47 protein-coding genes (1 of these 47 running past the window's edge) are annotated in these 57,671 nt (G+C 45.2%); 26 read left to right on the forward strand and 21 right to left on the reverse strand.

Translation table 11 applies throughout. The features are described 5' to 3' along the window. The 3 genes from ACE1CD_RS12155 to ACE1CD_RS12165 form a co-directional block, all read left to right on the forward strand. Positions 1 to 1,048 carry the 3' portion of a hypothetical protein gene (locus ACE1CD_RS12155; protein WP_374796215.1) on the forward strand. 545 nt of this gene lie to the left of the window's left edge, so only the last 1,048 of its 1,593 coding nucleotides appear in the window; the start codon falls outside the window, past its left edge; it ends in the stop codon at positions 1,046 to 1,048. Between the two features lies 1 nt (position 1,049). Beyond that, positions 1,050 to 1,994, forward strand: a complete 945-nt coding sequence (locus ACE1CD_RS12160) for a lysylphosphatidylglycerol synthase transmembrane domain-containing protein (protein WP_374796214.1) — start codon at positions 1,050 to 1,052, stop codon at positions 1,992 to 1,994. Between the two features lie 90 nt (positions 1,995 to 2,084). Then, entirely contained in the window at positions 2,085 to 3,851 is a 1,767-nt protein-coding gene (locus ACE1CD_RS12165; protein WP_374824304.1) for a hypothetical protein, read from the forward strand. 15 nt (positions 3,852 to 3,866) lie between these two features. Here the strand turns inward: ACE1CD_RS12165 and ACE1CD_RS12170 are convergent, their stop codons facing one another. Beyond that, the gene (locus tag ACE1CD_RS12170) at positions 3,867 to 5,060 is read right to left on the reverse strand and encodes an acyltransferase family protein (protein WP_374824307.1); all 1,194 of its coding nucleotides are present in this window, start codon (positions 5,058 to 5,060) and stop codon (positions 3,867 to 3,869) included. Positions 5,061 to 5,131: 71 nt separating this feature from the next. On the opposite strand from ACE1CD_RS12170, the gene cofH reads away from it, so the two are divergent. The 4 genes from cofH to ACE1CD_RS12190 all read left to right on the forward strand — a co-directional run bounded on the left by cofH (position 5,132) and on the right by ACE1CD_RS12190 (position 9,935). Next, positions 5,132 to 6,289, forward strand: a complete 1,158-nt coding sequence (gene cofH, locus ACE1CD_RS12175) for a 7,8-didemethyl-8-hydroxy-5-deazariboflavin synthase subunit CofH (protein WP_374796211.1) — start codon at positions 5,132 to 5,134, stop codon at positions 6,287 to 6,289. 82 nt (positions 6,290 to 6,371) lie between these two features. Next, positions 6,372 to 8,102: a DUF3352 domain-containing protein gene (locus tag ACE1CD_RS12180; protein WP_374796210.1), complete on the forward strand. Its 1,731-nt coding sequence runs from the start codon at positions 6,372 to 6,374 to the stop codon at positions 8,100 to 8,102. Positions 8,103 to 8,268: 166 nt separating this feature from the next. After that, on the forward strand, positions 8,269 to 9,333 hold the full coding sequence (ccsB, locus tag ACE1CD_RS12185; protein WP_374824310.1) for a c-type cytochrome biogenesis protein CcsB: 1,065 nt from the start codon (positions 8,269 to 8,271) through the stop codon (positions 9,331 to 9,333). Positions 9,334 to 9,557: 224 nt separating this feature from the next. Then, positions 9,558 to 9,935 carry a PleD family two-component system response regulator gene (locus ACE1CD_RS12190; protein WP_374796208.1) on the forward strand — a complete coding sequence of 126 codons (378 nt, stop codon included), beginning with the start codon at positions 9,558 to 9,560 and terminating at the stop codon, positions 9,933 to 9,935. Positions 9,936 to 10,091: 156 nt separating this feature from the next. On the opposite strand, the gene ACE1CD_RS12195 is transcribed toward ACE1CD_RS12190, so the two are convergent. Together ACE1CD_RS12195 and ACE1CD_RS12200 are read right to left on the reverse strand one after the other, a co-directional pair. Next, on the reverse strand, positions 10,092 to 10,274 hold the full coding sequence (locus tag ACE1CD_RS12195) for a hypothetical protein (protein WP_374796207.1): 183 nt from the start codon (positions 10,272 to 10,274) through the stop codon (positions 10,092 to 10,094). 212 nt (positions 10,275 to 10,486) lie between these two features. After that, complete coding sequence (locus tag ACE1CD_RS12200; protein WP_374796206.1) at positions 10,487 to 10,639, reverse strand: hypothetical protein; 153 nt, start codon at positions 10,637 to 10,639, stop codon at positions 10,487 to 10,489. Between the two features lie 139 nt (positions 10,640 to 10,778). Between ACE1CD_RS12200 and tilS the strand changes: the two genes are divergently transcribed. Continuing rightward, complete coding sequence (gene tilS, locus ACE1CD_RS12205) at positions 10,779 to 11,801, forward strand: tRNA lysidine(34) synthetase TilS (protein ID WP_374796205.1); 1,023 nt, start codon at positions 10,779 to 10,781, stop codon at positions 11,799 to 11,801. Between the two features lie 172 nt (positions 11,802 to 11,973). Here the strand turns inward: tilS and hmpF are convergent, their stop codons facing one another. Continuing rightward, complete coding sequence (gene hmpF, locus ACE1CD_RS12210) at positions 11,974 to 13,737, reverse strand: pilus motility taxis protein HmpF (protein ID WP_374796204.1); 1,764 nt, start codon at positions 13,735 to 13,737, stop codon at positions 11,974 to 11,976. 914 nt (positions 13,738 to 14,651) lie between these two features. Here hmpF and ACE1CD_RS12215 point away from each other — a divergent pair. From ACE1CD_RS12215 to ACE1CD_RS12250, 8 genes are all read left to right on the forward strand, one after another. Further along, complete coding sequence (locus tag ACE1CD_RS12215; RefSeq protein WP_374796203.1) at positions 14,652 to 15,899, forward strand: response regulator; 1,248 nt, start codon at positions 14,652 to 14,654, stop codon at positions 15,897 to 15,899. 238 nt (positions 15,900 to 16,137) lie between these two features. Then, positions 16,138 to 16,503, forward strand: a complete 366-nt coding sequence (locus tag ACE1CD_RS12220; RefSeq protein ID WP_190465455.1) for a PleD family two-component system response regulator — start codon at positions 16,138 to 16,140, stop codon at positions 16,501 to 16,503. A gap of 85 nt (positions 16,504 to 16,588) precedes the next feature. Then, positions 16,589 to 17,119 (forward strand): chemotaxis protein CheW, encoded by a 531-nt coding sequence (locus ACE1CD_RS12225; protein WP_374796202.1) that lies wholly within the window; start codon positions 16,589 to 16,591, stop codon positions 17,117 to 17,119. 82 nt (positions 17,120 to 17,201) lie between these two features. Continuing rightward, complete coding sequence (locus tag ACE1CD_RS12230; RefSeq protein WP_374824313.1) at positions 17,202 to 20,105, forward strand: methyl-accepting chemotaxis protein; 2,904 nt, start codon at positions 17,202 to 17,204, stop codon at positions 20,103 to 20,105. 847 nt (positions 20,106 to 20,952) lie between these two features. Next, positions 20,953 to 27,069 carry a response regulator gene (locus ACE1CD_RS12235; protein ID WP_374824316.1) on the forward strand — a complete coding sequence of 2,039 codons (6,117 nt, stop codon included), beginning with the start codon at positions 20,953 to 20,955 and terminating at the stop codon, positions 27,067 to 27,069. A 401-nt stretch (positions 27,070 to 27,470) separates the two neighbouring features. Continuing rightward, on the forward strand, positions 27,471 to 29,606 hold the full coding sequence (locus ACE1CD_RS12240; RefSeq protein WP_374824319.1) for a prolyl oligopeptidase family protein: 2,136 nt from the start codon (positions 27,471 to 27,473) through the stop codon (positions 29,604 to 29,606). A gap of 119 nt (positions 29,607 to 29,725) precedes the next feature. Continuing rightward, entirely contained in the window at positions 29,726 to 31,312 is a 1,587-nt protein-coding gene (locus tag ACE1CD_RS12245) for a rhomboid family intramembrane serine protease (RefSeq protein WP_374824322.1), read from the forward strand. Between the two features lie 48 nt (positions 31,313 to 31,360). Continuing rightward, positions 31,361 to 32,107 (forward strand): sterol desaturase family protein, encoded by a 747-nt coding sequence (locus ACE1CD_RS12250; protein WP_374824325.1) that lies wholly within the window; start codon positions 31,361 to 31,363, stop codon positions 32,105 to 32,107. Positions 32,108 to 32,238: 131 nt separating this feature from the next. Here the strand turns inward: ACE1CD_RS12250 and ACE1CD_RS12255 are convergent, their stop codons facing one another. Continuing rightward, a complete protein-coding gene (locus tag ACE1CD_RS12255) occupies positions 32,239 to 32,388 on the reverse strand; it encodes a hypothetical protein (RefSeq protein ID WP_374824328.1) in 150 nt (49 codons plus the stop codon). A gap of 147 nt (positions 32,389 to 32,535) precedes the next feature. Between ACE1CD_RS12255 and ACE1CD_RS12260 the strand changes: the two genes are divergently transcribed. From ACE1CD_RS12260 to ACE1CD_RS12270, 3 genes are all read left to right on the forward strand, one after another. Continuing rightward, positions 32,536 to 33,630 (forward strand): ATP-binding protein, encoded by a 1,095-nt coding sequence (locus ACE1CD_RS12260; protein ID WP_374824331.1) that lies wholly within the window; start codon positions 32,536 to 32,538, stop codon positions 33,628 to 33,630. Between the two features lie 269 nt (positions 33,631 to 33,899). Next, entirely contained in the window at positions 33,900 to 34,121 is a 222-nt protein-coding gene (locus ACE1CD_RS12265) for a type II toxin-antitoxin system HicB family antitoxin (RefSeq protein ID WP_190464832.1), read from the forward strand. A 418-nt stretch (positions 34,122 to 34,539) separates the two neighbouring features. Then, positions 34,540 to 37,005, forward strand: coding sequence for an AAA family ATPase (locus ACE1CD_RS12270; RefSeq protein ID WP_374824335.1), 2,466 nt, complete (start codon positions 34,540 to 34,542; stop codon positions 37,003 to 37,005). A 29-nt stretch (positions 37,006 to 37,034) separates the two neighbouring features. On the opposite strand, the gene ACE1CD_RS12275 is transcribed toward ACE1CD_RS12270, so the two are convergent. The 6 genes from ACE1CD_RS12275 to ACE1CD_RS12300 all read right to left on the reverse strand — a co-directional run bounded on the left by ACE1CD_RS12275 (position 37,035) and on the right by ACE1CD_RS12300 (position 41,199). Further along, a complete protein-coding gene (locus ACE1CD_RS12275; RefSeq protein ID WP_374824337.1) occupies positions 37,035 to 37,232 on the reverse strand; it encodes a hypothetical protein in 198 nt (65 codons plus the stop codon). 565 nt (positions 37,233 to 37,797) lie between these two features. Continuing rightward, entirely contained in the window at positions 37,798 to 37,980 is a 183-nt protein-coding gene (locus ACE1CD_RS12280) for a hypothetical protein (protein ID WP_374824340.1), read from the reverse strand. Positions 37,981 to 38,333: 353 nt separating this feature from the next. Continuing rightward, positions 38,334 to 38,528: a hypothetical protein gene (locus tag ACE1CD_RS12285; RefSeq protein WP_374824343.1), complete on the reverse strand. Its 195-nt coding sequence runs from the start codon at positions 38,526 to 38,528 to the stop codon at positions 38,334 to 38,336. 104 nt (positions 38,529 to 38,632) lie between these two features. Further along, positions 38,633 to 39,796: an NAD(P)/FAD-dependent oxidoreductase gene (locus tag ACE1CD_RS12290; RefSeq protein ID WP_374824346.1), complete on the reverse strand. Its 1,164-nt coding sequence runs from the start codon at positions 39,794 to 39,796 to the stop codon at positions 38,633 to 38,635. A gap of 68 nt (positions 39,797 to 39,864) precedes the next feature. Continuing rightward, entirely contained in the window at positions 39,865 to 40,308 is a 444-nt protein-coding gene (gene psbQ, locus ACE1CD_RS12295; RefSeq protein WP_374824349.1) for a photosystem II protein PsbQ, read from the reverse strand. Positions 40,309 to 40,359: 51 nt separating this feature from the next. Further along, positions 40,360 to 41,199 carry an alpha/beta fold hydrolase gene (locus ACE1CD_RS12300; protein ID WP_374824352.1) on the reverse strand — a complete coding sequence of 280 codons (840 nt, stop codon included), beginning with the start codon at positions 41,197 to 41,199 and terminating at the stop codon, positions 40,360 to 40,362. A gap of 329 nt (positions 41,200 to 41,528) precedes the next feature. Between ACE1CD_RS12300 and ACE1CD_RS12305 the strand changes: the two genes are divergently transcribed. Further along, the gene (locus ACE1CD_RS12305) at positions 41,529 to 41,948 is read left to right on the forward strand and encodes a hypothetical protein (protein WP_374824355.1); all 420 of its coding nucleotides are present in this window, start codon (positions 41,529 to 41,531) and stop codon (positions 41,946 to 41,948) included. Positions 41,949 to 42,009: 61 nt separating this feature from the next. On the opposite strand, the gene ACE1CD_RS12310 is transcribed toward ACE1CD_RS12305, so the two are convergent. The 4 genes from ACE1CD_RS12310 to ACE1CD_RS12325 all read right to left on the reverse strand — a co-directional run bounded on the left by ACE1CD_RS12310 (position 42,010) and on the right by ACE1CD_RS12325 (position 44,173). After that, positions 42,010 to 42,426 carry a thiol-disulfide oxidoreductase DCC family protein gene (locus ACE1CD_RS12310; RefSeq protein WP_374794302.1) on the reverse strand — a complete coding sequence of 139 codons (417 nt, stop codon included), beginning with the start codon at positions 42,424 to 42,426 and terminating at the stop codon, positions 42,010 to 42,012. A gap of 102 nt (positions 42,427 to 42,528) precedes the next feature. Continuing rightward, complete coding sequence (locus tag ACE1CD_RS12315; RefSeq protein ID WP_374824358.1) at positions 42,529 to 43,047, reverse strand: hypothetical protein; 519 nt, start codon at positions 43,045 to 43,047, stop codon at positions 42,529 to 42,531. A 2-nt stretch (positions 43,048 to 43,049) separates the two neighbouring features. After that, positions 43,050 to 43,559: a hypothetical protein gene (locus tag ACE1CD_RS12320; RefSeq protein WP_374824361.1), complete on the reverse strand. Its 510-nt coding sequence runs from the start codon at positions 43,557 to 43,559 to the stop codon at positions 43,050 to 43,052. A 119-nt stretch (positions 43,560 to 43,678) separates the two neighbouring features. Next, positions 43,679 to 44,173 (reverse strand): hypothetical protein, encoded by a 495-nt coding sequence (locus ACE1CD_RS12325; protein WP_374824364.1) that lies wholly within the window; start codon positions 44,171 to 44,173, stop codon positions 43,679 to 43,681. 167 nt (positions 44,174 to 44,340) lie between these two features. Here ACE1CD_RS12325 and ACE1CD_RS12330 point away from each other — a divergent pair, with 167 nt between their 5' ends. Further along, positions 44,341 to 46,047 carry a potassium channel family protein gene (locus ACE1CD_RS12330; protein ID WP_374794298.1) on the forward strand — a complete coding sequence of 569 codons (1,707 nt, stop codon included), beginning with the start codon at positions 44,341 to 44,343 and terminating at the stop codon, positions 46,045 to 46,047. A gap of 76 nt (positions 46,048 to 46,123) precedes the next feature. Beyond that, entirely contained in the window at positions 46,124 to 47,185 is a 1,062-nt protein-coding gene (locus tag ACE1CD_RS12335; protein WP_374794297.1) for a transporter substrate-binding domain-containing protein, read from the forward strand. A gap of 64 nt (positions 47,186 to 47,249) precedes the next feature. Here ACE1CD_RS12335 and ACE1CD_RS12340 read toward each other — a convergent pair whose 3' ends face one another. The 4 genes from ACE1CD_RS12340 to ACE1CD_RS12355 form a co-directional block, all read right to left on the reverse strand. Continuing rightward, positions 47,250 to 47,477, reverse strand: a complete 228-nt coding sequence (locus ACE1CD_RS12340) for a hypothetical protein (protein WP_190474316.1) — start codon at positions 47,475 to 47,477, stop codon at positions 47,250 to 47,252. 227 nt (positions 47,478 to 47,704) lie between these two features. Further along, a complete protein-coding gene (locus ACE1CD_RS12345) occupies positions 47,705 to 48,289 on the reverse strand; it encodes a 4Fe-4S domain-containing protein (RefSeq protein ID WP_374824367.1) in 585 nt (194 codons plus the stop codon). Between the two features lie 110 nt (positions 48,290 to 48,399). Beyond that, on the reverse strand, positions 48,400 to 49,443 hold the full coding sequence (locus ACE1CD_RS12350; RefSeq protein WP_374824370.1) for an adenosine deaminase: 1,044 nt from the start codon (positions 49,441 to 49,443) through the stop codon (positions 48,400 to 48,402). Between the two features lie 112 nt (positions 49,444 to 49,555). After that, complete coding sequence (locus ACE1CD_RS12355; protein ID WP_374794294.1) at positions 49,556 to 50,443, reverse strand: alpha/beta fold hydrolase; 888 nt, start codon at positions 50,441 to 50,443, stop codon at positions 49,556 to 49,558. A gap of 245 nt (positions 50,444 to 50,688) precedes the next feature. Between ACE1CD_RS12355 and ACE1CD_RS12360 the strand changes: the two genes are divergently transcribed. The 4 genes from ACE1CD_RS12360 (at position 50,689) to ACE1CD_RS12375 (ending at position 55,881) form a co-directional block, all read left to right on the forward strand. Next, positions 50,689 to 53,154, forward strand: a complete 2,466-nt coding sequence (locus ACE1CD_RS12360) for an S-layer homology domain-containing protein (RefSeq protein ID WP_374824373.1) — start codon at positions 50,689 to 50,691, stop codon at positions 53,152 to 53,154. 318 nt (positions 53,155 to 53,472) lie between these two features. Continuing rightward, a complete protein-coding gene (locus tag ACE1CD_RS12365; RefSeq protein ID WP_374794292.1) occupies positions 53,473 to 54,204 on the forward strand; it encodes a dinitrogenase iron-molybdenum cofactor biosynthesis protein in 732 nt (243 codons plus the stop codon). A gap of 4 nt (positions 54,205 to 54,208) precedes the next feature. Beyond that, positions 54,209 to 54,853: a hypothetical protein gene (locus tag ACE1CD_RS12370; RefSeq protein WP_374824376.1), complete on the forward strand. Its 645-nt coding sequence runs from the start codon at positions 54,209 to 54,211 to the stop codon at positions 54,851 to 54,853. Positions 54,854 to 55,119: 266 nt separating this feature from the next. Continuing rightward, positions 55,120 to 55,881 (forward strand): class II aldolase/adducin family protein, encoded by a 762-nt coding sequence (locus tag ACE1CD_RS12375; protein ID WP_374824379.1) that lies wholly within the window; start codon positions 55,120 to 55,122, stop codon positions 55,879 to 55,881. Here the strand turns inward: ACE1CD_RS12375 and ACE1CD_RS12380 are convergent. Both ACE1CD_RS12380 and ACE1CD_RS12385 read right to left on the reverse strand, forming a co-directional pair. Further along, on the reverse strand, positions 55,878 to 56,918 hold the full coding sequence (locus tag ACE1CD_RS12380) for a mechanosensitive ion channel family protein (protein ID WP_374794289.1): 1,041 nt from the start codon (positions 56,916 to 56,918) through the stop codon (positions 55,878 to 55,880). The genes ACE1CD_RS12375 and ACE1CD_RS12380 overlap by 4 nt on opposite strands. Before the next feature lie 164 nt (positions 56,919 to 57,082). Continuing rightward, on the reverse strand, positions 57,083 to 57,598 hold the full coding sequence (locus ACE1CD_RS12385; protein ID WP_374824382.1) for a hypothetical protein: 516 nt from the start codon (positions 57,596 to 57,598) through the stop codon (positions 57,083 to 57,085). Between the last annotated feature and the right edge of the window lie 73 nt (positions 57,599 to 57,671).

Here is a 57,671-nt window from a genome sequence, read left to right on the forward strand (position 1 = left end):
GGAAACAGTATTATCTTGGCAAAACCCGGAAGGTTGGTTTCAGGAATATGAAGGTTGCGATCCCGGTTATCACACACTCACAATTTCCTGTCTGGCGAGAATTTATGAGTTAACACCAACAACCAGACTAAAAGATGCGATCGGCAAAGCTGTCGGATTAGCTGCACATTTCATTCATCCCGATGGTTCTTTTGGTGGTGAATATACCAGCCGCAACACTTACAATTTTTTCCCTCACGGTTTTGAGTTAGTCGGCAAATGGATGCCCAAAGCTTTGCATATTAATGACCTTTTTCTCGTGGGAATTGCTAATGGCAAAAGCCCATGTTATTCTGATGACCACATCATCGGTCATCACACATGGAATTACTTACTAGCTTGGCGAGATTTTGTTGTCGATCGGCCCCTACTACCCCCACGACCTACCGGTCGCCTTTGGTTGCCAGAAGCACAAATTTTGATTGACCGTCGCCAAGACACGGAACTTTATTTGGCACTCAACAAAGGCGGAGTATTCAAACTCTTTCGCGGTCATCAGCTTATAGCTTCCGACACCCAATTTTCCCTGCAAGTACGAGAAGGTAAAACCATCAAAAATGCTGTCGCTCATCTCATCGGTTATTATCGAGTTCATCTAGCAGAAGACGAAATTTCTATTCAAGGTCAACTCGGTTGGGCTAAACAGAAGCAGATGACCACAATAAATTTATTGTTTCTGCGAGTGGTTATGCTTAGCTTTGGGCGTTTCTTTCCCAACTTGATTCGCAGATTTCTGCAAAAAATGTTGATTACAGGTAAGAAAAAAGCACCTTTTCATTTCCATCGCCAACTGCGCTGGGAAAACGATCGATGGTGCGTCATAGACCAACTGCAAGCGGAATCTTGGGAAAATGTCGTTAGTGCAGGTATTGGATGCGACCAAACCTCAATTTATGTAGTTATGAGCCGTACTTTTCAAATAGGTCAATTACAACCCTGGCTTGACCTCACAGAAAAAATAAAGCAAATGGCTCCCGGTAAAAAATTAAAATTGGAGCGAAATTTTTAAGATGAAACGATTGATTTCTCTGGGTGTCAGCCTGCTAATATTAGCAGTAATATACTGGAAAATAGATTTTAACGGGTTGATAAAAGTATTCCAAAATTGCGATCGCTCCTGGATGGCGATAAGCTTAGGCATGGTAATACCGCTGACAATGCTTACTGCTTGGCGGCTGCAACAACTAATGCCACACGGCGCAAAGCTGAGGTTTGGGGAAGCTAATCGTCTGATTCTCACCGCTAGCGTATTAAATATGGTGCTACCCTCAAAAATGGGCGACATCGCTAAAGCTTATTTTATGAAAGAACGGGGGCATCTAAGCGGATCTTTATCTTTATCTTTGGTTGTGTTTGAAAAAGCTTGCGATATGCTTTCGCTCTTGATGTGGTGCGGATTCGGATTAATGCTTTATCCCCAAAAAGATTGGCTATTTTGGGTGATGACAGTTAGCGTATTACTGGGATTAATCGTTGGATTGCTCCTGCTTAGCTCGCCAAAATTTGCCAATATATTTTTTGTCATTATCAAATTTATTACACCTAAAAAAATTAAGCAAAAAGTATTAAAATTGCAAAATTCCTGGCGGGAAATGTACAAGTATTTTTGGAGTAACAAAGCACAAGTGATTAAAATTACTGCGACTTCGGTATTTATCTGGTTTATGCACCTGTTGCAAATTTGGTTTTTTATCCTCGCGCTGAAAGCTTGGACTCCTTTTTTAGCAAATCTTGCCCTATCTCCCCTAGCAATTTTGGCAGGACTGCTTCCGCTAACATTTGCAGGTGTAGGCACCCGTGACGCCGCGCTTATTCTGTTTTACAAACCATTTTTTAATGCCCCTACTGCGGCTGCATTGGGGGTACTTTGCACTTCGCGTTACTTATTACCAGCCCTCGGCGGCTTGCCCTTCCTCGGACAATATATAGGAACTGTTCGCAACTTCCAGAAATGAAAGATTAAAACAATGTTTTCCGTTTGCCAAAGCAGCTAAGATTCCCCAATCATAATTCATTTCTAAAAACTTTTAGAGAGGTGATAATTTATGATGAACAAACTAAAATTATTAATTTATTCTGTCAGCCAAGGCAATCCAAAAGTCTTCGGCGTAATTCTGATATCAGCATTTTTTGTCACTCTAGCCAGAATTTTAGCCCCCATCGAAATGAATTGGGATGAAGCTGTACAATTGGAGGCGGCACATCGGCTAGTCAAAGGATTAGGATTGACCAGTACATTTTTCCCCCCTCCCTATGCCCCAGTTCAAATTCCTTCTAATCTAAACATAAGCCCAATTCCCCAATATTTAACTTGGTGGCCACCTGGATTTTCCCTATTGGTTGCTAGCTTACTTTTTATAGGAATATCACTCGCTACATCGCTCAAAATTATTTACGGCATCTCAACTATTTTGGGATGGTTTGCTTGGGGAATTCTCGGCAGTAATTGCCTTTCAAAACCTATCAAAATTGGTTCAAAAAATCTTCCCGCTCAGTTTTTTATTGCTGCTATACTGCCAATTTTTTATACGCCTGCATGGAATGGAACAGATTTATTTTTGTGGGCAGGATTACCTTTCGTAGTGCTTTTGCTTTTCAAGTCAGCCAATCAAAAACCTTTGTTCTACGTTGCTGTTGCTGGCTTCATCTTCGGTGTTTTGGTTTTTATTCGTTACTCAAGCCTTTTTATTGCGATCGCAGCTTTCTTTATCCTACTCCTGCTTAACTATCCCCGCCTACTAGCTTTCCTCAAAACTTACTCTATTTTTCTAGCTTCCTCACTCTTGTTTATCCTACCGCTAGCTATCTACAACAAATTGGCAGGCTCGAATAAACCGACAATTTCACTCTATAATAATCCTACCGATTTATCGACTATCCCTGGATTACCAGAATTTGTCAATTTCAAGGGCAGTTTTGCAGGTCTTTCTACTACTATTATCAACATATTAAAATCTGCATCGACTATTTCGCAATTATCGGGACTTCCTCTGGAACCTCTAATTAACTCCTTTAAATCCGACTCTGCCATCATATTAATATTTGGCACTTTTTGTCTCATACTTGTTTTTTTACTGCCTTGGCTAGTTTTTATAAAAAATCCAGAAACTTCCCTCGAAGAAAGACAAAGAGATATTTCTCTTTCCCTATCTTTAGTACCAGTTTCTCTGGTAATTCTTTTATTAGCGAGTAATTTTGCTCAGGATTACGATTTTATCGGTACTGCTAGATACTACATTCCCGTATTTCTGCCTACTATATTTATCGCTTACGAACTCGCAACTAAGCAAACTAAAAATGCCGATCGCTTAATCAAAACAGGATTTTTAATATTTATTAGTATCTTTCTAGCTTATAACCTAATATATAGACCATTCTTCATGCCTGGGAAGCGATTTCAATTGGCAAAAACAGTTTTAGGCAGTTACTTAATGTATAGATATGATTATCAATATCCCAGTCACAAAGTAATTACACTTTACGACGATACATCGACAGCATTAAGAAAATTACAAGCTGAAAATCCTGAAGCACTATTTTTTGTGCAAGACTACGTTTTTTATGTATATGACGGTCACGAAGGATTGAGAACTATACCCGTTAGCGATTTCTGGAAACGAGCTTACGTTGAAAAAGCAGTAAAAATATTTTGGGCAGTCAGTCACCCGAAATGCCGTGGAATTTGTCCCGCGCTTTCTCCCCAACCCATCAAACAGCTATCATCTCAGCCTCATCTTAAAACCGTCTATAAATCTGCTCAAGAAAAAACCAAAATATTAGTTTCCGATTTACCCAATGGCTACAAATTTTAACCATTTAAGAAATCGTTAGGTTTTAATTTTGTGTTTCAATAGCCAGTTACAGCCAAGTTCAAACAACCCACCAAACAAACAACTAAGGGCACTAACTAGGCAAAAACGTAGCCAGTAGGAAGGAACTTTGGCCAATAAAATCCAAAGAGCTATATAAGTATTGCTGTGGGTAAGATAAATTCCATAGGAGTAGTTTCCCACTATATTCAACCATTTTTTCAACGGGAAAAAGCTGAGAATCTGAAAAATAAAGCAAAATTCGCCCACCCCAATTAGCTGATCGGAAGGAATTCTCAGTACCATCCAACCTTCAGCAGAAGTCCAGTAAAGCGCAACACCAATCAACCAAATTAACCCAGTCAACCATATCCAACGGGATGACAGCAATAAATTTTTGCTCCAGTTTAAACAAGATTCTACTGTGGAAATTCTCGGTTCTAGTAGTGCGATCGCTAAAATCATACCGAAAGCAAACTCAAACACGCGGGGTACAAAAATCGCCCCTCTAATTAATACATCAGTTGCCATCTCGTCCAGGGGAAGAGCCACAATCGTGGCTCGATATACCAAAGTAACCAGCAGTGTTCCAGTTAGTAAAATTGACCATCCCCACCGTTTACCTACCCAAATTAGCACGGGAAAAACTAAGTACAACTGAACTGCCAGACCAATGTACCACCAAGCACCATTCAGAAAATAGTAATATTCAAACAAAAAATTCCGCAGCGTTGTGAGACTGGCGATGAGAGCAACTCCTACTTTAATTGCACCCCAGTTGGATAGATTACCAGTTCCAAACGGCACCCACTTTGGTTGAATCCACAATAACAGCAAAGCCAAAGCATGAGCTAGCCAGTATAATGGGAAAATTCTCGCCAATCTGTGTTTCCAAAAATTTCCGCTCGAAAACTCTCTATCCTGTTGCGCCTCAGCTCCATACTTTCGCCACCAAGACGCCGTTAATCCAAATCCGCTGGCTATGATAAAAAGATGAACTCCTTGCTGTCCCAGCAGACAAAAAAAGTACAGTATACTGTTAACTATGCTTCCCAAGCTAGAAGCATTCGTTTGTTTAATGATTTCAGGAAAACTAAAAAAACCTTTGCTATATCCCCAAAGATGGTAAATTAATACCATCAATATTCCTAGCCCTTTGATAGCAGGCAGTATTTGACTGAGACGATGATATTCTTTGGAAACTGTTTGCATAATAATAAATAAACATTGGCGCTAGGAAACAGCAGCAGCTCACATCAAAAATAAACCTTTAAAATTCGGAAATGCTCAACCCTAACAAAATAACTTTTTATAATATACTGGATCGCGCTCTCGCTGGCTATGATATCTCCGCCGAAGAGGGAGTGGTACTTTTAACGCAGACCGAGCCGGAAGCGATCGCAGCCATTCGTTCCACAGCCGATCGTCTGCGCCAAAAGCAAGCTGGCGATACCGTCACCTACGTTATCAACCGAAACATCAACTTTACCAATATTTGCGAGCAACACTGTAGTTTCTGCGCTTTCCGCCGCGATGAAAGCGAAGAAGGCTCTTTTTGGTTAGATATTGCCCAAATTCTTGAAAAAGCCACAGATGCCGTCCAACGAGGTGCAACAGAAATTTGTATGCAAGGGGGGCTCAATCCCAAAGCAAAACTTAACGGTAGTTCCCTCGCTTATTACCTGCGGATAGTTAAAAGCATTAAAAACGAATTTCCGCAACTCCATTTGCACGCATTTTCTCCTCAAGAAGTGCAATTTATCGCCAGAGAAGATGGTTTGACCTACGAGGCGGTAATTGCCCAGATCGAAGAAGGGGGAGTTGATTCTATGCCTGGAACAGCCGCAGAAGTTTTAGATGATGAAGTGCGGCGCATCCTCTGTCCGGAAAAAATAAACACCGCTACTTGGTTGGAAATTGTTACCACAGCTCACAGTATGGGGTTGCCCACAACCAGTACAATGCTTTCCGGTCACATAGAAACGCCCGCACAGCAAATACAACACTTGAGTTTATTGCGAAGTCTGCAACAAACAGCCCTAGAACGGGGTTATCCGACGAGAATTACGGAATTCATCCTGCTGCCTTTCGTGGGACAAGAAGCACCCAAACCCTTACGGAAGCGGGTAGGACGGGATCAACCGATTTTGGCAGATGCCCTTTTGCTCACAGCTGTGGCGCGTATTTTCCTGGGCAATTGGATCGGCAATCATCAGCCTAGCTGGGTTAAACTCGGTCTTGCCGGTGCTACAGAAGCTTTGACTTGGGGCTGCAATGATATCGGCGGTACTCTGATGGAGGAGCATATTACCACAATGGCTGGGGCGACAGGCGGTACTTGTATGGAAGTAGCAACTTTGCAAGCTGCGATCGATTCCTTGGGGCGTCCTTATCAACAACGAGATACCCTGTATAACAAATTGCTAGCTGTTACTTGTTAATTGTTCATTGCGAATTGTTCATTCCTCATGGCCATGAACCATGAACTGTGAACCATGAACTGTGAACTATGAACTGCGAACCATGAGCATGATTAAACGAAAAAAACCGTCCCTTTTACTAACTTTGGGAACTACCACCGTACTAATTGGTGGTGGCGCAACCGCTTACTGGCTACTGAGTCAAGCACAATCTTCATCGGTCAGCTTGCCAGTTGGGGCAAACTTAGTTCCTCAAGATGCCGTAGTGGTGCTATCTGTATCCGCTCTTCCAGAACAATGGCAGCAATTGCGGCAGTTTGGTACAAAGGAAACGCAAGTGGCTTTCGATCGCACTTTCACGAACTTGCGCGATCGCTTTCTCTCTCCGAACGGCTACGATTACCAACAAGATATTCAACCTTGGGCAGGCAAAGAAGTCACTTTTGCCTTTTTGTCAGAACAAACAAAATCCCCAGAAGGCAAACTCACTCAAAATTCCTCAAAACCAGAACAACCAAAGCAGTCAGTCGTCATGATTTTGCCGATCGATAACCCAGTCCAGGCGCAGCAACTCTTGGAAAGACCGAATAGTCCTCTCAAACAAGCGAAGTGGGTCGATCGCACTTACAAGGGCGTTCCCATTAAAGAAATCGCAGACAATAATACTGATAATTTTTCGGCGGCAGTACTAGAAGGGCGATTTTTAGCGATCGCCACAGATCCCACAACAACCAATAAAGTAATCGATACCTACCTCGGCGGTGCTTCTTTAATCAAAACTCCGGGTTACGCCCAAGCATTGCAGCAAATACAAGCCGATCGACCTTTTGCCAAATTGTATGTCAATATTCCATTAGCAGCAACGGTATTAAAAAATTTTCAGCAGCAAGTTCCTCCGCAAGGATTTTCTCAACTCCAGCAACAGCAAGGCTTAGCAACCACAATTACTCTCGACTCAGAAGGGCTGCGCTTTAAAAGTATTTCTTGGCTGAATCCGAATAGTAAGAAAAAATATACTGTCAAAAATGAAGCTGGCATCATGCCCAAACGCCTGCCAGCAGATACTTTGATGATGATGTCTGGCGGCAATTTAAAACTGCTTTGGCAAGAGTACGTTCAAGGGGCAGAATCGAATCCCATTTCACCTTTCAAACCTCAAGAGTTACGAAATTTAGTGAAAGAATTCGCTAATTTAGATTTGGATCGCGAATTAGTACCCTGGATGGACGGTGAATTTTCATTTTCCTTTATTCCCTTTCCTCAACAATCCAAAGAAGATTCCCCATATCCTAACTCAGGTGCGGGAGTCGTATTCATGGTAAAGGCAAGAGATCGTCGCTTAGCTGAAAAATCGCTAGAAAAGTTCGACCTCGCGATCGCCAATAAATACCAATTAAAGGTAGAAGAAACGAAAATTGCCAATCAACGTATAGTTAATTTTACTTCGCCATCCTTGGGATCGAAAATCAGCCACGGTTGGTTAGATGGCGATGTCGCTTTTTTGGTATTGGGAGCTAACATTGCCGATGCGATCGTCCCCCAACCCAAAGCAAAGTTAGCAGATAGCGCATCGTTCCGAAATATAGTCCCCTCAGAACCTAAACCCAACAACGGTCAGTTTTTCTTGGATATCGATCGCTTGGGTATCGACTTAACAGCTAGCTTCTTTACTTCTTTGTTTCGACGCTCCCAAGATCCCAACACCCAAAGAATACTCAGAAATCACCTCGTCCCCATTCGCGCCATTGGTGTCACCACTGCTGTCAGCGATCCTCGCAGCACACGCTTTGACATTTTTGTCAAACTAAAAAAGGTTGAGGAGAGTAGGGAATAGGAAAAGTCAAAAGTCAAAAGTCAAAAGTCAAAAGTCAACAGAAAAAATTTTGACTCTGTGACTTTTGCGATCGAGAGGCCCTCCGAGTGCCAGAATCGATAGAGGGCAGCAAAAATGTACCATACAAGTTGGCTATATAAAACGACAGGGGAGAACACAGGAAATTATGGATTTGGTTGTACTCCAGAATTGGCTGGATAATGCCAGCTTTGCGGTGCTATTCGTCACGATGCTGATTTATTGGGGAGGCGCTGCTTTTCCTGGCATCCCGTATCTACCAGCCTTGGGAACATCTGGGATGGCGATCGCAAATATGTGCATTGCTTGTTTGTTAGGCGCACGCTGGCTGGAAGCAGGTTACTTTCCTCTGAGCAATTTGTATGAATCTCTCTTTTTCCTCACTTGGGGAATTACTGTCATCCATTTGATTGCGGAAAATATGAGCCGCAGCCGTTTGGTGGGCGTCGCTACAGCACCGGTGGCAATGGGGATTACGGCTTTCGCTACCATGACCCTGCCAGCACAAATGCAGTCGGCAGAACCCCTCGTACCCGCCCTGAAGTCGAATTGGCTGATGATGCACGTCAGCGTCATGATGCTCAGCTATGCGGCTTTGATGGTGGGATCGCTGCTGGCGATCGCATTTCTGGTCGTCACTCGCGGACAAAATATCGAACTGCGCGGTAGTTCGATCGGTACGGGAGGCTTTCGCAGCGCCAACTACCAGTTGCGCCGTTCTGGTGTAAACACGTTTCATGAAACGTCTCTACACTCATCTGCTCCCGTTTCGATCTCCCCTGTTGACGGAGGGATTGACCTTAACGGTAGTGCCAAAACAGCTGTTCTCAACAAAGTAGAAACCAAACCGGCACAGAAAGTCGATCGAGCCGAACCGCTCGAACCCCAGCGCCTCAGCTTAGCCGAAACCCTCGATAACATCAGCTATCGCGTCCTTGGATTGGGATTTCCTCTGCTCACAATCGGCATTATCGCCGGCGCTGTCTGGGCAAACGAAGCCTGGGGTTCTTACTGGAGTTGGGACCCTAAAGAAACTTGGGCCTTAATCACTTGGCTGGTCTTTGCCGCCTATCTTCACGCCCGCATCACTCGCGGTTGGCAAGGTAGACGTCCGGCAATTTTGGCTGCTACCGGTTTTGCAGTCGTCTGGATTTGCTATCTCGGTGTCAATCTGTTGGGCAAAGGATTGCACAGCTACGGTTGGTTCTTTTGAATCACTCCCTAGAAATAATCGCGATCGGCTTTATTCTCGTTTCCAGGTTCAACCTGGGAACGAAATCCTGGATGCAAGATGTGAGTTTAGTTACAAGCGGTCAGCTTTTGATTCCAGCTTGACCGCTTACTTTTTGCAAACTTATGGAAAATCTGGCTCACGGATACAGTATTTTAAATATTAACAAGCTATCCTAATAGCGCCTAACCAATCAAAACAAACTCATGATTACAGTTTTGCTGGTCGATGACAGTCCCACTGTTCGTTCAATGGTTTCCGATTTGCTCAGAAGCAAAGGTTTACAAGTTGTCGAGGCGTGTGACGGCATCGAGGCAGTCGAAAAAATACAGGCTAAGTGTCCGGATTTAGTGATCACCGATATCGTTATGCCCCGTATGAATGGCTACGAACTCTGCCGTTGGGTGAAAACTAACGTAAAAGAACGTAACATACCTGTGCTAATGTGTACAAGTAAAAGCGAACAATTCGATCATTATTGGGGTCTCAAGCAAGGTGCAGATGCTTATATAACTAAACCTTTTCAACCAGCAGATATGATTCAAACTATCAAAAAACTCTTGAAAAAAGTACCTAACCAATAGAAAATAGACTTGAATACAATAAAATTATAAATGTATTTCTGAATGTCTGAGTTTAATTAGGCATAGTTAAATTTTATTATTGTTCATTGTTCGTTATCAATATTTGGTTGTTAATTTATTACCAATAACAACTAACAAATGCCGAAAGTACAATAATTATTCGCTCAAGACTTGGTAAATTTTGGCTGGCTGTTCTCGTCCTTTTAGTTGCACGCTCCCGATAAATTGAGTGGGAAATATACCCTGGATATATCGATAGGTTTCTTCGTCGATCAAAATCCGACAAATACCCCCATCGATCGACTTATCGTAACTTTCCAATCTAGCCGCTACATTCACGCTGTCTCCGATAGTTGTATAGTTTAGGCTCTCGCGTATTTGAGGTGATAACAAAATCTCATAGATGATGGGCAAAGCCTGTGGTATAACAGCTTTAGCTTGGTCATAGATATAAAAACTAACTTCGACGCATCAGGGCGTTGAGCTTCCCACTACTGAAGCTAAAAGACCAACTGATTAGCAAAATTTATCACCCTAAGTACGGGAGAGCCTTATTGTAAAAGCTGCCCAGTAATATGGATGGGAGTGCCGTCTTTTTGTGGTATAATCGGCTCTGCTGTGGCTGCGGGAATGAAGCCGATCGCACCCGCAATACCCGCGCTCGCCGAAACCACACAAAACCCACGATTTCCGGTAGATGCCATGCCCCAATCTCTCCCCTATGGCAGATGAAAATATTACCTGATTTTTTCGCTAATATCTGTCTTAACACAGCTATTGAGGATTTTTAATCATTCGATACATTTTCCTCATCTATGCAAAATTACTTATTTCTTTAGGGTGATGCTTAAAAGCTCCTCTTGGTCATCTCTCCACGCCCAGCTACATATCACTTTGCGACAGCGCCAATTATTGCCTCGTTCTCAACGTTTATTAGTGGCAGTATCTGGCGGACAGGATTCGCTTTGTTTGGCTAAATTGTTATTAGATTTACAGTTAAAATGGGATTGGTATTTGGCAATTGCCCATTGCGATCATCGTTGGCGATCGGATTCGGAAGCTAATGCAAACCATGTCGAAGCATTAGCGAAAATTTGGCAATTACCTTTCTACAAACAAACAACAGATCGACTTTTGAACAGCGAAGCGGCAGCGCGAGAATGGCGCTACCAAGCTTTAAGTGCGATCGCCCAAAAAAACGACTTCTACTACATCGTCACAGGTCACACAGCGAGCGATCGGGCCGAAACTCTCCTTTACAACCTCATTCGCGGTAGCGGTGCAGATGGCCTGCAAAGCCTCACCTGGCAACGTTCTCTCTCCGACTATTTGCAGCTAGTGCGTCCCCTCCTCCAATTCACCCGCGCCCAAACTGGTCAATTCTGTCAGGAAATGCAGCTTCCCATTTGGGAAGATTCCACCAATCAAGATTTGAAATATGCCCGCAATCGCATTCGCCTTAGTGTTATACCATACTTGCAGGAAAACTTCAATCCCCAAGTCGAACAAGCCCTAGCCCAAACAGCCGAACTTTTACAAGCAGAAGTAGAGTATCTAGAAGATGCGGCTCGTCAGTTGCTGCTTCAGGCTCTGGAGGAGGGGAGTGGGGGAGACGATCTCGATCGGCAATCGCCAATTCCCAATTGCCTCAATCGCATCGTCTTGCGTACAGCACCCCTACCCCTGCAACGGCGAGTCATGCGCCAATTTATACAGCAAAGCTTAGCGATCGCCCCTAGCTTCGACCAAGTAGAAAAGTTGACCGCTTTAATTGCCGCTCCCAACAAATCTCGCACCGATCCATTTCCTGGCGGTGCGATCGCACAAGTCGATCGCGATTACATCTGCCTTCTAGTGAAAACTTAAAAGCTGAGCCTCTTAAACTACACAGGTATTTTTGACCGAAAAAATGCTGTAAAATCTCCGATTTCAAGGGTAATCATCAAAAATTTTCCAAATTTTAAGCTCCGTCCTTTTAAGGCGGAGCCAATCCTCTCATCTAAAATCCTCTCATCCAAAATCAGATGACTTTTGACTTTCACGATGCTACCAATTGTTGTTGCAAATGGCTGGGCATAATATTGAAGAAAATTTTCCGCATTTCTGCAATAGCGTGGTGTTGATAGTCGCCGCTTTCCTGAATTTGACCCAGCATCCCGGCGATCCCCTCCAACTTCTGCCGCAACACATTCAGCTTATCCTGCAACGGCTGCAACATTTCTTCATACAGCTTCAACCTACCCCAAGTTTCCGCCACTAATGCCCGCTGCGAAAGCAAATTTTGCTCGCTCGTTTGCAATTCCTGACGTTGGTTGACCTGCTCTTGAGTTTGATGGTCGATCATACTCTGAGCTTGCTGAATATTCAAGCGCATTTGCTCGATATCCCTTTCCAGCTTTTGCAATTCCTCAGCCAATTGTTGTCTGGAAGACTCCAGCTGCGTCAGCACTGGGCCGAGATCGATCTTTTGATTATCTTGAATATCCGTTTCTGGCATCCCTTGGCGACGGCGCATCACCCGCTGGTGCTGACTGAAGATTTCTTCTCGCTCGCGGACAGTCCGGCGCGAACCCACAACAGAGTCTTCTAGGATCTGATAGCGATCCTGCTCATCTGCGAGTTCTGCTTGCAATGGCGGGCGATCGTAATCGCTAGCCTGACGAATCTTCTGTTGCAATTCTGCAATAGTTTGGCGCTGCAATTCCAGCTCTTCTTCCTGATCGCTCAGAAAACGCTTTGCTTTTTCCAATTCCTGCTTCTGGCTTTGTACAATTGTCTGAAGTTCCGGCAGAGAAATCTTTTCCAGCGCTTCCACATCAATTTTCTGGCCGATCTTGACATCAGAAGACATTGCCGCCATACGCTGAACTTGCTGAAGCAAGTCTTCTTGAGTCCGCAACTGAAGGCTCAGTTTCTGAGCTTGCTCTTGCTTGAGTTCCAAATCCTTATGCTGTACAGTTAGCTTTGAACGGGCTTGGGCGAGAGTTTCTCTATCTTGCTCCCACTGTTGCCAACGATTTTGAAGGTTGCTACCTTGGCTGTCTACCCGATCTTGGAGAACTTGTGCAGACGATCGCTGTTGCTCTAGTTGCTGCCAGTGTTTGTCCAGATCTGCCTGTTGTTGCCCAAAAATCTCGAACGCCAAATTTAATTGTTCTTGTGCAGCTTGGGGGGATGCGATCCCTTCGTACATCCGGTTGAGCAAATCTTGTATTCGGTGTGCCTGGTCATCATCTATAGCTGTTTTTGGCTGATACTCAGCCTCCATCTGCTTTACCCGCTCTTGCTCGCCCCGTAAATGAGCCCAAGCTCCCTCTAGCTCCTGACGATTGCGATCGATCTCTTCCCGCAGCCTTTCCACTTCCTCGCGAGAGCTATCAATTTCCTGACGTTGCTGCTCAAACCGCTCAAATTCCCCCTCCATTTGCTCGAGCTGTTCTTGCCGTGCCTGGATTTCCATCTCCCGGCGATTCAACTCCTGAGCCTGATACGTCAGCGACTCCTTCCACTGTTCGATTTCTTCTTCCTTATTTTTATATTTTTCTTGCAACCGGGAGAAATTTTGCAAAATCGGAACCAGATCCCGCCCCGGATTAATGCGCTGCACCTGTCGATTTCCTGACAGATCGACTAGCACCAACGCACCCTCACCATATTTATTCGCTTCATCAGGGGGAGCGGGAATAATTTCCTCACCCGGCACTGCGCTCCAGCTTTCCCCTCGCTGACAAGCTAGCAGTTTGAGGTCAGTTTTAACACTCATTAACTGTTTCTGTTTCTGTACTTCCGCTAGATACAGCACGCCGATTGTCCTCTTGATGTGTCTGGGGCTTTCTTGGCAGGCTAAACCTTCCCCGGAAAATTTAGTTTATCTGCCTAAACCCAGTTTAGGCAGACTGCGTATTCAAAACAATCTGTACTCAGTTGTCTATTAAGCGCTAATGTATATTGTTTGACACTCTCCGCCCTCTTGTATGCAGAAATTCTTTATGCAGAAATTCTTTCAAAGGAGATACCAGGATGGCATTGCTCGAACCACAACTCCCAAGACCGTACCGACTCGAATCCCAGTGTCGTGCGATGCGCGGTGTCAATTGCGCCTACTTTTGCGCCTACTTTTGCGCCTACTTTCTCCGGCAGAGCGTAAACTCACCATTGGGTCTACTTTAAGTATATTTGTTGCTTCACTCGCTCAATTATCTTTGCTTGTGAGGGCTGAAACTGGAGTACAGAGTAGGGATTCAGTCATTTCGACTGAAAGCCTTTTAACCAGAACGTCCCGCCACTGGGAGTTTCACCCGCTAACTGAGGTCTTTGTGGCCTACTCGATTTTACCATGTAAAGCCGTCCTAGAAGGACGGGGTTTGACACCCAAAATTTTCGATGACTCAAAGGAATTAAAGCTTTGCCTCCTTTGAGTCATACTAGCTCAAGTTGCGGCGTTATATCGTTGAAGTAGGTAGTAAGTTGGGAAAATCATCCCATTCTACCCACTCCCCGCTACCACTCCTGCTTGCACTCAGCAGCACGACGCACTCAAACTTTGAAATTTGCTACCTGGAAAATGCGAAAATTATTTATAACTGGCTTACCAAGAGGAAAGCACAGAAAAGCTGGTGTTGGCAACTACGTTAAATTTTAACCTAGACTAAATACGTCTAGATTTCCTCTTATGTTTTTAGATAAAAAGCTTTTTCAGGAGAGCGCTATAGTTCCATGCAGGGAACGTTGAATGAAATTGATATCCGCAGTATTCTGCAACTTATCGAGTTAGGTCAGCGAACGGGATACCTGGAAGTAGAGGCGTTCGGTGGCGATCGCACTATGTACCGCGATCCCAAGACGCGACACCAAGAGCAATTTTGGATTGTATTCTTCCTCAACGGTCAAATTGCCTACGCAGCGCATAGCGATAATAGTTTATCGCGCCTGCGCGATTACGTGCGCCGCTATAAAGTAGATGGCGCTCTCGATAACGTCAGCGTTCCCTCCATCGCGACCATCAATGCCCCTGAATACGGCTACCTGTGGAATTTACTGGAAACTCACGCGCTGACTCCCGCGCAAGGGCGCAGCATTATTCAAAGTATGGTACGCGAAACCCTGTTTGACCTGCTTAGCTTACGCAACGGTGCATTTATCTTTGAAATAGGCCCAGCCCTGGAACCGCAACTTACCACCCTGGAAATTGGCCCGCTAGTCACCCACATCATGAAACAGGTACAGGAGTGGAAGCAGTTTCACCCCCACATCCAATCCCCCGACCAGTGTCCGGTAATTGTAGACTCTACCCAGCTGCGCCAAAAACTGCCAGAAAATACCTTTAAAATCCTAGAGCATTGGGCCGATGGCAAAACTTCCATTCGCCAAATGGCTCGCTATCTCAATCGAGAAATTTTACCGGTCGCAAGAGCTATTTATCCGTATTTACAACAAGGTTGGGTACAATTAGTTTCTCCTTTGGCAGCTTTTTCCTCTGCCAACCGGGAATTGATCCCCGACCCAGCAACGGGAGTACCTCGAATAGTGTTTATTGATGATGGCATTGCCACCTGCAAAGCAGTAGAGTATACCCTCAAACAACACGGTTATGCAGCTGCGGCGATCGACAATCCCTTGAAAGCACTCAGTTTAGTCTTTCAAATCAAGCCAGACTTAATTCTTTGCGATATCGCTATGCCCGAACTCGATGGATTCGAGATTTGTGCCATGTTGCGCCGCTCGACAGCCTTCCGGCAAACGCCGATCGTTATGCTCACCGGCAAAGATGGCTTTATCGATCGAGTCAAAGCACGCATGGTCGGTGCGACTGACTACTTGACAAAGCCCTTTGGCGACAGCGAATTATTAATGCTCGTAGAAAAGTACGTAGGCCCCAGTAACGCCAGTCCATCTACACCAGACCAATTTTCTCTCAATGCGTTAGAAGAAGAGATAGCAGAAGTAGACACAAAGCACCGCTAAATCCTGGCTTGTGACTTTTCGGGTACATCTCATCCCATCTATCGCTTGGTCTTGGTCTAACTATCTTGCTAAGCTAACGGCGGAAGAAGCTCACATACCGATCGATAGCGCTAATTGTACGCTATTGGTATTGGATGAGAATGGGAGATACTTTATTCATTAGCAAGGCATGAGCGTTAACCTCGATGCAGCCTTACTTTTAATGAGTTTATAAACCAGTGCATCAGGTAATAAAGTTATGAGTACAGTTCTGGTTGTAGAAGACAGCGTTACCCAAAGAGAGATGATCTCAGAGCTGCTCAAAGGCAGCGGACTCAATGTTACCGTGGCCAGCGATGGGGTCGAAGCAATGGAATACATTCAGGGTCGCTGTCCTGACTTAGTAGTTTTGGATATTGTTATGCCCAGAATGAACGGCTACGAGCTTTGCCGTCGCCTTAAGGCCGATCCGAAAACCCAAAATGTCCCTGTGGTAATGTGTTCTTCCAAAGGCGAAGAATTCGATCGCTACTGGGGTATGAAACAAGGAGCTGATGCCTACATCGCTAAGCCCTTTCAGCCCACCGAACTGATTGGAACGGTCAAACAGCTCCTGCGGGGATAGTCGAATACCTACCCTTATTGGTTATCGGTAAAGAATTAATTTTTGACTTTTCACTTGCAAATTTTGACTTTCGAGGGAGGGTGTTATGGTTGGAAGTCCGGACTTTTTAACTGGCAGAGGCCAAGATCAGGCTCCGGAATTCCAGGAATTAGAAAGCCCTGAAGGCGAGCTGCACTTGCGGTTTTACGTTTCTTCTGGTATGGAACTGGCACTGCCTGCAACGGGCATCCGCGAGGTTATTTCCCAACCTCCCGACCGGATTACTCCCATACCAAACGCTTCTCCTTTACTTTTGGGAACTCTAAACTTTAGGGGAAGGGTGATTTGGGTGGCTGACCTGGGACAATTTCTGGGAGACCAAGCTCCCTTGAATACCGATCGGCCAGAAATTCCGGTGATCGCAGTCGAAGATCAAGACACAATGTTAGGGTTAGCAGTTGACCAAATTGTTGGGATGGACTGGCTCGATGTGGATTTGGTGCAGATGCCGAACAATGCACCGGATAGTATGGCACCTTTCCTACGGGGTGAGTGGGTGTTAGATGCAGAAAGCAATCTGTGTTTGCGACTCTTGGATCAAGTGGCAATTCTGCGATCGGCACGATGGGCAGCATAAAATTAATTAAAAATTAAAAATTAAAAGGTAAGATAAATTTTTAATTTTTAATTTTTAATTTTTAATTTTTGGGAGGACGCAAATGGCATCCAGTACGGATTATAAGCAAAAATATAAACAGGCCGAAGCAGCCTATATGCAAGGCAACTACGAGCAGGCGGCAGAAATAGTCGATCGACTCGTGGATGATTTTCCCGACGATCCGGGTATCCGTCTGCTTCGCGGTCATATCTGCTGCGGATTGCAAGACTATAACCAAGCACGAGCACAGTATGAATTGGTGCTGACTCTGACGGATGACGATGAGTACGTTAACTATGCCAACAACGGTTTGGAGTACGTCAGCCAATGCGAAACTCCTCCTGACTCGGATACAGAACCGGAAAGTCTAGAAGATTATGAGGGGAGTGCAACCTACGCGGTCAATAGTCCAGACTATGCAGAGGAGCAAAATAATTGGCAACAAGAATATGCCGCTGCTAACGGGAGTACGGGATCGGATTATCAAAGTTTCAATCTAGATGAGGTAGACGATCTCTATCAGCCCCAGCTAGATGAAAGCTTTGATAATCCTTTTGCCCAGTCAAACGATGAGTACGATTCCCAAAATTACTCAGAAGAGGTAACAGCTTTTATCGACCCCTTTGCCAGCTCTCAAAGCTCGCCAAGTTACGCCGCCGAGCCTCAATACTATGGCGATGAGCAATCTGATGAGTCATCCGAAGAGATACCAGAATGGCTCTCAATGGAGCAAAATCAAAACTGGCAAAACTATGGACAAACAGAGGAATTACCGCAAGAATCTTCTCCCTTCGGTACAAAAAACTCGACTGACTACGGTGCAGCTGGCTATGACGAGGAACTTTACCCGCCAGAAGTAGATTCGGATTTTGACTCAACATTTACTCCCGCTCAAGAGCCACCAAACTTCGATGATTCATCATCCCAAAATCGAGAAACGCCACGCTCGCAAATGGGCAGAAATGGGGCAACATCAGAGCCTTCCTACTTCAGACGTCCGGTTGCTGAGGATGAAACAATTTTGTTAGGAGGAGAAGAGCCATACGGGACAGGTCAAAATTTACGCCCCTCATGGTCCAGTCCACCCGATCGCAATGGCTACAATCCGCAAAACAACTTTGACATGAATGCTTTTGACGCTGCTTTTGATCAAGATAGCGGCAGAAGCGATAACAGCATTTACAGATCCTCCCAGATGGGGTCGTCCGACTCGCAAATGGGTGCGGGAACGATCGGATTTTTGGAAGAATTTGATGAATTTGACGACGATTTGGGCAATATACCCGATTTTGAAAATATTCAAGATTCGGGTAGCCTCGCAGGTACAGAAAGCAGTGCTTCAGGGTTCGGAACGCTTGGCGGAGTCAGCAAACCGACTTCGGGTAGAATCCAACCCGACATAAACGATACTAGCGATCGCTCGGCTTTTGGTGATGATGACATCTTTCCTACCACCGAGCCACCTATTTTTATCCCTCAACCTGCCGATAGCCGCAGCCTCGAACCCAACGTCACGGTAGAGCAAGGTTGGCTGGCTTTCTTTGAAAACGCTCCAATGGCTCGCAAGCGCTGGATCACCGCTGGCGTTGTCGGTCTTACCTCCGCTGTCGCCGTTGCCACCATCAGCTTTGGCAGCCAACAGCTATTCAAACCAAAAAACAATGACGCCCTTGTGCAACTGCAAATGACTGGTTTGGCAATGGCCGGTATTGCAGGCGCGATCGGTTTTGGCACTAGCTTGGTGATGGGAGGGTTGACGGAAAAGCATATTCGCCGCGCCACCGCCGATTTGCAAGCTCAGTTCGATGCTGTCTCTCAAGGCAACTTGAACGTCCAAGCCACAGTTTACTCAGAAGATGAACTCGGTCAATTAGCTTCTGGGTTCAATCAAATGACCCGGATCATGCTCACGACAACCAGTGAAGCACAACGCCGCGCCGAAGAGCAAGAGCAGGCGAAAGAAGATTTGCAACGTCAGGTCATCCGACTGCTGGACGATGTGGAAGGAGCCGCCAGAGGAGACCTCACCGTGCAAGCAGAAGTCACTGCCGACGTACTGGGAGCCGTTGCCGATGCCTTTAACCTCACCATTCAAAACCTGCGCGATATCGTGCAACAGGTGAAAATAGCAGCCCGTCAAGTTAATAAAGGTTCCTCGGATAACGAACGGTTTGCCCGCGAACTTTCTGCCGATGCCCTGCGGCAAGCGGAAGAACTGGCGGTGACTTTGAACCAAGTGCAGGGCATGACTGAGTTGATCCGACGAGTGGCAGATAACGCCAAACAAGCAGAAGATGTGGCTCGCTCCGCTTCTGTGATGGCTATTAAGGGCGGCGAAGCTGTGGAACGAACGGTAGCCAGTATTCTGGGAATTCGGGAAACAGTAGCAGAAACTACGCGGAAAGTCAAGCGTTTGGCTGAATCGTCCCAGGAAATCGCCAAAATAGTTGCCTTGATCGCTCAAATCGCATCCCGTACTAACTTGTTGGCTCTCAACGCCAGTATTGAGGCAGCGAGGGCGGGAGAAGCGGGCCGAGGTTTTGCGATCGTCGCCGATGAAGTGCGGCAGCTGGCAGACAGATCGGCCAAAGCACTCAAGTCGATCGAAGAAATTGTGTTGCAAATCCAAAGCGAAACCGGTTCGGTCATGACCGCAATGGAAGAAGCCACCCAGCAGGTGATCGAAGTTACCAAACGGGCAGAGCAGTCCAAGCGCAGCCTCGACGACATCATTCAAGTGTCCAATCGCATTGACGCCTTGGTACGTTCGATTACCGCCGACACCATCCAGCAGACGCAAACTTCCTACAATGTGGCCCAAGTTGTCCAATCTGTCGAGCTGACCGCTCAAGAAACTTCTCAAGAAGCGCAGCGGGTATCGGGCTCGTTGCAACACTTGGTTGGTGTTGCCAGAGACTTACTGACATCCGTTGAGCGGTTCCGCGTGGAAACACCAGAAAGATGAAGGGAAAAAGAAGGCAAAAGTAAAAAGTCAAACCACAAAAGCAAAAGCAATAAGTCGCAAAAACGCTCCTAAAACCAGAAAAGAGCGTAACTTTCTGCTGTCTTTTTCCTTTTTCCCAATTCCATTTTCTTCTTTTCTAGATTATTTATCCGGTTTCACTGCAAACGCTTTATATCAAATCCGGGTTATTTACCCCCTTTATATTTTTCCTCTTCTCTCCATAAGCTCCCCTGCTTCCCCTGCGCTTCATTATAACGGGGGTCGTTAACCCGGATTTAGTATTAGCTCTCTTTTTCTTGCTTTCTCTCTCCCTCATCCGCCCAGATGTGCAGCATCACTAATGGAAATTGGGAGTAGGTTTTTGGGCACAATGAATTTTAAAGTATATACTTAAGTGGTGAGAGGCAAAAATAAGCAGTTTTACGGAATCGTGTAAAGAATAAAAACGATCGCAAAAATATACTGCACAAAAACAGGTAGTCACAATCTCAATATTGAGAGCCTATATTCAAAATTTAGGTTGGCAAACTGAGAAATAGATAATTCTTCATCAATCTCCACCAATCGTTCCGTTACACCTCACATCTGCCAGGGGTCAATTCCTCAAAACCCTGTCAGGGCCGACGCACCTTACCCTATAAGGTGATGGGTATTGTGAGGTTAGGATAAATTAGAGCTATCGGCTACAGTGCTGAGTACCGAGTAACCACGAAAAAGCGTAAAGTAAAGTACTTTTTTCCAAAACTACCTACAGTGTCGGCAAAAAACTAAAATTCAAAACTCAGCACACAGACACCACGCTGACGCGATCGCTCACGCTAACAAGCACTCTTATGGGGACATGGCTATGCTGCCGGAACAACAACAGCGCATACTGGGCTATTTCATTGAAGAAGCCAAAGATCATCTCAATACCATTCAACAGGGTTTGCTGAATCTGCAAAGTACCATTGATGACCAGGAAATGGTAAATGAGGTCTTTCGCGCTGCTCACTCGGTTAAAGGGGGGGCAGCAATGCTGGGTATTCACAGCATTCAAAAAACTTCTCACAGACTGGAAGACTATTTCAAAGAACTCAAAGAACGTCCGATTAAAGTTGACCAAAAGCTGGAAAACCTGTTTTTGCGGGTATTTGATACCCTCCAGTTGCTCTTAGACCATCTGCAAGGGCCTTTTGGGTTGTCGGAGGATGTGGGCGAAAATATCATGTCCGATGTCGAGCCGGTCTTTAATGAACTCAAACAGCATCTGGACTGGTTAGGAAATCAGGGCCGCCAGCCGAGCAAAGCGAAACCTTCCGAGTTGCCAGCACTAAATGTTGCCGATTTTGGGCAAGAGGTGATGGCAGTTTTGCGGGAAATGTTGCAGCTATTCAAACCACCGTCTTGGCCGAACAGCCGTCAAGAGCTGCAAGAGTGCTGCAATCGCTTGATTGCGCTTGGGGAAAAGTTTAATTTGCCAAACTGGATTAACTTGTTACGGATGTGCGAGGGTGCTTTAGCCAACGCCGAACATTCTCACACCACGCTTGCACCTGTTGTTATTAAAGAAATTAAAGCAGCTCAAGAATTGGTTTTGGCAGGTCGCGCTAATGAAATCTCTGCGTCGGCGCAACTGCAAGTACTTCAGCCTATAATTCCAGAACCCGAACCTGCGGCGGCAATCTCTGACGATGAGTTCGACGATTTGTTTTCGATCGGTTCGGAGCCGGAAAGTACAATAGACGAACCACTAGCGGCACAAATAGAATTAAGCGAACCCTTCGACTTTTCCGGTGGGCTGGATACGGATTATTCTGACTTTAGCTCTGTCACATCACAATTTTGGGAAACGGAAGAAGCACAACCTCATCAGCAAAAAGTATTTAGCAATTTCGACTCTTCCACCACAGCACACCCTGCTAAAACCGCCGACCCCACTGGCCCAGAAGTAGGCGCGGCAGAACTGAACACTTTAGCAGATCTGTTCGAGACAGATTTGGAACTCGATGCAACCTGGCAAGAAGAAGAAATTCTTACCGATGCTGCGGTTGAGCCTGCTCCACAACTCGTCAACGAGAGAGATGGAGATGAGGAAAATGAATTTGCCGACCTATTTGAGGATGTCTCTTCAGAAGAGCGATCGTTTGAATCTGGCGAATTCGATGATGACCTCAGCTTGTTTGATGAGGAAATGTTTGCAGAAGAAAGATCGCCCGCACCGATAACGCATCATCTTCAATTCGATCGTCTCGATGCAGAAGATGCAGAAGATGATTTCGCAGATCTGTTCGACGATATTACAGAAAAACCTGCTGAGTCGGCAAGGTCAAAGGCAGAAGACCCCCTTGGCCTATTTGATGAGGATATATTTGGAGAAGACAGCGACCCAGCGCCGAGAGGGGAAGGTCTCTATGATATCGATGACGAAAGCGAAGTTGTCGATTTGTTCGAGGAAGTTCCCAACACACGAGCGGCAACAAATCTAGAGGAAGATGATGCTCTGGGCTTGTTTGATGAAGCTTTATCGTCAGAAGATGGCTGGGCAGAATCCGGAGATGCGGATGAATTCAATTTAACGGTCAACGAGGACGAAGATCGCCCCAGTGCGATCGCATCTTCTGAAGGTGCAGACAATCTCAGCGAATTGTTCGCAGGTTTAGATGAAAATGACCTCAGTTGGCAAGAATTTCCCCAAGAGTCAAGTGTAAATTCTCAATCCGAAGTCTACGATGAGCAAGTTTCAGAGCAATTACTAACGGAATCTACTGACAGTTGGAATGCGGAATGGTCGGATGCGGATCTGACGGGGTTGACGGTAACGCAAGATTTCCAGACAGAGGTTCAAGCTGGCGGTTATGAGGAGGAAAATTTAGAGTTTGAATTTGAGGGTTTGGATTTTTCAATTGATGAAGATGCAGAAACGGTGCAGCCAAACGCTGTCAAATCGGAAGTTTCAAATGCTCAAATTGAAAGTAATGATGAGTCAGACCTTTTTAATTTAGAAGCAACCGAGATGGACTGGGGGGCAGAAACCAGTTCTGAAGAAAGAGAGGATTTGGCTGACCTAACGGATGATTTTGATACCAGTTTATTTGCAGAAAGTCAAGAGTTGGATTTTGATATCGGCGCAGAACGATCGCTTGCAGTTGATTCACCGATCGCATCTAGCGGCAAGCAGCAAGCTGCTGGTGCGTCTTCTGCTAGTAAAAACCAAGGGCAGGTATCTCGCCAGGAACTAAGCGCGGCGGACAGCTTAGATGACTTCTTTTCTTTAGATCGCGAAACTACAACCGAGTTCTGGGGCGAAACATTTGAAGAGCCAGATTTGGGTGTGGGAAATTCTGGGTTGGATGAAGGTTTTTTCTCGACTGAAGTTGACTCTGAGAGCGATTTAAAAATATTACCGTCCCAATTGCCCGATTATGAAGATATTTTTGCCGACAATTCCGGTGAAACTTTCTGGAATTTGGATGTAGAGGCGGATACCAACACTTCTTCATTGCTGGATGACTTTGATTCGGACGGGAACATTGATTTGTTTGGTGGTAGCGGGACTGGGGATACAAGCTTAAATATGGCCGCTCCCGCACTCACTAACGATCGATCGGATTTAAGTACACAATTGGATTGGGATAGTTTTGGCGATCGCAATGACGAAACAACGGCGCAATTTGACGATTATAACAATCAATCGTTGCTGCTCGAAGATAGTGGATTAAACGATCTGGATGCGTCTTTTGACGAAAATTGGGGTCTGGCAGCAGAAACCCCCACAACAAATCAGACAGGTTTGGAAAGCTGGGAGACGGCAGAAGATAATTTCCCAGACGACTTATTCGCAAATCCGTTTGACGCTCCTCAAAGCAGCACACCAAACGAAGAAGAAGACTTCAGTTTCAATACATTTGATTCGGCGGGTGACTTAAACATATTGTCTGCTGATGAGGCGGAATTAGAAACGAGCGAACAAGAGCCGGAATTAACTTTGACTCCAGAAGCTAGTGTTGCAGAAAATTGGCTGGAATGGGAAACGTCAAAAAGCGAAAACTTAGAGTATGGAGGGTTAGAGAACGAATATTCGTTTGATGAAACGCTTGCAGATACAGAAATGGCTTTTGCGGAAGAAACATCCGATTTGGAAGCTGGCTTATTCACCGATGTAGCAGCAGAGCTAGATATAGATTTTGCAGGTGTTACCCAAGCTGAGGAATTAACTGATGGGTGGAACGAAACAGATTTCCAACTAGACGGGGAATGGGAATCAGATTTAACATCACCACCTTTAGTTGCTGCGTCAGCGCCATTAAATATCGGCGCAGAAGACAGCCCAGAAGATGAGACATTGGCATGGCTGGAGGATGATTTATTTAATGACGATGACAATGGGGAATCGGTTAAACAGAATGTAAGGGAAAGCGAGCCAGAAGACGACGATTTTCTTGACTTATTTGCCAATTCTGACCCGGAAGATGGAGACTTTTCTCTTGAATTAGAAGGTTCGGAGTCAAGTGCGGAATCTTTAGATTTGGAATCGAGTTTTGATTTTGGCGATGCGGATCTAACTGCTGAAGGGATGGATCTAGATTTCGTTGCAGCTTCATCTTTAATGCCAGAAACTGCCAACGACAAGGCATTAGGTGGAACTGAAGAAGTAGACGGAAACGATGGATTGTTTGACGATTTTGCCGAATTAGAAGCGCTGCTAGATGAGGAAAAACCGATCGCAAACACGGTCGTTTCTTCTTCTCCCGCTCCCGCCAACCTTAGTGGTGGTGATGAATTTGCCGAGCTGGAAGCTTTGCTCTCAAGCGATCCGCTTCTCTCACCCAAGAGCCCTACAACCGCAAGAGCGTCCGTAACGCCACCGATTTCCAGTGGCGGTGTCGAAAAGGGCAAGAAGCCAGATGATGAGTTTGCCGATCTGGAACGAATGATATTGGAGGTGGACAAGCCTGCGGGTGGCGCAAGCGCGTCAAAATCCAGGTCAAGTCCAATTATGCCCAATAAGCGATCGGCGAGGTCGTGGTTTGAACAAACAATGAAGGTGCCTGTCAAGCACATGGACAACCTCAGCAATTTGGTTGGGGAACTGGTGGTGAACCGCAATACCTTAGAGCAGGATCAAGAAAGGCTGCGGCAATGTTTGGATAATTTGCTCAACCAAGTGCAGCAACTGAGCGATGTGGGAGCGAGGATGCAGGATCTGTACGAGCGATCGCTTTTGGAAGCTTCTCTGTTAGCTAGCCGCAAGAACTATCGCGCTGCTTTGATGTCTTCTTCTTCTGATGGCGGTACGATCGGACATCAAACGGGAGCAGACTACGACCCCCTGGAAATGGACAGGTTTACTTCTTTCCACACGCTCTCCCAAGAGATGATCGAGCTAATTGTGCGCGTGCGGGAGTCCACGTCTGACATTGAATTCGTCAGCGATGAAACCGACCAAGTATGTCGTCAATTCCGGCAGGTAAGTACGCAGCTGCAAGAAGGTCTGACTCGCGCCCGCATGGTGCCGTTTGGTGAGATCGAGCGGGTATTCCCGTTAATGCGTCATGTGCGGGACAAAGCGGCTGAGTCGGGTAAGCAGGCGGAGATCCGCATTGAAGGGCGGGAGACGCTGATCGACAAGTTGATTCTGGAACACTTTTCCGACCCCCTGAAGCACTTGGTCAATAATGCGATCGCGCACGGGATCGAAACTCCAGAAGTGCGGCAGCGTGCGGGTAAGCCTGCTACAGGTCGGATTACCATCCGCGCTTTCCACCAAGGTAACCAAACGGTGATTTCTTTCTCCGATGATGGTGCGGGTATTGATGTGGAACGGGTGAAGGCAAAGGCTGTGCAAAAAGGGTTGATGACAGCTGCGGAGGCGAAGGCGATGTCTCGCCACGATGCTTATCAACTTATCTATCATCCGAATTTCAGTACCAAGGATGAAGCCGACTTGTTGGCGGGTCGCGGTATTGGGATGGATGTGGTGCTGACATCGTTGAGCGAAATTCGCGGTAGCATTACCACAGATTCCAATACCGGTAAGGGAACTACTTTTACTATTCGCTTGCCTCTAACGCTGAGTATTTGCAAAGCTTTGTGCTGCATCAGCGACAAAGCTCGCATTGCTTTCCCGATGGACGGTGTGGAAGACGCGCTGGATATTGAAAAAGAACGCATTCAGATTAATGCTGAAGGCAATCCGTGTATTACTTGGCGCGATATGGTGTTGCCTTTCCGACCGCTCAGCGAGCTGCTGGCTTATAATCGCCAGTTGGGTCGGGGCAGTGTTTACGGTGGTACAAAGGAAGAAGATACGATTTCGATCGTCGTGCTGCGTAGCGCTGGCAATTTTATCGCTTTGCAAGTCGATCGCGTTTTGGGCGAACAGGAAATCGTTATTAAGCAATTGGAAGGGCCGATACCCAAACCGCTGGGCGTCGCGGGTGCTACGGTGCTGGGGGATGGGCGAATTATGCCGATCGGCGACGTTCTGGAGCTGATCGACTTGTCCTTGGGTCGGATTAGCATAGACACCAACCCTGTGTGGACGCGAGATCCCGGTCAGGTGGAAGACCACAAGGTCATGGAACAGCCGACTGTGCTGATTGTGGACGATTCGATTACAGTGCGGGAACTGCTCTCGATGACGTTCAACAAAGCTGGATATCGTGTGGAACAAGCTCGCGACGGTCAAGAAGCTTGGGATAAACTCAGATCCGGTCTGCCTTGCCAAATTGTGTTCTGCGATATCGAAATGCCCAGAATGGATGGTCTGGAGTTGCTCGCTCGCTTGCAGAAAGACCCCGACCTGAATCATTTGCCGGTGGCTATGCTCACTTCTCGCGGTGCGGAAAAACATCGCCAAATGGCAGTTGAACGCGGTGCTAGGGGCTACTTCACCAAACCTTATTTGGAAGAAGCTTTGCTGGATGCAGCGTCGCGAATGCTCAAGGGTGAGGTGTTGGTGACTAGCAGCAGCAACGCTTAAAAAAGGCAAAAGTCAAAAGTCAAAAGTCAAAAGTCAAAAGGCAAAAGTCAAAAGGCAAAAGAAAGACAATAGCTTTTTACTTTTGCTTTTGGAGTGCGATCGCTCTCAAGTGTGGATGGGCGATCGCTTTTTTGTCAAGCCGATGACTCGTTTATAGCGGGAAAGCGACTCGATAGAATACATAAGCAAACTGGTATATGTAATGTATTGAGAATTTCCAATATTTCCCGACGTATAGATTTTATAGCAACCGCCTTGGCGGTTAAGGCATTCTGAATTTTTGAAACCCTTGATTCTAACTTCTTCCCCTAGTCCCGACGCCCGACGCCCTAGTCCCGACGCCCTAGCTATAAGATAGCAGAGGGGCGCTAAACTGGAAAATGTTGCTTAAATTTCCTGCTATGTCCTATTCAGATAAACCGCTAAATTACCCAACTAGCCAAAAATTCGCACAAATCGATGATTATCATGGCATCTCAGTACAAGACCCCTATCGCTGGTTAGAAGATCCCGATGCGGACGAAACAAAAGCTTGGGTAGAAGCGCAAAACCAAGTCACATTTCAATATCTTCAAGAAATTCCAGTTCGAGAAAAAATTAAACAGCGCCTCACCCAACTTTGGGATTACGAAAAATACAGCATTCCCTTCAAAGAGGGAAACCGTTACTTTTATTTTAAAAATGATGGTTTGCAAAACCAAAGCGTACTTTATACCTTAAATTCTCTCGACGGCGAACCAAGGCAACTGCTCGACCCCAACAAACTTTCCGAAGATGGTACAGTTGCACTTGCCGGTATTGCTATCAGCGAAGATGGTAACTTAATGGCTTACGGTTTGTCTAGTTCCGGTTCTGATTGGCAAGAATGGAAAGTGCGCGATGTAGAAACAGGCAAAGATTTTGCAGATAACCTGAAATGGGTTAAGTTTTCCAGTGCTGCTTGGACGCACGACAATCAAGGATTTTTCTACAGTCGCTACGACGAACCGAACGAAAAAACGAAATTTGAAGATGTTAATTACTTTCAGAAACTTTTCTATCATCGCTTGGGAACACCTCAATCGGAAGATATCCTGATTTATCACAGACCAGACCAAAAAGAATGGGGATTCAGCGCTGGGGTTACGGAAGATGGCAAGTATTTGATTATCTCTGTTTGGCGGGTAACAGATCCCAAAAACTTGATTTTTTACAAAGATTTGACTAATTTCGGTGTAGGGGCGAAGCATTCAGGCGATAATTCCCCGGTTTTATCGAAAGATTTCGATCTGAATGCTTCGCCCGTACAGGAATTAATTAACGAATTCGATGCCAGCTACAGCTCGATCGATAATGATGGTTCTGTTTTCTGGTTCCGGACAGATTTGGATGCGCCGCGAGGTCGCGTTATTGCGATAGATATCACTAAGCCATCTCGCGATAATTGGCAAGAAATCATTCCGCAAGCTGAGGAAGTTTTAGAAGGTGTTGGTTTGCTGAATAATCAGTTTATTGCTGATTATTTGAAAGACGCCCGCACGCAAATCAAAATTTTCGATCTTAACGGCGCTTTTGTGCGGGAAGTGGAATTACCGGGAATCGGTTCGGCGGGTGGTTTTGGGGGCAAACGTCACGATAGGGAAACTTTTTACAACTTTACGAGTTTTACAACGCCGACAACTATTTATCGCTACGATATGGTGACTGGTGAAAGTGCGCTTTTCCGTCAGCCAAAAGTTGATTTTAACCCGGATGAATACGAAACAAAGCAAATATTTTACAGCAGTAAAGATGGTACGCAAGTGCCGATGTTTATCACCCACAAAAAGGGTTTGCAATTAGATGGGAATAATCCCACTTATCTGTATGGATACGGTGGTTTTAATGTGTCCCTGACACCCAGCTTTTCAGTTAGTCAATTGGTATGGATGGAGTTGGGGGGAGTTTTGGCTATTGCCAATCTGCGCGGTGGTGGTGAGTACGGAGAAGATTGGCATCAGGCGGGAATGAAGCTGAACAAGCAGAATGTTTTTGATGATTTTATTGGGGCGGCTGAGTGGTTAATTGCTAATGGCTATACGTCTTCTGCTAAGCTGGCGATCGCAGGCGGTAGCAATGGCGGTTTGTTGGTGGGTGCGTGCATGACTCAGCGCCCGGATTTGTTTGCGGCGGCGTTACCTGCTGTAGGCGTGATGGATATGTTGCGCTTCCATAAGTTTACAATTGGTTGGGCGTGGTGTTCTGAATATGGTTCGCCGGAAAATCCAGAGGAGTTTCCAGCACTTTACGCTTATTCGCCACTGCACAATCTCAAGTCGGGTGTGGCTTATCCGGCTACTTTAATTACTACTGCCGATCGCGATGATAGAGTAGTTCCGGCACATAGTTTTAAGTTTGCAGCTGCTTTGCAAACGGCGCACTCAGGCGATAATCCGGTGTTAATTCGCATTGAAACTAAAGCGGGACACGGTGCTGGGAAGCCGACAGCTAAGATTATTGAGGAAGCGGCTGATAAGTGGGCTTTTTTAGTGCGCGTTTTGGATGTGGCTGTTAGTTAAGAGAAGGTGGTGGGCAATGCCCACCCTACCAAGTACTCTTCCCTCTTCCCGACGCCCGACGCCCGACGCCCTAGCTATACAATAGAAATGAGTGCGACTGCTGCCCAAGTTAAATTTTTATGAATCTGAATGATTTTCTGATTTGGATTGTGGCTTTTTGGTGCGTTTTTTTGCTGATTTCGCTGCTAAGAGTTCCTTTTAACCAGATTCGCGGTTGGCTATTTGTCACGATATTTATTTTAGCTGTAATGGCAGGGATTTTTTACTTTGCTCCTGAATGGACTGGTTTTGTTGGTGGCAGTTTGTGGCTGATTTTTGTGTTGCTTCCCCTCAATGGTATGAGGAAGGCTAATCAACTGATTTCTGCGGGGCGCTACGCGGAAGCTCGCAAATTAATGGCAAAGTTGCGCTGGCTGCATCCAGCGGATGGATGGAGAGAACAACCTGCTTTATTGCGGGCGTTAGAAATAGGGCAGCGTGGCGATATGGCTGAGGCTCTCGCAATCTTAAAACGCTATCAGAATAATGCAACTTCCATAGGCAGAAATGCCACAGTTATACTTTATAAAATGGGGGCGCGTTGGGAAGAATTGCTGTTTTGGGTACGGAAGGATTTATCCGAAAAGATATTGTTTGAAGATTTGGGTGTTTCGTCCTACTACCTGCGAGCTTTGGGGGAAACAGGGGATTTAAATCGTTTGCTGCAAGAGTTCGATCGCTTGGAACGCAATTTAGAAAAAAGAGGCGATCCGGCAACAGTAAATACGGTGAGAATGTTTATTTTGGCATTTTGCGGTCAAACCGAAGAGTTGCAAAAATCTGTTTCCATTTCTTTGGCGATGTTGCCTAAAAATATGCGCCAATTTTGGTTGGCAACTGCGGAAATGGCAGCGGGAAATGAGGAAGTTGCTCGTCAGCAATTGTTGGCTTTGCACGATGAGGGCGATATGGGTTTCAGGAACGCGATCGCACTTCGTCTATCTCAGTCGCGCATCGATATACAGCAGGTATTAACTGAGTCTTCAAAACAGATTCTATCTCGCGTTGCTATTGAATTAAAGCACGAAGGTAAATACGGTAGAGCGGTGCTTAACGATAAGAAAGCATACGCTACATATGCGTTGATTTTGATAAATTTGGCAGTATTTTGCTTCACGATGTACTCATTAATAAACTCGCTAGGAACTGAGGGATTTGAGGGCGTATTATATCGTCTGGGTGCATTGGAACCAGGTGCATTTTGGGCTGGAGAATGGTGGCGGGCGTTGAATGCAACTTTTCTCCATGCAGGCTTTTTGCACTTAGGAATGAATATGATGGCTCTCTACGCTCTTGGTTCTTTTGTAGAACGCAGTCTCGGCATTTGGAGATATCTGATTTCCTACTTTACCAGTGGGATAGGGTCGATGTTGGTAATTGCGATTATAGCTAGATACGTGCCATCTCAAGCTCAAATTACGGTAGGTGCATCTGGTGCTATTATGGGTTTGATTGGCGTGATGGGAGCAATTATGCTCTCCGGTTGGTTGCGAGAAAAATCTCGTGTTGCTGCTAAAAATTTAAAAAGTATTCTGTTTATTGTGGTGCTACAATTCCTGTTTGATATAACGCATCCACAAATTAGCATTATCGGGCATAATGCCGGGTTAATAATTGGGTTTTTAACAGGGAATTTGTTGGTAATAAATTGGGGAAAGAAGAAGTAAGAATAATCGGGCGATCGCGCATTACAAATAAATCTCTGACATAGTGTTATGGACGCTAAATTGACCGCGCTTTTAGGCAGTCTCTTCATCTTTGGGATTTTGGAAAACTTGTTTCCTTTTTTCCAATATAAGCAGAGCTTTTCTAGAAGAGTAACTCACAATTTTGTGCTGGGGATAGTGAATGCGATCGCCTCCAGCTTAACCATTGTTTTGCTGTTAAAATGGGTTTGGCAACAAAACATTTGGTTGGGGTTATTTGCAGGAATTAAACAAACTTGGTTAGTAGCTATTTTAGCTTTTTTAATTCTCGATTTATATCTCTACTTTTGGCATCGATTAATGCACACTTTGCCTGTGGCGTGGCGATTTCATCGCGTGCATCATACCGAAATGGAGATGAATATTTCCACAGCTTATCGTTTTCACACTATGGAAGTGCTTGTCTCGAATTTGCCTAAAGTATTTCTGATTTGGCTATTTGGTATCGAGCCAATTCATGCAGCTATCTATGAATTACTCTTTACGATAGTTGTAGTATTTCACCACAGCAACTGGAACTTGCCATACAAAGTTGATAAATTTTTAAGTTATTTGATTGTCACGCCTAACTATCACCGCATACATCACTCGCAAATTGTCAAGGAAACAAACTCTAATTATGCCAGCCTTCTCAGCGTATGGGATAGATTTTTTAAATCGTATCGCTATAGTAAAAATCCCGAATCTATCAAAATAGGCTTAGTTGAATACCCTAGAGAACTCAACTTTGTGAAGTTGCTAAAGTTGCCGTTTTGAGAAAAGAAACCCGGTTTCTTCAAGAAACCGGGTTTCTGGGATCGTGAAACCCGGTTTCTGGGATCATTATTTACAGCATAAACTGCTGTAATACTTTGTCAATTTGAGTCGCACCTAAATTTTACCTCCAATTATTCCCTGGCATCATCATCGCCATTGTCAATCAGATATAATATGATAACTACAGCAACTGCCATTCCTAAAGATGGACACCATTGGTAAATTGCCAAAATACCAGAAGTAATTTCTAAAGCTTTTTCCAAACAATTAAAGTTATTCACGGAAGTACCTTTATTTGGGATACTTCCATTTTTTGTTGGGGAAGGTTGGATACCGGGGTGACAAAGGGTGAAAAAAAAGTTTCTTACGGTTGACTTATGGCTGAGTTTAATGGGACGATCGCATAAGTAATTATTCCAGGAGTTGTCATGGGGCGATCGCTTAGGGTTTCCCCAAAGTGCATTAATATAGTTAATGCTGCCCTCATAAAAAATGGCTATCCTAGCAAGCCAAAGTTTGCCGAACAGATCGACCCATCTTTATCTACTGTCAAGAACTTCTTCAGTGGCAAGCCTATTGATTTTGAAAATTTTGTCATAATTTGTGAGAAACTGGGGCTAGATTGGCAAGAAATTGCTGATAAAGACGAATTTAACAACCAATCAACCACAAGAATTACCACTGCACAACCTTCGCCTTTTATCACTGGCCCCTGCATCACCCAACCGCGCTACTTTTTCGGGAGACAGCGAGAACTCAAACGCATATTCGACTTACTAAAACGCCATCCCCTGCAAAACGCCGCCATTATCGGGAAACGGCGTAGCGGCAAAACTTCCCTGCTGCATTACCTGAAAAACATCACCACCACGCCAGCAGCACAGTTGCGCCCCAACCAAAAATCTGACTGGTTGCCCCATCCAGAGAATTATCGCTGGATATTCGTAGACTTGCAAGATCCGCGATCGCAGAGTCGAGAAGGATTGTTAGGCTATATATTACAATGCCTGGAAATGCCGATACCCAATCCTTGCGACTTAGATAAATTCATGGATGCGGTTAGCGGCAAATTGCAGAAACCTACAGTTATCTTACTCGACGAGATTGGCGTCGGATTGCAACGCTGTCCAGAATTAGATGATGGGTTTTGGGAGAGTTTGCGATCGCTTGCCACCAACTATACTCAAGGTAATCTAGCCTTTATCTTAGCGACACCCCAATCACCCATAGAATTAGCCCGTCACACCGGACACAGTTCGCCCTTTTTCAACATTTTCGGCTATAGCGCCACATTGGGAGCGTTGACAGAGGCAGAAGCGCGAGAATTGATAGCTAGTTCGCCCATACCTTTCCCAGAGGATGATATAAAGTGGATTTTAGCCGAAAGTGGATGCTGGCCGATGTTATTGCAAATCCTTTGTCGAGAAAGGTTATTTACTTTAGAAGATGGGGAAAGTGGGGATAATTGGCGGGAAGAAGGATTACAACAGATGCAACCATTTGTAGATTTATTGGATGGATAAAAAGTAAACTGAGTTAATGGCTTCGCTGATAACCCGCCCGGAAATCAATTTCCGGGCTAATAGCGAAAGTCCATTAAAATGGACTAAAAATATTGCTCAACAATTCTTCAGTCCTCTTCAGAGGACTTTCGCTATTAGCCTGCGATTTGAATCGCAGGCGGGCTTGAACTAAATTAGGAACAGTTACAGTTCCGGGTAAACTTTCTTGCATATTTAGCTATTGGCACACTTATGAGTATTTGGAAACAAGCACAATTGGAGAATGAATGATGCGTTACGCTGTGGTAATTGAAAAAGCAGAAGGTAATTATTCGGCTTATGTTCCCGATTTACCTGGGTGCGTAAGCGTTGGCGATACTATAGAAGAAGTGAAACAAAATATTCAAGAAGCGATCGAATTTCATTTAGAAGGAATGCAAGAAGATGGTTTACCTATTCCTCAACCAACTACTGAATGCGAATATGTAGAAGTTGCAGCAGTTGTGGGGTAATTAAGAATTGTAGATATGCCAATACTCGATAATGAACCTTTTATCCTCTATCTCCAATCTCCAAGACTCAACGATGAATCTTTAATACTCACTCACAAGTAATAAAGACTCGACAACGAGGCTCTGAGACTCTCGAACGAATAAAAAATACTCAACGACGAGTTTTTCAGACACTCGGACGAGTATAAAAGATTCGACGACAAGTTTCTATAACTCTCGGACAAGTATAAAAGACTCGACAACGAGTTTCTCAGACTCTCTGGCGAGTATTAAAGACTCGTTACAGACTGCTTTAGCGCTAAAGCGCAACTACGTACCTAAGAATAAAATGTATTGAGAGACTTGCCTCAGTCCTAAAACCATAGATTCTCAGCGTTTTTCCTCACACCCAGCCCAGAAGACAAAAACCCCAACCGAAATGACCTCGCCAAATGTGCCGCGCAACGCCTACACCGATGCACCCGAACAGCACCCCAACCTGATTATCGGTAGTCTGCAATTACTCTGGTGGATAATATTCCATCCCTCAGCCTTCCGTAACCATTTAAACCACATAGACCCCGACCTTGAGCCTTTCTCTTCTGTAGATATTTTAATGAGAGAAAAGCGCTGGCAGAAGTTGGCTTTGTGGCGATTGTTGATTCAAGTAAATCTGATATTACCTGTTTTAGCTAGCCTACTGATTGGCTTGGTGCTATGGGGATTGGGTATACCCACAGAAAGGGTGGCGTGGGGCGTGGTGTCAGGCTTGGTGTTCGGCTTAGGGTGGGGTGTAGTGTTCGGCTTGGCGTGGGGCGTGGCATTCGACGTGGCATTCAGCTTGGCGTTCCGATTCCGTAAGGAGTTCCGCTTAGGATGGGGCGTGGTGTCGGGCGTGGTGTTCGGCTTGGTGTCGAGCTTGGCGTCGGGCTTGGCGTTCGGCTTGGTTTTCGGCTTGGCATCCGGCTTCTGCTGGGGCTTGGAATCAGCCGCCTTGTACCGCTTCCTGTGGGGCTGGGAGTGGGTCTTGGTGTCAAGCTGGAAGTGGGGTTTGACCTGGGGCTTGGCCTGGGGCTTGGCGTTAGGCTTGGCATCAGGCTTGACATCGAGCTTGGCTTGGGGCTTGACCTGGGGGGTAGTAATAACTATAAATTTATGGCTGCCTGTAATGCTTTATCCGTTCCTCACAGTCAAGAATTTTCTACTCTATTGGCTCGACAAGCTAGGTATAAGCAATCAGCCTCATTTCTTGCGTTGGCATTCTGCTTTCTGGGATGAGTGGCAGCGCCTTCCTTTACATGGCTTAGACAAGCACGTTCTTCTAGTTCTGGAACGTAATGCGGAGGAAGGAAAAGCCGCGCTTGACTACCTAAGAATCAGCCGTCAGCGTTGGGCTGCCCAAGCAGTACAAATAGAATTAGATGCAAGGAAGTTAGAATATCGTAGAGATGTAGTAGCTATTAGTAATGCTCACGACAGTCTAAAATTTGGTGAATTAAATAGCCCAATCAGTTCCCTACTCAGTAGCTTCAGTTATATCAGCCAAGATGTAGATGCAGCTATCAACCAAAAAAGCGCTTACAACCAGCGCTTAGTCTTCAGTGCAGTAGCAGAAAAATTAAACGGTTTAATTCGAGAATTAACGCGCAGCAGCAATAAATATTCAGTTCGTTTTCTCTCCATCGCTATCCATTGGTATAAGATAGTCACCAACCATATACAAGAACTAGCCGAAACAGTCGAACTTCGCCAAGAAAATGACAACCCCTATCTCATCGGTGTACCTCTCACCGAACAGCAGGAAATCTTCACCGGACGCACTGACATCGGTACTCGCATCGAACAATTAATCCTCGACCGCCGCCGCCCACCTTTGCTACTATACGGTCAGCGACGCATGGGCAAAACCTCCCTCCTCAACAACCTGGGACGCTTGCTACCCAATAGCATTATCCCCATGTTTGTAGACTTGCAAGGGCCAGTTTCATCAGCCAGTGACTATGCTGGTTTTCTCTACAATATCGCTAGAGCGATGATAGTCTCAGCCAAACGTCAAAGTGCTGTCACTCTCCCACCCCTCACCCGCGAAACTTTAGCTGTTGACCCTTTCACCAGCTTTGATGAATGGCTGGATAAAGTAGAACAAACCCTAGACCAAAATATCGCCCTGCTTTCCTTGGATGAGTTCGAGGCGCTAGACGACGCTATCAGCAAAGGACGCTTTGACGAACAAGATGTTTTGGGAATGCTGCGTCACCTCATCCAACATCGTCCCCGCTTCAAACTGCTGCTAGCTGGAAGCCATACAATCGAAGAGTTTCAGCGTTGGGCTAGCTACTTAATCAACGTGCAAGTCTTGCATATCAGCTATCTGAAAGAACCGGAAGCGCGTCAGCTAATTGAGCGACCCGTGAAAGATTTTACCCTCCGCTACGAACCCGATGCCGTTGAGCGAGTCCTGCAACTCACCCGCTGTCACCCGTTTTTAGTACAATTGCTGTGCGCTGAAATTATCTACCTGAAAAACGAGCAAGACCCCTCCGTGCGTCGCTTGGCAAAATTAGCCGATGTGGAAGCAGCAGTTCCAGCAGCTTTAAGCAGTGGCAGTTTCTTTTTTGCCGATATTCAAAATAATCAGGTAGGGGCGGGTTTAGCAGATAACCCATTATCTCAAATCAACCATACCTCGACAAAACCCGCCCTTACAGATGGTTTAGCTGTTCTGCGTTTCATCGCCGCCCAAGGGGAAGGTGCAACAGTCAGCCGAGAAGTTTTATCGCATCAGTTTGGCGATAATTTAGATAATATTCTTGAATTGTTATTGCGGCGCGAATTAATCGAGGAAATTGGCGAAGGATATCGCTTTCAAGTTGAATTAATTCGCTGTTGGTTTGTCAGGAAATAGGAATCGATATCGCACCTCATACCTCTAATTTATCTTTTCGCCTGCGAAGTAGGATAAGCATCTGGCTGTTTTCTCACTTCTCTAATTTCATCCTGAATTTGGCACTTCAACGCCATTAGCGTTGCCATTTCATATAATTCTCTCGCTTTTTGTTCAGTAATTCTAGCCATTTCAAGGATTTCATTTAATTCTGCCAATTGCTTTTCATTTAAAGATGGTTCACTCATGGCCAATTTTCCAAACAATGCGCTGCATCTCATACCTCCAATTTAGCTTTTCGTAATTCTTCGATCGCAGCTTGTCTTCTTGCTTCTTGTCTTAGTCGCCATTTTTCATCTATTTCTGTTGCTAAAAATAAGTATTGTGTAGGGGCGAAGCATTCGGGCGACAATCGATCGCGATTGTCAACAGTCTTTATACCCTCATGCTTCGCCCTGCCGGGGGCTAGATAGAAAATAACATTATGTTGCTTTTGTCAACCCTTTTTACTGGACTGGCGCTCTAAAGTTTCATCCCAGTAATACATATTGATAAATTACCATAATATGCGTTTGTGTCAAGCACTCGGCAGGGCGTTCGCGAAGCGTGCCGTAGGCATTAGCATTCGGACATAAAATCTTGGGTTTTGTGTCATAAATTGGGCTTTAGACCCCGGCAGGGCGAAGCATTCGGACATAAAATCTTGGGTGTTGTGCCATAAATTGTCGCCCGAATGCTTCGCCCCTACATAATACATATTTCGTTGTTTTTGTCAATTTATTCTACTGGACTGGCGCTCTGGGCGATCGCATTTCATACCTTCAGTTTAGCTTTTCGTAATTCCTCGATCGCAGCTTGTCTTCTTGCTTCTTGTCTTAGTCGCAACTTTTCATCTATTTCTGTAGTTAGATCGTAAACAGCTTTAGCTTTCTGTTCAAAATCTTTGGGCAATTCAAGCAGTTTATCGAGTGTTTCATCATCTGGTAATTGTTTCATTGTAATGACTACAAAATACTAATAACACAAGTTGCTAGTTACATTATTGAAGCTAAGATTAGGTACGTAGTTGGGCTTTAGGTCTCTTATCCAAGTAGCGATAAGAGGGCTAAAGCCCAACTACATACCCAGCGATAAGAGGGCTAAAGCCCAACTACATACCTAGTTTCAGTTTCGGTTAGTTCTTGGTTTAATCGTTCAATTAGAGCTTGAATTTCTGATGGAATTGGCATTTAGAAGCATCCCGATATCACCTCATTAGCATATCATTAAAAGTGATGCGATCGCCCTTTACATATTGTAAGCGATCGCCTCTTTTATTCGTCTCATTTTATTTCCAAGATCGACGACATTTATGAGAAAATGTGCGATTCTTCTTCATCGAGCAATTGCGCGATCGTCCAAGGTAATGGTAAATTTTTAAAAGATGGTTCTTGAACGTCCGAATATTGCTTTTTGCTTGCGATCAAGTTAACTAAGTTTTCCATTCCCATCAATAAACTAACTGGTTGCATAATCAGCACCTCTTTAATGTAATAATTACTCATGATAATTATGGCCTTGAGGGAAGTCATCTGCTCATTGATAGACTGACCCTACCCGCTCGGACAGAATTGTTACTAATTGGGTAAGATTCAGCCTAATTTGTCGCTTAAAGTACAGTATTTTTTCCTAAAATTGCCTCGCGAATTGCTTGTGCAGTCGCAGGTGCTAACAAAATACCGTTACGATAGTGACCGGTGGCTAAGAGAATGTTGCTATAACCGGGCAAATTGCCGATAATTGGGGCTGGGCGACCTGACGGGCGCGGACGCAAACCCGACCAAGTTCTGATAATTGTAGCTTTGGCTAATTCCGGACAAAATGCGATCGCTTCCAGCATCACCGCTTCCAGTTGACTCGCATTTGCTACCACATCATACCCATCTACGGGAAACTCAACAGTAGCACCCACCCAGTAATCCCCGCCTCCCACCGGCACAATATGCACATCATTACCAGTAATGACCGGCTGAAAATCTGGGTTTCCCAAAGGATGCTCTAATCGTAAATGTAATGCTTGTCCCAATACCGGTCCGATCTCGATCGACTGTGCCAGAGATGCGGTGAGCGGCGTCGAACCCAACCCTGCCGCCATCACCAACCAATCAACTTCTATAGTGCCATTTGTGGTGTCAATCTGTTTGCAGACAGAAAAATTCTTTCCATCTGGTGCTGTTGTTTCGATCGCCAAAACGCTGGCCCCAAACTGGAAATTGACACCGTTGCGATCGGCTGCTTCTACTAAAGCTACCCTAAGAGCGGAGGGATCGACTTGTCTATCTTGGGGAGAATAGACAGCCGCACTAATGTTTGCCAAACTCAGTTGCGGACATTTAACCTGTAATTGGGCAGTATCCCAAATTTCTAAATGCCAACCTTGGTCAGCGCGAACTTTCACCAACTCTTCCCAACTAGGTAAATTTTCCCCTTCCAGACAAAGCATGAGAATTCCCTGCCTGTTAAAAGGAATTTTACGCCCGATCGCAGCTTCTAATTCCGGAATCAAACTTTCGTAGCGCTGGATGCTAGCTTGGCGCATCTGCCACGCCTTACCCTTGACCTTGTGACTGATAGCACCCATCAAAACACCCAAGGCAGCACTTGTAGCACCTTGGTAGGAATGGTTGATTTCTGTAACTTCTCCCCTGGTAGGGGATAAAGAGGGGGGTGGTTGTTTGTCCACAACAGTAATGTTCAGTCCGGGAACTTGACTGAGTTCGTAGGCGATTGCCGCCCCAACAACACCGCACCCGATAATTGCAACGTGACTCATCTGAGAAGAGATTTTAGATTTTAGCTTGTGTACCAATCTAAAATCTAAAATCCAAAATCTAAAATAGACTATGCTCCAGGAGCCAAAGACAAGAAAGCGTCTATGTTTCTCTGAAGTGCGCCGTAACTGCTGATAGCCGCTTTGTAATCGCGTTTTTGTGCAGCTTCATCGATCGCAATTAAGTTTTCTGCCACCTCTTTCGCTAATTCAGTCGCCTTTGCTTTGGCATTCGGAAGCAAGTTGCGCTGAATCATGCTGATGCGCGATCGCAATTCACCCAAAGGCCCACGAATAAAATTCTTGACAAAAACCCAGTTTTCATCTTGGATCAGCTTTGCCAATTCCGGCAAGCGCTCGCGGGAAGTCTCGATTCTGGAAACGTAATCCTGAATCAACGCTGTTTGCTCTGCCGTATAAGTGGGAGGCGTTTTCGCAGCAGGAGAGCCGCAGCTTACCAAAAATGCTGTCAAAAATGCCAGCACCAAGGCCAGAAAAGACCGATAACGTGTCATAACCATGATTACGGGAATGAACAGTGGAACAAAAAACTATCCTTAAAAATATTAGCCGCGAAGAAACCCTAATAGAGCTTCATTGACTGCACCAGCGCAATGTTCTTGCGGATAATGCCCCGCTTCTTCCAGTTTGCAGACTTCCCCATTCTGCATCGCCGTGGCTACCGATTCCATCTGGCTAAAGGATAACCAAGGGTCTTTCATCCCCCAGACAAATTGAGTTGGTTGCGTCCACTTCCGCAAACCGGCTTCAATTTCTGCCATCGACTGCTGTAACTGGAGATTCCGCACCGTCCACATCAAACTTCGTCCCGCATCGGAACTCTTGAGGAAAGGACGCCGATAAACATCCAAATCTTTGTCTGAGATTCTGTAACGACTACCGCCTTCTAGAGTGCGGTCAACTAAAAGGGGGTCTTGGGTCAGCATATCGCCGACAAATGGCAATCCCAGTTGTTGAATTTTCCAAGGTAATTTTGCAGCAGTTGAGACAGGTGCGCCCAAAATAACTAAGCGTTCGATTTTGTCTGGGTGGCGCAAGGCGTATTGAATGCCGCAAGACCCCAAAAATCCCTGCACAACTAGGGAAAGGCGATCGATTTCCAGGGTTTGGATAAATGCTGTTAGACTGTCAACGAAGGCATCGGGCGTGTAGGCAAAATCGCGGCGATCGGGTTTTGATGAGAAGCCATAACCGATCCAGTCGGGCGCAATTGCAGGATAGCCTTTTTCCGCCAAAGCTGGCATCACTTCAGTCCAACTGTAACTCTGGGAAGGCAAACCGTGAAGCAACAGCACCGGCAGTCTGTCACTTCTGCCCAAAGGTTTCGCTTCCCGGTAGAACCATTTCAGCCCACCAACTTCGATCGATTCCTCATTTATTGCCACGTTATCAATCCTGTCTGCTGTTTTCCCGTTGTCTGAGCTTACCCAAAAATACCGTTGGGGGCAACCCAGACTGGGGAAGTCAAAAGTCAAAAGTCAAAAAGAAGAGGGACTAGGGACTAGGGGCTAGGGGCTAGGGAAAGTCAAAAGTCACTCATTCAAAAATCCTCCTTTTCCCTCTCCATCTCCCTCTTCCCTTTTCCTTCTTCCCTAACCCCTAACCCCTAGTCCCTAGCCCCTAACCCCTAGTTAAGTTGCGAAATTAGAAATATCTTGTTACACTAATTCGCCAAAATGACAGGAATATCTTCAGTCTAAGGAAGACAAATCTTGTGAATGCAGCTCAAAAAGCCACCAACATTGAACTCGCCACTAAGATTGCTGCCGTGGTTAACTTGTTTAAGTCGAAGTTTCCCGACGCTAAGGCAGATTTAAAACCCTGGCACAACGATCCCGATACCAGGGAGTTAGTCGATCCCGATTCGATCGATATCGGTTTTCATTTTCCTGGCTGGAGCAGACGATCGCAATGTCGCAGCATTTTGGTGCAAATTCGTTTTTACGAAGATCCTGTTGAAGCCTACCGTCGGGTTATTGGCGTCGAAATCGCTGGATTTAACCATGAAGGATTGGCTTGGCGTCTCTCTACCGTGGAAAATTGGAGTATAGTCGGTGATTCTATCCCCATTGCGGAGGTAGCAGAAAAGTTAAAAGATTTTTGCAGACAACTTTTTGAATTATTTAACAGTTAACTCGTATACCGTTTGGCGTTACCGTTGCTCTCAAATTGGTGGGCATTGCCCACCCTAAGCATTAATTAGCGCAATTTCCGGTGGAACTGCAACCGATCGGATAGGCAGATTGATATGTTGTGCCGCGTTTGCCAAATAAAGTATACCGATTGTCGCGGATTTGTTCGTAAATGCGATCGCCTACCCACTTGACCCCAGGTAAAGCTCGATATGTCTCTACAAAAATGCTTCCCATCGGCAATAAACGCCCGATTTCTTCCGCCGCAGCGCTACCTTGCCAGCGCTTCTCCGGCGCATCTGCATCTAGCAAAATCATCCCCATTTCGCAATCTTCGGAAGTAATGCCAAATCGATTTAGGGTTTCCGTATCCTGCATCGGCGTGTACTGAAACATTTTGCCGTTGTCTAAGCTTTCCAGCACTTGCACTAGGGTAACGCAAAGATTGCAGTTGCCGTCGTAAATAACGTTGTAATTCATAGCAATAACTGATTTACTAAAAAACTATTCCAAACGTATGTCTTTGACAGATTTTAGCATTAGTCATCAATCATTCGTTTAAACCCAATGACCGATGACAATCTAATCAACAAACTGTACGACAGCATAGGGACGCAAACCCAATATTTTTTCTTCTTGTATTCCCGCGCCAAAACCTTCAGGTATTTTTGTGAGGTCGATGCTAAAGTAAACATTTCGGTTTTGAAATCGAAATTTGTAACTAGCATCTAAACTGTTCGGGTCTGTTGAAGAATTAGCTTGTCCGACACAAGAGGTATAGGGCGATCGCAGCGGTGCTTGATATTCTACAAACCTAAAACGCTTTGTCGCTACTTTGGCGGGCCCTGCTATAGGTAAAGTGTCAGCAATTACAATACTTTGAACATTATATATTTCCTGCCTATAACTAAAGGAGATAATCCAAATTCCCACATTCTTGGGACAGTTACCCGCTTGGCTTACAATATTCAACATTTTATTAGGCGCAGGGTTTGAGTGAACTTCTGTTAGTGATTGTGCTTGAATATAAGTATTACTTGTCGCTACCAAACTTAACAAAATAATTCCTAATATGGTTAATACTATAAACAATTTTTTCATGATTATTTAACCGGAATAGCTTTTTCTTGCCATCTTACAGCCGGAAGGGAAGATACAATATTTTTATATGTGATTTCAGATAAGTTAGTAGTGTAATCTGGGCCCAATTGGACGCGAAAAGTGACATTTTTGTTTTGAAATTGAAAAGTGTAGTAAGTTCTTTCATCAATAATATCAGAAATAGCGTCGCCCACGCAGTTAGCAAAGTTACTTTTTAACGGCGCGGTGAATTCCGCAGATTTGTGGTTCGATCGCACCAATCTAGCAGCACCTGCGATCGCAGAAATGTCAGCAATCACAGTATATACCTGATTGCCTTGATATTCACCAACTAAAGTCCAAAGTTTTAAGGCATTGGGGCAGTTTCCCGATCGACGCCTAATCTTGAAAGTTGTATCCGGTGGATACGGCGGTATAGTAGGCGGCGGGAGAGTCTGGCAAGACGCTTCTATTGCCGCCAGGAACACCCATAGATAAGCCAAAAATATTCTAGCTACCAACAATTTTTTCATAAAAAATCAATCCAAAGGTAGACATTTTAGTGCATAAATGATACTTTATTGCTATGAACCATCATCTATGCACAGCTTTGGCAATCAATGTCAATCTCTGCCAGTGCAAAGTGTATTAATTAATCTGCGATCGCCCATCTGATCGCCGGACGCGAAGACACTACATTTTTGTAGCTAATTTCGGAAGGATTGCTGGGCGTATCAGGTGGCAACTGAACGCGAAAAGTAACATTTCTATTTCGGAATTGGAAACTGTAATAATTCTCTGTCTCTTCCTTAGATGTAGCTTGACCGACGCAAGAAGCAAAGTTGCTTTTCAACGGCGCTGTGAATTCTGCTAACTTTTTAGTCGATCGCACCAAACGGGCAGCACCTGCGATCGCAACTGTATCCGCAATGACAGTAAATTCACCGCCGCCTTCGTATTGGCGAACAGAAGTCCAAAGCTTGACGTTACTCGGACAATTACCCGACTGGCGCGTCACGCCGAACACCGTATTGGGCGCAGTGCGGGGGACAGAAGGAGGTCTTTGGTTTTGCGTCATTGCCGGTGCAGCAACAAGAATAGTTGACAATATGGCAAAGGCTGCTGTTATTTGCGCTATATTCTGCATAATTTCCCCGAATTTTAGATAAACAGGCTTACAGAGACGATCGCAATGCACCTAAAGTTTCATACATCCCCAGTAAGGTGTTTTCAGCTACAAACCTAAAAGCAACAGTAGTCGATAATCAATATTTGCTTAAAAAGTAGCTGGTGTCTTCTCCCATTTTTACCAACATGAAACCCCGAATCATCGTCTGCGGCTTGGGTTCCACTGGTTATAAAATATTCTCATTGCTGAGGCAACAAGGAGCGTATGTTGTTGGCATCCACGATCGGCCCATCCCTGGAGAAGATGATGATGTTGTCATCGGAGATGTCAAAGCAGCTTCCACGTTGAAAACAGCCGGAATTCACGAAGCGCATACTTTAGTTCTAGCGGGAAACGACGAAGCGCTAAATTTGGCAATCCTTACCCAAGCACGAGTTCTCAATCCTCGCATTCGCACGATCAACCGCTTGTTCAATACCAGCTTGGGCGATCGACTCGATAACATCCTCACCGATCACGTTAGTATGAGCGTTGCCGCCCTAGCAGCGCCGATTTTTGCCTTTGCCGCCTTGGGAAATAAAGCGATCGGACAATTACGGCTGTTTAACCAAACTTGGCCGATTCACGAAGAATACATTCACGAACACCACCCCTGGAAAGGTCGCCGACTCAGCGAACTGTGGGACGAGCGTTCCCGAATGCTGATTTACTATCTCCCACTCAAAGGTCAGATCGATTTGATTTCTGCCGTCATCTGCGGACAGCAACTGCAAGAAGGCGATCGACTCATCATCGGCAGCAAACCTAGCATCCGCAACCATCGTCAATCTTGGCTTCAGAAACTGCTCAAAGTAGTCACGAATTTGCGACAATTTAAGCAACACGCTCAAGCACTAGCTGTAATAACTATTGTACTCTTTGCCACCATTTTTATCTCCACAATCACCTATATTTTGACCGATCTGCAAACACCTTTTATCGACGCCCTCTATTTTTCTGTCGGTATGATTAGCGGTGCTGGGGGTAACGAAAAAGTCGCAGAAAATGCGCCAGAAAGCATCAAACTATTTACAGTATTCATGATGCTGTTGGGGGCAGCAACCCTGGGGATTTTCTACGCACTGCTTACCGATTTCGTCTTAGGAACCCGCTTCAAACAATTTTGGGACGCCGCACGGATTCCCCATAAAAACCACTACATTATCTGCGGACTCGGCGGCATCGGCGTGCAAATAGTCACTCAACTTCACAATCACGGCCATGAAGTAGTCGTCATCGAAAAAGACCCCAACAATCGTTTTTTCAACTCAGTTCGTTCTTTAGGCATACCCGTAATTTTGGGAGATGCCAGTTTATCTGCCAACCTCAAAACTGCCAACTTGGAAAAAGCAGACGCACTCTTGGCAGTCACCAGCAACGATATGGCAAATTTAGAAATTGCCCTAACCGCCAAAGGAATGGCACCTAAATTGCCAGTCATAGTGCGAAATCAAGAACCCCAATTTGCTAGCACCATCCAAGAGGTATTTGAATTTGAAGAAGTCTTGAGTCCCAGCGAATTAGCTGCACCCGCATTCGCAGCAGCAGCATTGGGAGGACGCATTTTAGGTAATGGTATCACCGCCGATACCCTCTGGGTTGCCTTAGCAACGATGATTACCACCGGACATCCTTTTTGCGGTAAGCGAGTCAAAGATGCCGCAATGGATGCTGACTTCGTACCTTTGTATATCGAAACAAAATCCCAAACCATTCATGGCTGGGATTTATTGGAAACTGCATTAGGTGCTGGTGATATTTTATATCTCACCATACCTGCAACGGGGTTGGATCGGCTGTGGCGCGTGCCTTCTCAGCTTCTCGCTAACTCAGATCGGGCGATCTCCACATAAGTTATAGCGAAGGTGACTGCTTAACGTGTAAAATTTGAGACAAAATTTGTGCAGTCCATTTCCCTTCCAATCAGTGTTGCCTTACAAAAAATTTTGCTTGTGGGGACTTGTCGCCCTGGGCTATGTCCTAGCTAGTCCCTCAGTTTTCGCTAAAACCCTGCGGGTGGGAACCAATCCCTTACCGCCCCTTGTGTTCGTCAGATCTACTCAGGAACAACCTGTCGGCTACAGTATCGAACTGTGGGATAAAGTTGCGCGACGGCTGAAAGTGGAGTACGAATTTGTTGTGTTCGATTCTACAGCAGAACTTCTCGAAGCTGTTAAACTCGGTAACGTTGATGTTGGGATTAGTGGCATCACTATTACCTCCGATCGAGAACAGTATGTAGACTTCTCCCAAAGTTATTACGAAACCGGACTGCAAATCTTGATCTTAGACCAACCTAAAAATCCTATCCTGGCTTTTTTCCAATATTTTATATCCTGGACGACACTACAAGCTCTGATAATTTTATTGGTCGTATCTTTAGTAATAGCCCACTTAGTTTGGTTCTTTGAACATCGTTCCAATCCTCAAATGTTTGCGAAGAGTTATCTATTAGGAATTTGGGAAGCCTTCTGGTGGGCTATAGTAACAGCAGCAACAGTTGGATATGGCGACAAGTTCCCGAAAGGATTAATAGGCAGGTTAATTGCGCTGTTTTGGATGCTCGTAGGTATATTCATCTTTGCCTATTTCACCGCTTCAATTACAGCTAATAAGATACAAGAGCAAATTTCTGGCCCCAAAGACTTGGATGGCAAACGAGTTGCAGTTATCGGTGGCACTACCTCTGCTGCTTATATGCAAACACGACCTGTAAAGCTAGTGCGATTCAAGCTCTGGCAGCAAGCCTATGAAGCTTTAAATGCAGGGGAAGTTGACGCTGTTGTCGGCGATGCGCCAACTTTAAGATATGAGGCTGCCCGCACACCTGAATTTCGTGTGGTAGGTAGATTGTTTAATCAACAAGATTATGGTATTGCACTGCCTACAGGCAGCACCTATCGAAAGCCGATCAACGTGATATTGTTAGAATTAAAGGAACAAGAAGATCTGAAAGTTCTAGCGCAGAAATGGTTCCCAGATAATGAGTGAGTTTATAGTTCATGGTTCATGGCTTTGGGGGGAATCGCATCTGTCCGATTTTCCCCCCAAATAATTACATTTTGCCTTTTTGCATTACTTCTTGCAGGTGTTGACGCACTTCTTGTACCTGCTGCATTTCTGATTGTTTCAACTTTTGGAACAGTTCTGCACAAGGCTGAGAACCTGTTTGCTCTGCGTCTTGAATGTAACTATCGTATGCCTGAATTGCTTCCGCTTTGTTGTGCAATACTGTGAGCAAATCGTATTCAAGATTGCTGATAGTTTGTCCGTTTGTGGCCATAATTTGAGCCTCCACTAGATTTCATAATCAACGTTGACTCACCTTCATCGGCAAATTCATCTGTCCAAAAGAGTAGAACTATAGGTTGGTATAGAGCTTAACAAACAGCTACAAAAATAAAAACTCTTCTCTTGAATAAGAAACTGAGTTTCTTTGATTGTTCAGTTCGATACTTCGTGACTCCAACCTAAAGAAACCGGGTTTCTTTGATTGTTCCAACTTGTTCGTCAATTTCTTTCCATCCAAGCAATACAGTTTTGCATCTGCTGGCGCACTGTCTCCGTGTCAGCGCGATAGCGCCGTCCGTGACCGGGTAACACCCACTCAAATGTGTAATTCGCCAATTTTTTCATGGATTTTAGCTGTGCTGTCCAGGAGTACCAGCAAACACTGCGAAAGGCAATTAGCTGGTTAATTTCTGGAGACCAAGCGAGATGGTCGCCGCTGAACAGATATTTGTTTTTGTACAGCAAAACTGTGTGACCTTTGGTGTGACCGGGAACATCCTCTGAATGATAGCCGCAATGGTAAACATTTTCATCTACCAAAATAGGGAAAGTTTCCTGTGCCTCTTTTATATCTTTTGGGTTTTCGATAGTGCCGATCGAAGCCGTGGGACAAGAAAGCAACGCTTGGAGCGATCGCAACCTTTCTTCCTCATTCGCTGGTTGATGATACACTGCGGATTGTTCGCCAACGCTAGCGAAGACTTCGGGAGCCATCCAGCGACAAGTATCGCAATCAATACAACTATTATCTACGTAAAAATCGCCGCTTATATTTTCCGGACGACGCTGATTAAGATGAGCCATAATTAAATCAGATCTTAATTTTTCAAGAGCGGGCTGGTTATAATACAACAATAGCAAATCAATTTCATAAATTTAGTCGCAAGCGATAACTAATGATTGTTTGATGCGATTTACTTAGTTGCCGAATTTACAAGCCATTCATCTAATTCTGTCAAAAAAGCCGAGCGCGTTTCTGCTTCGACAATTGCTCCCTCAAAAGCATTGCGCGTCCATCGCCCTAAATCCGCAACAGTAACACCTCGTTCGCACATTAGCCGCATCATTTCTTCTGTTAAATTTAAGCCAAACCAAGTCGGGTCATCTGAGTTAACGGTAACAGCTACTCCGGCGGCATCTAATGCTAAAATAGGATGGTCTTGATACGATGAAACATTTCTGAGGCGTTCGTTGGAAGTGGGGCACATTTCAACTAGGATTTGGCGATCGCACAACAATTCCACAACCTCCTGGTCTTGAATAGCAGAAGTTCCGTGACCGATTTGTTTAACCCCCAATCCTTCCACAGCAGCGCGAATTGTTTCTGGGCCAGTCATTTCCCCAGCGTGGACTTTGACTTTTTTTCCTGTGGCAAAAATAGGTGCAAATGCTTCTTTAAATATATCGGCAGGCCAACCGAATTCCGAACCGTGGAGATCGAATCCGGAAATGATTTTTTCAGAAATTACTTTTTGTACCCAATAGCTAGCACTTTCAGCACCTTTATTGCGATTGAGGCCGGCAAACATTCTGACAATTGTACCGTGCGATCGCGCCCTTTCCACTTCCTCTTCCAAAAGTGCTAAAACGCGATTTAGAGAAGCACCAACTCGCTCAATTAAAGCCACGTCGAAATCTAACTCTACATAGCGAATATTTTGTTCGATAAAAGCATCAAACACATCGCGAATTAACTCACTATAACCCGAAGGTGTCTGTAACCAAGGATGAATATAATCTCGAAACAATAAGCGAAATTCTTCAAAGTTAGCAAATCGAAAACTTAGTTCGTACCAAAAAGGAGACTCAGGCAAAACAATTCCTTTGTGTCGATGCCATACTTCCCGAACTTTTTGCCAGCGGGGTGCGCCTTCTAAATGTATGTGCAGTTCAGCTTTTGGCATAGAGGAAATATTGGCAATCTTACTTATTTCCTCTAATTTGGTTACTTCTAACATAATTTTATTCTCTTTGCCTTCCAAATAATAAGCTCTTGCAACAGGCAGTAAAAATAACAATATCGAACCAATTTTTATTAAGTAAGGTGGGCATTGCCCACCCTACTTTTTATTAAAGCTCGGATAGCCAATCCAAAATCAATCGATTTACAATATCCGGTCGTTCGTCGTGAGGACAGTGACCGGTATCGGGAATCGATACAAACTTAACAGGTTGACCGCTCTCGCTCAATTCTCTGTAAATTGTTGCGCCTTTAATCGGTGTCCAAGGGTCTTTTTCTCCCCAAAGAACCAGTAACGGATGCTTGACTTTTGGCAACAATTCTGATGGACTGGGGCCGGGAGGTGCGGTGAGGATGGAGGCAAAAACCTGCTGTGCGCCAGTATCGCAGGAAGGATCGTAAAGCATATCCACCAGTTCGTCTGTGATAGCTTCTCGGTTGAAGTAAACTTGCTGGAGGGTGCCACGGATGCGGTGTTTCTGACGGATGCGGTTAAATAGAAACGGGCCAAAAAGTTTGGAACTCACCACCTTGGTAAAGCCCGCCATTACCAACCGCAATGGTAAATTTAATTCGTGGGGGCGGTGATTCAGTCCGCCAGCGCAGTTGATGAGGACAGCACCAGCAGAAATTTCTGGCTCGTCTGCCACCATCATTAAACTGAGTAAAGCACCGATCGAATTGCCCACAAATATAGCGGGTTCCTGAATGTGCGACGAACAGAAATCTTTCAGCAGTTCTACCCACAAATCCAGGCTGTAATCCAGCGATGGTTTATCGGAAGCGCCAAATCCCAGTAAATCGAGTGCAAATACTCGGTAGCCACCGGCAGCAAGTGCGGGAACATTTTGACGCCAGTGTCCGATCGAAGCACCAAAGCCGTGAATCAGTACTAACGGGCGTCCGCTGCCCATGACGGTGTACTGTATTTTATGGCCTCTCCAATTCCAGGTGAATTTTGCCAAAGTGCTGGCAACTGCCAACTGTTGCGTCATCACAGTTTTTTTATGAAGATTCGTAAACTATGTTTTTTATATGATAATATCTCTTGACCTAAGAATTGATTCGAGGCGCTTTTAAGAGGTTTGAGATCGATCGAGCCATTTTGTATTCGCAGGCATAGTCGTAGGGGAGCAGCTACGCCGATGGGGAAAGGGGAAGAGGGAAAAACAAGGCGAAATTTTGCTTAGTTTCCCGGTCATCAGTCACCAGTCAACAATCGCCAAAATCTGCGTAAGTGTTTATGAATAAGAATTTCTTGGCTGTACTTGGGAAGATTGTTTTTGCGGCGGCGAGTTTGGGAATATGGGCGAGTGCCGAAGTGGCACTCGCCTATGCAGCAAGCGCTTCTACATCGCCAACTAACCCACAGGTAGCGGAACAAGTTTTAGCAGAAAAACCAGCGACGAGAGAACCGGCACGCAGAAGAGAAGCGACGCCCACGAGAGAACCGGCACGCAGAAGACAAGCGACACCCACGAGAGAACCCGCACGCAGAAGAGAAGCGGTACAAAATAACTTCGATCTTCCAGAAGTTATTACCAATGGTGTGTTAGAGAATTTATCCCAGCAGACGGGAATCGAAATTTCTGCTTTGCGGATCGTCGCCGCACAACAGGAAACTTGGCCGGATGGTTGTTTGGGGATAGCCAGTGCTGGTATTGTTTGCTCCAAGGCGCTGGTTCCCGGTTGGCGAGTGGTAGTAGGTAGCGATCGCCAAAGCTGGGTTTACCGCACTAATCTTACAGGTTCTTTAATCAAGTTAGATCCTACTGCCAGCAACAATGTAGCTGCGGCTCCACCTCCCCCTCTTCCTCGTGCGTCTCAACCAACTCGCCTGCCAGCTCCTCCCTCACGCAGACAAACAACAGCAACTGCTTCTGGGCAATCAGGAGAGCCATTACCTCCTGTTGAGCTATCTCAAAGTGAGATACCCCAAAGCCAGGGAAGTACTTTGATTGAGGAGCCAGCTGCTGCATTAGCTGATGCCAATAGGTCGGTTCAGCGCAGCAATGAGCCCACTGCTACTCGCGAAGAACCAGTTACCCGCCGCAATGAGGTAGTCACCGCTCGTCCGCAACCGGCTTCCCGGCTGGATGAGCCGACGGCGACTCGTCCGCAACCGGCTTCCCGACTCGATGAGTCCACAGCAACTCGTCCGCAACCGGCTTCCCGACTCGATGAGCCGACCGCGACTCGTCCGCAACCGGCTTCCCGACTCGATGAGCCCACAGCAACTCGTCCGCAACCGGCTTCTCGTCCGCCTCAACAAACCACTGCTGTAGCTACATCGCCCCGGCGCACAACCCCGCCACCTCCACGGCAAAATGGCACGGAAAACAGAAGCGGTTTCAGTTTGATGATTCGACAACCATCAGAGACGCTTCCGAATCCGATCGCTCGCGTTTCCCTCAAATCTAAAAATGGCAACAATTACGCACCGGAGCGGTTGATCGGCGATTACCGATATCGGCTGGATCGACGCGCTCAATTTAGGGGAGGGATGAATGCAGGCGATCGCATTGTCGTGCGCCTGTACGATAATGAGAATCGCTCGATCGGCTATAGCGAATTTGAAGTTTTGTCAGAAAACGCGGCAGTTAACTTAATTCTGCCGGAACGACCGGTTCTTTACCGTATGGTGCGGACTCTGTACGGCACTGACGCCGATCGAGATGGCAACATGGATGAAGGCACGAGCTTTTACGATTACTACACTATCCTCACCGGTACAAGACCGGGTGAGGAACGAGTCACTTTCCTCAATGGTGTTCCTAATACCAGCCTCACTTGGTTCCAAGTCGCCGGTTTACCCCTACCATCTCGCACAAGCGCTTACCCCGCTTCTTTTGGTAGCGGCGAATATGCTCTCACCAATCAGGCGATTAGCATTTTCCGCTCGGATATGCCCAGAGTTCTTACTGCTGCACCCGGTAAGGAGAGTCGCGTAACTAACGTCAACAATAATTCTACGTACCAGGTTACCCGCTTGTTGGGCAATTCTCGCTCGCCAGAGCCTCCAGCCCCTCCACCGCAATTGCAGGTGAGTTTTGCCGATGTACCATCAAATCATTGGGCTAGAGGTTTCATCGCAGAACTGGCGCGTCAAGAAATTCTCCAAGGTTTTCCCGATGGGCTGTATCGTCCCAACGCTCCCGTGACGCGAGCTGAATTGGCCTCGATTTTGCGAAAAGCTTTCGATCGAAATAAAATTCGCAATGTCGTCGCTTTTAAAGATGTGCCGACTAACCACTGGGCTTACCCTGCTATTCGGGAAGCTTACGAAATGGGTTTCTTGGAAACTAATTCCAGTCAAGGTTTCAGCCCCGACCAAAAAGTCTCTCGTCTTGACGTTTTGGTCGCTTTGGGCAGAGGACTTAAGTATTCTGTTGGCGGTTCTGCCGATAGCGTTCTGCGCGTGTATAGAGATGCCTCCTCGATCCCAAGAAGCGATCGCGATGTCATCGCCGCCGTTACCCAGCGGGATATGGTAGTAAGTTATCCCAACGTCAATTATCTGTATCCCGGTCGGGTGGCAACTAGAGCTGAAGTGGCTGCCTTAATTTATCGGGCTTTGGTTAGTATTGGCAAAGCTGAGGAAATTGTTTCGCCCTATGTGGTGGTAGCAGATTCTACCCCCAACAACACTCAAGTTAGGGAAGGTTCGGGTTCCGATCGACAAAGAAGCAATACTCGCGATCGACGTTAGAACGCGAGTTTAGACTGGATTTCGGTGCAAAACTCTCTATTTTTTAATTTTGCACCACAATCTTGTCTAAACTCCGGTTTTGAAATAACTAAGATAAACCTTCAATAATATCTTGCAAATAAAGCAATCTTTTTTCTCTTCATTAAAAATAATTATTGGATACAATTATATATAATTATTAATCTTAATTAAACAAAATAAATATATTTGTTATTGACTATTTTAGTATATAAAAATACCGAATCATTAGGTTAATTCATGTCTAATAATCAAACAATTACCTTTGTTAATTTGTGAATCGTTTAGAGAGAATAAATAATGAGCGAACAGCCCATAGCAGATGAAGTGGCCTTGCGGATTGCCTTGGCTTCAAGATTATTTCCCGAAATAAGTCTGAAAGAGTTTATAGAACTATTAATGGATTATTTGGAAGGCAATATTGATGAAGTATCCTTAAGTCAAATCACAGTTACTAAGTTGAAAACAGCACTAGGACAAACCTATGAACTCGATGGAGAAGAACATGGAGAAGATGCTAATACAGAGACAATAGCTGTATTTAAAAAAGCGGTAAGGATTTTATGGGGTGAAACAAGTGAGAGCGACAAACTACCACCTATAGAACCTTATCAAGAAGGTGATATGCCTAATTCTATTCGTGTGGCTGTAGCATCTAATAACCGCGAAGAGTTAGATGGCCATTTTGGTTCGTGCCTGCGTTATTTAATTTATCAATTATCAGCACAAGAAATCCGGCTAATTGATATTCGATCAGCATTGTCAGCAGAATTATCAGAAGATAAAAATGCCTTTCGTGTGAATTTAATTAAAGATTGCGCTATTTTGTATATTGTAGCGATCGGGGGGCCTGCTGCTGCTAAGGTAGTTCAAGGCGGAATCTATCCGATGAAAAAGGAAGAAGGCGGTTTAGCAAGAGAAATACTGGCTGAATTACAACGCGCAATCATCACTTCACCACCTCCTTGGTTAGCAAAAATTTTAGGAGTTGCGCCCGGTGAGCAAGTCAAAAATTACAAAGCATTGGTATAAAATTATGTTATCAAATATTTTAGGAGCAACTAAATTTGACCAGCAGGTTCTCAACATTTCCTCGATCAATATTTGCGATCGAGAAAGTTATGTCGGTCAGTCAATGCGAAAGGGCTACAATGCTTGGAAAGATGAAAATGACGAACCAACTCAAAATCCTTGGGCACATCTGCATCAATTCACAATTTACGTCCCGCATCCCGACCAACTTTACGAACAAATGACTTTAGAAGAAGGGTTAACCAAAGGTTACAACATTGAGGTTAAACTTGTCGAGGACAAAAGCGAATTACCTTACAAAATTCCCGCAGGCGGACATTTTGTTGTTGTGATGAAACAAAAAGGACTTGATGCGGATTTTGCTATTGCAGCAACTGGGATTTTTGTGCGTACCTTGGCTGTTCTTTATCTCGACATTATTGTCGATTTGGAGAAAGGTGAATACCAACCGATTGCGGTTAAACATCCGATTATTAGGGATTACCCAATCGGTTGGGAAGATAAGTTGAAGCAGTTCCTCAACCAAGAGATTAAAGACGAGGATTTACCCAATTTAGTTCAATACGTAGATCGAGCATTTAATCGGGATTATAGAACGCCTGACTGGGATGAAATTAACCTTATGTCTACTAGGTTCGCGGGTGTTTGAGCAATAGGATCGGAAATTCGATCGAGCAGAAAGCGTCGCCGATTTTGATAAAATTGAAGCAACATTTTCATCGCGGTCTTGTTAAACTAATAAGACCGTTATTTTCGATCGCAATCTGGCAACGGAATGGAATTTTATGTTTATCCCAAGCAAGTCTGTTGTCAATCAGCTGTAGTTTTTTTACCCGGTCTGAAACCTCCAGCCCTTTATTTACCTTAGTTGTACGGTAAAATCGAAAATCTAAAACTTAAAATCTTATCAAACCCATGCCCGAATTAATTTTGCCCAAACCCCCTCAGTTTCAATCAAAACAAGAAGAACGCCTCTATCGCAAACAACACCTTGCCGCTGCCTTTCGCCTCTTCGCCCGCTACGGCTTTGATGAGGGTGTCGCCGGTCACATTACCGCCCGCGACCCCGAACTGCAAGATCATTTCTGGGTAAACCCGTTCGGGATGCACTTTAAGCATATCTGCGTTTCGGATTTGGTGCTTGTTAATACTAAAGGTGAGGTTGTGGAAGGTGACAAGCCAATCAATGCGGCAGCTTTTGCCATCCACTCCCAAGTTCACGCAGCGCGTCCCGACGTGGTAGCAGCTGCCCACGCTCATTCACTTTACGGTAAAAGTTGGTCAACTCTGGGACGCCTTCTCGACCCCCTGACTCAGGATGCTTGTGCTTTTTATGAGGATTGCGGTTTGTTCGATGACTATACGGGAGTTGTACTGGAACCGGAAGAAGGCAAGCGGATTGCGGAGGCGCTAGGTGAGAACAAGGCGCTGATTTTACGCAATCACGGACTTTTAACTGTGGGTCACTCAGTTGACGAAGCGGCGTGGTGGTTCATTACAATGGAGCGATCGTGCCAAGCGCAATTGATGGCTGAGGCTGTTGGTAAACCGATTGCGATCGCTCCCAATGTAGCACGCCTCACCTACAGCCAAATAGGTTCTCATTACATGGGTTGGTTTTCCTTCCAGCCACTGTACCAAACCATCGTGCGCCAAGAAGCAGACTTGCTTAATTAGTTTGAAAACGGCTGTTCTGCGTAATAAACCGTGCGAGTCGGAAAAGGAATCACAATTCCTTCTTCTTGATAGCGGCGGTGCAATCTTTTGATAAACTCGTGCTTAACTACCCGTTGGTCAAGAAATTCATTCGCCCGCAAAAACACCGTGAAACGAATACTGTATTCGCTCAAAGTATGATATCGAATAAAAGGCTCAAACCCAAAAGCAGAACCGGATACTTTTTGCATCACCTCTTGAGCGACATCAAAAGTTACCCATTCCACTTGGTCAAGGTCGCTATCGTAGCTGACACCTACCTCTACCAAAACTATTATCTCTTTCGCTGGTAAATGATAGTTCGTGAAAATAGCAGAAGCCAGTTTTGAGTTGGGCACTATAATGACGTTATGAGGCAACTCTTGGATAACCGTGTTTCGCCAAGTGATATCTGTAACGTAACCTTCTTGACCCGTTTCCAGTTTGACATAATCTCCCGTTCTCACTTGTTTGGAAATAATCAAGTATAACCCCGAAAATAAATTAGAAAGGGTATCTTGAAACGCCAGCGCCACAGCTAAACCACCGATTCCCAAAGTAGCCAGAATTGGCGTAATCGAAAAGCCCAACGTTTGCAGGATCGTCAAAATTCCAAATACAAAAACGACGATCCTAGCCAGATTAGAAAGTAATGAAGCTGAAACTCCTTCTGTGCGCTGAGTAAAAACATTAACAAAACTAGCGGTCAATCTTGCTAAGGCTATTGTGACTGTAAATAGGAAAATAGCAGTGAGGATTTTTTGCAGGATGTCCGCTAAGGTGCTGTCAATAACTTGACTTACCTGTAAGCTGATAACAGCAGCATAAAATCCGGCAATTACAAACCAAATTTTAGGGATGCCGCGCAAAGATAAAAATAATATTTCATTTCCTGGCAACCGGGTTTTTGTTGCGAATCTTTTCAGTTTATTGAAAATAAATTTTTCAAAAATTAGTCCGGCAATAAATCCCAGGCAAACTAACCCTACAGGTAATATCCATTTGAGATAGTCGTTCATACAAACAAACTTCCCCCAATTTGACAGGCGTTTAATAGCTTACCTTTAAACGCAGCCGATCGCTAGTACAGCACGGCACAAGTAATCCACTTGCTCGAAATAAGTTAAATGCCTGACGCTCACAGGATTTTTGACTTTTGACTTTTGACTTTCGCGTAGCGCCGCTAGGGGAGTTTTTGCTTGAGTTGGCTGAGGTTTTCTGGACTGAGGATGACTTTCACTTCCAACTGTTGCTGGGGGTCTCGGAGAGTAACGATGTAGTTCTCTTCCTTTTGGCTGTATTCCCAGAGGGGATTTGCCAGTTGAATTGTCTGATAAACGATTTCCGGCAGTCCTATGCGGATGACTACACCTTTTTGAGACTGAAGATAGATGTACAAATACTGGCGCAGGTTATCCAGTTCGAGTTTGTCAGGTGTTGTGCTGCGTTCCTGCTGGGAATCCGGTTTGCGCCAATATAGGGTGATGCCGCGAATTTCGGGATTTGTTATCGGGAATACTTCATCAAACCGCTGGGTTTCCCAGTCTACTTCCCTGATATCTGCTGTAGACGGAACTAATCGCTGCCGCCAAGTAATTTGCTTAGCGTTGAGATTGGCAAACCATTGTTTGATTGTAGCGAAGTTATTGACGTTTTCGGGGTTTGTGTTCCCTTGTTGCCAGACAATTGTGTGTGCCATGAGATATTCCTGATGAATTGGCTGATTTGTTGGTTGCTAAACGGATTTTAGCGCACCATAACTCAGCGCTTAA

Origin of the sequence: Aerosakkonema sp. BLCC-F183, assembly GCF_041929145.1 — a bacterium.
Classification (GTDB): Bacteria; Cyanobacteriota; Cyanobacteriia; order Cyanobacteriales; family Aerosakkonemataceae; genus Aerosakkonema.

Excerpts from the sequence above, each read along its gene's own strand:
- ccsB (WP_374824310.1), top strand. The coding sequence starts at position 8,269 with ATGGATTTGGTTGTACTCCAGAATTGGCTGGATAATGCCAGCTTTGCG.
- ACE1CD_RS12235 (WP_374824316.1), top strand. The coding sequence starts at position 20,953 with ATGCTGCCGGAACAACAACAGCGCATACTGGGCTATTTCATTGAAGAA.
- ACE1CD_RS12350 (WP_374824370.1), bottom strand. The coding sequence starts at position 49,443 with ATGTTAGAAGTAACCAAATTAGAGGAAATAAGTAAGATTGCCAATATT.
- cofH (WP_374796211.1), top strand. The coding sequence starts at position 5,132 with ATGCTCAACCCTAACAAAATAACTTTTTATAATATACTGGATCGCGCT.
- ACE1CD_RS12310 (WP_374794302.1), bottom strand. The coding sequence starts at position 42,426 with ATGAATTACAACGTTATTTACGACGGCAACTGCAATCTTTGCGTTACC.
- ACE1CD_RS12320 (WP_374824361.1), bottom strand. The coding sequence starts at position 43,559 with ATGAAAAAATTGTTGGTAGCTAGAATATTTTTGGCTTATCTATGGGTG.
- ACE1CD_RS12260 (WP_374824331.1), top strand. The coding sequence starts at position 32,536 with ATGGGGCGATCGCTTAGGGTTTCCCCAAAGTGCATTAATATAGTTAAT.
- ACE1CD_RS12280 (WP_374824340.1), bottom strand. The coding sequence starts at position 37,980 with ATGAAACAATTACCAGATGATGAAACACTCGATAAACTGCTTGAATTG.
- ACE1CD_RS12275 (WP_374824337.1), bottom strand. The coding sequence starts at position 37,232 with ATGAGTGAACCATCTTTAAATGAAAAGCAATTGGCAGAATTAAATGAA.
- ACE1CD_RS12170 (WP_374824307.1), bottom strand. The coding sequence starts at position 5,060 with ATGCAAACAGTTTCCAAAGAATATCATCGTCTCAGTCAAATACTGCCT.
- ACE1CD_RS12385 (WP_374824382.1), bottom strand. The coding sequence starts at position 57,598 with ATGGCACACACAATTGTCTGGCAACAAGGGAACACAAACCCCGAAAAC.
- ACE1CD_RS12240 (WP_374824319.1), top strand. The coding sequence starts at position 27,471 with ATGTCCTATTCAGATAAACCGCTAAATTACCCAACTAGCCAAAAATTC.
- ACE1CD_RS12360 (WP_374824373.1), top strand. The coding sequence starts at position 50,689 with ATGAATAAGAATTTCTTGGCTGTACTTGGGAAGATTGTTTTTGCGGCG.
- ACE1CD_RS12245 (WP_374824322.1), top strand. The coding sequence starts at position 29,726 with ATGAATCTGAATGATTTTCTGATTTGGATTGTGGCTTTTTGGTGCGTT.
- ACE1CD_RS12290 (WP_374824346.1), bottom strand. The coding sequence starts at position 39,796 with ATGAGTCACGTTGCAATTATCGGGTGCGGTGTTGTTGGGGCGGCAATC.
- ACE1CD_RS12370 (WP_374824376.1), top strand. The coding sequence starts at position 54,209 with ATGTTATCAAATATTTTAGGAGCAACTAAATTTGACCAGCAGGTTCTC.
- tilS (WP_374796205.1), top strand. The coding sequence starts at position 10,779 with ATGCTTAAAAGCTCCTCTTGGTCATCTCTCCACGCCCAGCTACATATC.
- ACE1CD_RS12160 (WP_374796214.1), top strand. The coding sequence starts at position 1,050 with ATGAAACGATTGATTTCTCTGGGTGTCAGCCTGCTAATATTAGCAGTA.
- ACE1CD_RS12250 (WP_374824325.1), top strand. The coding sequence starts at position 31,361 with ATGGACGCTAAATTGACCGCGCTTTTAGGCAGTCTCTTCATCTTTGGG.
- ACE1CD_RS12220 (WP_190465455.1), top strand. The coding sequence starts at position 16,138 with ATGAGTACAGTTCTGGTTGTAGAAGACAGCGTTACCCAAAGAGAGATG.
- psbQ (WP_374824349.1), bottom strand. The coding sequence starts at position 40,308 with ATGACACGTTATCGGTCTTTTCTGGCCTTGGTGCTGGCATTTTTGACA.
- ACE1CD_RS12225 (WP_374796202.1), top strand. The coding sequence starts at position 16,589 with ATGGTTGGAAGTCCGGACTTTTTAACTGGCAGAGGCCAAGATCAGGCT.
- ACE1CD_RS12200 (WP_374796206.1), bottom strand. The coding sequence starts at position 10,639 with ATGGCATCTACCGGAAATCGTGGGTTTTGTGTGGTTTCGGCGAGCGCG.
- ACE1CD_RS12285 (WP_374824343.1), bottom strand. The coding sequence starts at position 38,528 with ATGAGTAATTATTACATTAAAGAGGTGCTGATTATGCAACCAGTTAGT.
- ACE1CD_RS12365 (WP_374794292.1), top strand. The coding sequence starts at position 53,473 with ATGAGCGAACAGCCCATAGCAGATGAAGTGGCCTTGCGGATTGCCTTG.
- ACE1CD_RS12190 (WP_374796208.1), top strand. The coding sequence starts at position 9,558 with ATGATTACAGTTTTGCTGGTCGATGACAGTCCCACTGTTCGTTCAATG.
- ACE1CD_RS12330 (WP_374794298.1), top strand. The coding sequence starts at position 44,341 with ATGAAACCCCGAATCATCGTCTGCGGCTTGGGTTCCACTGGTTATAAA.
- ACE1CD_RS12380 (WP_374794289.1), bottom strand. The coding sequence starts at position 56,918 with ATGAACGACTATCTCAAATGGATATTACCTGTAGGGTTAGTTTGCCTG.
- ACE1CD_RS12165 (WP_374824304.1), top strand. The coding sequence starts at position 2,085 with ATGATGAACAAACTAAAATTATTAATTTATTCTGTCAGCCAAGGCAAT.
- ACE1CD_RS12180 (WP_374796210.1), top strand. The coding sequence starts at position 6,372 with ATGAGCATGATTAAACGAAAAAAACCGTCCCTTTTACTAACTTTGGGA.
- ACE1CD_RS12265 (WP_190464832.1), top strand. The coding sequence starts at position 33,900 with ATGCGTTACGCTGTGGTAATTGAAAAAGCAGAAGGTAATTATTCGGCT.
- ACE1CD_RS12230 (WP_374824313.1), top strand. The coding sequence starts at position 17,202 with ATGGCATCCAGTACGGATTATAAGCAAAAATATAAACAGGCCGAAGCA.
- ACE1CD_RS12325 (WP_374824364.1), bottom strand. The coding sequence starts at position 44,173 with ATGCAGAATATAGCGCAAATAACAGCAGCCTTTGCCATATTGTCAACT.
- ACE1CD_RS12340 (WP_190474316.1), bottom strand. The coding sequence starts at position 47,477 with ATGGCCACAAACGGACAAACTATCAGCAATCTTGAATACGATTTGCTC.
- ACE1CD_RS12270 (WP_374824335.1), top strand. The coding sequence starts at position 34,540 with ATGACCTCGCCAAATGTGCCGCGCAACGCCTACACCGATGCACCCGAA.
- ACE1CD_RS12215 (WP_374796203.1), top strand. The coding sequence starts at position 14,652 with ATGCAGGGAACGTTGAATGAAATTGATATCCGCAGTATTCTGCAACTT.
- ACE1CD_RS12345 (WP_374824367.1), bottom strand. The coding sequence starts at position 48,289 with ATGGCTCATCTTAATCAGCGTCGTCCGGAAAATATAAGCGGCGATTTT.
- ACE1CD_RS12315 (WP_374824358.1), bottom strand. The coding sequence starts at position 43,047 with ATGAAAAAATTGTTTATAGTATTAACCATATTAGGAATTATTTTGTTA.
- ACE1CD_RS12375 (WP_374824379.1), top strand. The coding sequence starts at position 55,120 with ATGCCCGAATTAATTTTGCCCAAACCCCCTCAGTTTCAATCAAAACAA.